Raw genomic sequence first — 48,223 nt, 5'->3', positions numbered from 1 at the left:
CCGGCAGGGGGGCCGGGGCCGTTTCCTTGGCCTGTTCGACGGCCGCCGCGATCTTCGTCTTGAGGACGTCGGCGTCGGCCGCGGGCAGCTGGCCCGCGTCGGCTTTGAGGGCGGCCGTGACGAGTTCGGTCACGGGGGTCGTCACGGAGCCGAGGTCTCCGAGCGCCTCGGCCTGGGTCAGCAGGGCGGCGGCTTCGGGGAGGGGCGCGTGGGCGGCCCGGTCGGCCGCGGAGGACGGATGGTGTTCGCCGGCGACGGCGGGTCCCGCCGCGCCGAGGGTGATGGCGGCGGATATCGCCAGGGCGGTGATTCGGCGTGTAGCCAGGGGACGCACTTGTGTTCCTTTTCCTGATGCGTCGGACAACTTCCCTCCCACCGTGCCTGCGGGTATAGCCCTCCGCAACCGGGGAACTACTGAGCGCCACGTCTCCGTTCGAGTGAATCCCCCGCCCGAACTGCCCCTCGAAGGGGCGTACGCCGTTGCACCGAACGGCGCACGACGGTGCGGCCGAACGAGTAGCCCACCAGTCCCCGCAAGGAAAAAGCCGGTGCGCCCACCCCGATGGGGGTGGGCGCACCGGCTTCGGAAGGACCGATCCGCTGTGCGAGATCAGACGTTGGCGCAGAAGTTGCCGAAGGTCGGGTTCAGCGCGCCGATGACGCTGACGGTGTTGCCGCAGACGTTGACCGGGATGTGGACCGGGACCTGGACGACGTTGCCGGAGCCGACGCCCGGGGACTTCACGGCCGCACCCTCGGCGATGGAGTCGGCAGCGGCGACACCGGCGGCACCGGCGACGGCGGCGGCGGCACCCACGGTCAGGACAACGGCCTTGGCGATACGGGACATGGAGAAGAGCTCCTCGATCGAATTCATCCAACTCGGACTGCGCGGACTGTTCGGCCCGGCTCCCTCAACAACGCATCGGGCTTTCATCGGTTGCTCTCCCGAACGGGTGACGTTCAACCGATCTTTGGGCCATAAGAGGGCCATTGGAGCGACTGGGCGTGGAATGGCGCAACACGCTCAACGAGGAACCTGCCGCGCAGATACGGGAGTTAGCGTTTCCGAGCATCTAATGCTTACTATCGCCCCGCGTCGGGGTTATAACGTTCCCGAACGTTGCTTCCGGGCCGGCCGCGCGTTCACCCATTTCGTGCGGACGACACCTTCCCCTCTCCCGGCCTTCTCGGGTCTTCCCCTCCTCCTCTCATCAAAGCGGAGAACCTCTATGCGGAATTCAGCGTTTCCTGCTGTGCGTCGCAGTGTGTTGTGCGCCCTGTCGTGTGCGGTCCTGTCCGCCGCGCTGCCGGCCGCCTCCGCCGCCGCGCCGCCCCGGCCCGGTGAGGCCGCCCGCGTCCCCTTCGCGCCGCGGTACGAGGCCGAGCAGCACGGCGGGATCGTGCGGACCGCCAACACCTCGGCGAAGGGCCTGAAGGGCACCGAGTCGGTCAACGACGACTCCTCGATCACGTACGTCGACGTGGACAGCGACCCCAACACCTACAACTCCAGCCGCGCCGAGCTCCGGGTGCCCTCGGGCGCCCGGGTCAGCTGGGCCCGGCTGTACTGGGGCGGGAACCTGCGCGTGGGCGAGCAGAAGCCACCCGCGGACAACGGGCGCGTCCTGATCGCCGAGCCCGGCGGCCAGTACAAGGCGCTGCTCGCCGACACCCTGATCGGTCACCGCACCGCCGACGGCGCCGACGCCTTCCAGGCCTCCGCCGACGTCACCGAGCTCGTCCGCTCGTCCCGCTCGGGCCAGTGGACCGTCGCCCAGGTCAACGTGGCCATGGGGCGTTCGAAGGTCGGCGGCTGGGGCGGCTGGACGCTCGTCGCCGCGTACGAGAAGGCCTCGGAGCCGCTGCGCCGACTGGCCGTCTGGGACGGTTTCGAAACGGTCGGTCCGGGGACCGGTGAGCTGCGCGTGCCGGTCGACGGAAACCGTTATCCGAAGGGCACGGGCGGGCGGCTCGGAGTGATCGCCTATGACGGTGACCGCGGCACTTCCGGTGATTACCTGGCGGTCGAGACAAGCTCGTCCAAGAGCGTCCGAATGGCCGATTCCGCTAATTCCTCCGACGACGTCATGAACTCCAGCATCAGCGAATTCGGCACCGGTCGGACAGTCCGTCATCCCGATGGTACGAACACTCTGGGGTACGACTCCGACGTGTTCGATCTCCGGGGGGCGATGCGCGAGGGGGCCGATCGTGTCCACGTCCGGTTCGGCAGCCGGAAGGACACCGTCTGGCTCGGTGCGCTCTTCCTCCAGGCTGACGTCCGGCGCTGACGTGCGGCCTTCACGAGCGCCGGAAGCGCCGGACTCCGCGTCCGTCACCGTCCTGCACGCGGTCCAGCCCGGGGACGGCGGGGTCGCCCGTGTCGTCGTCGACCTGGTCCGTGCCCAGCGCGCCGCCGGCCTGCGGGTCGCGGTCGCCTGCCCGCCCGGCACAGTCCTGTCCGCCGCCGTCCGCGCCGAGGGCGCCGATACCCACGACTGGCGGGCCGGCCGGGACCCCGGTCCCGGACTGGTCCGCGAGACGAGGGAGCTGGCGCGGGTGATCCGTGCCGTCGGTCCCGCACTCGTCCACGCGCACAGCGCCAAGGCCGGGCTGTGCGCCCGACTCGCCCTGCGCGGACGGATTCCGACGGTGTATCAGCCGCACGCCTGGTCCTTCGAGGCGGTGACCGGGACGACCGCGTCGCTCGCCCGCCGCTGGGAGCGGTTCGGCGCCCGCTGGGCGGACCGGATCCTCTGCGTGAGCGAGGCCGAGCGCCGTACCGGCGAGGCGGCCGGGGTCAGGGCGGACTGGTCCGTCGTCCACAACGGTGTGGACGTGGCCCGGTTCGCGACCGAGGGACCGCCCGGCAATCCCGTACCCACCGTCGTCTGCGTGGGCCGGCTCTGCCGCCAGAAGGGGCAGGACGTCCTGCTCGCCGCCTGGCCCGCCGTCCTCGCGGAGGTGCCGACGGCCCGTCTCGTCCTGGTCGGCGACGGCCCGGACGGCGAACGGCTGCGCGCGGCGGCAGGCCCCTCGGTCCGCTTCACCGGCGCCGTCGACGACACCGTCCCCTGGTACCGGGCCGCCGACGTGGTCGTCCTGCCGTCCCGCTGGGAGGGCATGGCGCTCGCGCCCCTGGAGGCCATGGCGAGCGGCCGGCCGGTCGTCGTCAGCGACGTGGACGGGGCGCGCGAGAGCCTGCCGCCCGCCCACACATCCCTGTGCCTGGTCCCGCCCGAGGACCCGGCCGCGCTCGCCGCCGCTCTCGGCCGCCTCCTCGGCAGGCCGGAACTGAGGCACCGACTGGGCCGCGAGGCCCACCACCACGTACTGAGCACTTTCGATGTCCGGCGCACCGGCGCGGCTGTCGCGGGCGTCTACCGCGAACTCGCCGGGGTGCGGGGGGCCGAACACAGAGAGCCGATTGCGCAGTGACCACGGAAAGTACCAGCGTTCCTTCCTCGGGCCCCTGGCCCACGGCGGGCCAGGCCTTCGGCCTCGCCTCCCTCGCACCGCGCCGCGCCGCGACGGACCGGCTCCCACTGCCGCGCCGTCCCGTCCGGCGGCGGTCCGGCGTCGCGCCGCTCGCGGCCGTCGACTGCCTCGCCGTCCTGGCCGCCGCCTCGCTGCTGGGCGCGGTGCACCACGACGCCCGGCTGCTGCTGCCGATCGCGGCGCTCGTCCTCGTCCTCGACGGGCACGGCGGGCTGTACCGGCCGGCGGCGCACACCCGGCTGCTCGACGAGCTGCCCGCGCTCGCCTCCCGCGCCGGGGTCGCCTGGTGTCTGGCGGCGGCCGTCGTCGCCGCGTACTCCCCGGTGCTCGTGATCGGGCCGCTGCGGCTCGGCGCCGCGTACGGCACGCACGTCGCCGTCGTGTGCCTGGTCCGCGCGCTGCTCCTGGCGCGCAGGCGGCGGGTGGCGCGGGAGCGGCCGCGCTCGGCGCTGGTCGTCGGCGGGGCGGGGGCCGCGCGCCGGTTCGCCGCCGCGGCGGCGCAGCACCCCGAGTACGGGATGCGGCCGGTCGGGATCGTCGGTGTGCCGGAGCAGGGCGGCGCTCCCCGGTCGGTCGGGGAGGCCGGGCTTCCGGTGCTCACCACGACCGAGGAGATCCACCGGGCCGTCATCCAGAACAGCGTGTGCGACGCGGTGTTCCTCGACGACGACCCGGGCCTGGTGACGCTCTTCCAGCACTACGGCTGCACGACGTGGCGGGTGGGCGGCGAGCGGCAGAGCGGCCCGATGGGCGAGCACCTGTGGGGGTACGCCCGGCACCGCATCGTCCCGTTGGGCGAGCGCCGCGGGCTGACCGCCAAGCGTGCGCTGGACATCGCGCTCGCCGCGCCCGCGCTGGCGCTCGCGCTGCCGGTGCTGCTGCTGTGCGCGCTCGCCGTGCGACTCTCGGACGGTCCGGGAGTCCTCTTCCGGCAGGAGCGGGTGGGCCAGCACGGCCGCCACTTCACGCTCCTCAAGTTCCGTACGCTGCGGCCCACCGACGACACCGAGTCGGCGACCCGCTGGAACGTGGCGGGCGACCGGCGGATGAGCGCGGCCGGCAGCTTCCTGCGCAAGAGCTCGCTGGACGAGCTGCCGCAGCTGTGGAACATCCTGCGCGGGGACATGAGCCTGGTCGGCCCGCGGCCCGAACGCCCGTACTTCGTCGCCCAGTTCAGCAAGATCCACACCGGTTACGCGGCCCGGCACCGGATGCCGGTGGGGCTGACCGGTCTGGCGCAGGTGCACGGGCTGCGCGGCGACACCTCGATCGAGGACCGCTGCCGCTTCGACAACCACTACATCGACCACTGGTCGCTCTGGCAGGACGTCTGCATCCTGCTGCGCACGGCGGCCGGGCTCGTCCGACCCACAGGGAGCTGAGGATGGCCACGGCCGTGACACCGGTGCCGGCGCTCGAACCGGACGTACGGATCGGGTCGCCGCGGCCGGCGGTCCACCCCGAGGTACGGGACTGGGCCCGTCGGGCCGGGGCGCTGTCCCCGGTCCTCGCCGTGATCGCGCTGCTGCTCGTCCCGGGCGGCGGCGGCGCGCAGGGCGGCACCGGCGGCACGGGCACGATCGCGGACGCGGCCTCCGGGCTCCTCGTCCTGATCTGCCTCGTGCGGCTGCTGCGCGGCGGCGCCCGGCCGCTGACCCGGGCGGCGGCCGTCGTCCTCGGCCTGCCCGTCCTCGGGATCTGCCTGGCCGCGATCACCTCGAACGACCCGGCGGCGAGCCTGCCGGGCGTCGCCCGCTACGTACAGATCTTCGTCCTCGTCCCGGCGGCCGTGCTCCTGATGATCCGCGACCGGCGGGACTTCGCCGTGGTCGCCTGGGGGCTCGTCGGGCTCGCGCTGCTCCAGGGCGCGGTGGGGGTCGTCCAGTACCTGACCGGTACGGGCGCCTCGTACATGGGTGAGGACATCCGGGCCGTCGGCACGTTCGGGCCGACCGATGTGATGGGCATGGCGACGGTCGTGTCGTACGGGCTCGTCGTCGTCACCGGGATCGCGCTCGGCAGCCGGCCCGGCCGGACCCGGACGGCGGCGCTGGTCTGCGCGGGGCTGCTCTTCCTGCCGCTGGTGCTGTCCTTCAGCCGGGGCGCGTGGATCGCGACCGTGCTCGCCTGCGGGATCCAGCTGCTGCTCGCCGGGCCGCGCCGGGCGGCGCGGGTGGCGCTCGCGGCCGGGGCGCTCGGGGTCGTGCTCGTCGGCGGTCTCGGCATCGGCTCGGCGATGGTGAAGGAGCGGGTCGCCAGCATCACGCAGGTGGCGGCGGCGCCGGACCAGTCGGTGACGGACCGGTACACGATGTGGGCGGCGGCCGGGCGGATGTGGAGCACGGAGCCGGTCACGGGCGTCGGCCTCAAGGGCTTCCCCGCGTACCGCGACTCGAACGCCTCGCTCGCGCTCTCCTCCGGCAGCGACACGGCCGGCGCGGGCGCCGCCTTCCAGCGACAGCCGCTGCTGTCCCCGCACAACATGTACCTGCTGGTGCTCAGCGAGCAGGGCCTCCTCGGGCTGTTCGCGCTGGCGGGCAGCTGGGTGGCGCTGCTCGTCGGCGCGCTGCGGCGGCGACGCCTCGGCGCGGACTGCGCGCTCGTCGCGTCGGGTCTGCTGGCCTGGCAGCTCATCGACTTCTTCTACGCGGACATCGGCGGCCCCTCGACGGTGCTGATGTCGGTCGTCTTCGGCCTGGCGGCCTGGTGGTCGCTGGCGGAGGTGCGGCGTGCGTGACCCGTGGGCCGGGGAGCCGGAGCCCACGGACACCCCGTGGCCCGGCGCCCCTCGCCCCGCTTCCCGGCCGCCCTGCGGCACCCCGCTGACCGACCCCTGGTCGACCGCGCCTCCGATCCCCACGGACTCCCCGTGGGCCTCGGAGGCCTCGGCGCTGCCAGGGGCCGGGACGGGGACGGCGACGGAGACGGCCGTACGGGCGGGCGGAGTACGGGCCGACCGGGTGCGGACGGACACGGTGCGGGCTCAGGCTCCGCGCGGCCGTCGGGCGCACGCCCGGGCACGGGAGCGGGCCGGGGCCGACCGGGTGCAGGGGCGCGGCTTCCTCGCCAAGGCCGCGGCCGTGACCGCCGTGCTCACCGCCCTCGGGGCCCTGCTCGGGCTCGTACGCGACCAGATCCTCGCCGGGTACTTCGGCGCGGGCGCCGAGACGGACGCCTTCCTGGTGGCGTGGACGGTACCCGAGTTCGCCTCGACGCTGCTCATCGAGGACGCGCTCGCGCTGATCCTGGTCCCGGCCTTCTCCCGGGCGCTCGCCCGCCGTTCGGGCAGCCTGTTCGGGGATCCGGTGCGGGCCCTCGTGCGCGGCACGCTCCCGCGGCTCACCCTCGCCGTCGCCGTCGCCGCCACCGCTCTCATCCTGGCGGCGCCGCTGATCGTCTCCGCCCTCGCGCCCGGCCTGCCCGACCCGCGGCTCGCCATCGACTGCACCCGGCTGACCGCGACCTGCGTGCTGTCCTTCGCGCTGGTGGGGTACTGCTCGGCCGCGCTCCGCGCGCACGGCTGCTTCCTGCCGCCGGCCGCGATCTACGTCGCGTACAACGTCGGCATCATCGGCACGATCCTGGTGCTGCGCGAACCGTGGGGCGTGCGGTCCGCCGCCGCCGGGGTCGCGGTCGGCGGGGTCCTGATGGTCCTCGTCCAGGCCCCGTCGCTCCTCCGCGAGCTGCGAGCCCGCCCGGTGCCGAAGGAAGAGCCGACCACGCTCGCGCCCGACGGCGGGCGGGGCGGGCAGGAGGGGCGCATCCTGGTCCTCGGCCTCATCGCGCCCGTCGTCGCCTTCTCGCTCTGCCGGCAGTCCCAGACGCTCATCGAGCGGTTCCTCGCCTCGCCGCTGCCCGCCGGGGCCATCTCGCATCTGAACTACGCGCAGAAGGTCGCGCAGATGCCGATGATCCTCTCCCTGATGCTGTGCACGGTCAGCTTCCCCGTGGTCGCCCGCGCGCTCGCGGCGGGCGATACCGAGGCGGCCCGCCGCCGGGTCGAGCGGGATCTGCTGCTCGCCGCCGTCGTCGTGCTCGTCGGCGCCTCGACGGTGATCGCCGCCGCCCCCAAGATCGTCGAACTCCTCTTCGAGCGGGGAGAGTTCGACCGCACGGACACCGTCGCCACCGCCGCCGTCATGCGCGTCTACTCCCTCGGCCTCCTCGGCCAGACCATGGTCGGCGCCCTCGTCCGCTGCTACTTCTCCGCCGCCCGCCCCCTCTGGTTCCCGGCCGCCGCCATGGCCGCAGGGCTCGCCACGACCACCGTCGCCGGGATCCCCGGAGCCCACTACTGGGGCTCCGTCGGCATCGCCGCCGCCAACGCCCTCGGCATCACCTGCTCCGCCGTCCTGCTGCTGCGCGGCGCACACCGCCAGGCCGTGCCGGTCCGGGTCGACCGGCTCGGCGAAGGGCTCCTCCGGCTCGCCACCGCCGGCGCGTGGGCCACCGGCGCCGGCTGGCTCTGCTCCGTCGCGATCGACTCCCCCGCCCTCTCCGTCACCGTCGCCACCGCCGTCGTCGTCGGCGTCTTCCTGCTCTTCATCGCCTGCGCCGCCAAGGCGCCGGAGATTCCGCCCCTGCCCCGCTCCGCCTCCCGGAGGACCGACCATGCCCGCCCCCACCGCGCTGCGCCGACTGCTGCCGAAGCCGCCCCTGTGGGTGAAACCGCCCCTGTGGGTGGCGATGTACCACTCGATCACGGACCCCGGTGACGACCCGTACCGCGTGACCGTCTCCCCCGTCCGCTTCGCCCGGCAGATGCACTGGCTCGGCGACCGGGGGCTGCGCGGGGTCTCGGTGCGGGAGCTGCTCGCCGCCACCGCGGCCGGGCGCGCCAAGGGGCTGGTCGGCCTCACCTTCGACGACGGCTACGCCGACTTCCTCGACTCGGCGCTGCCGCTGCTGCGCCGCCACGGCTTCACCGCCACCGTGTACGTCCTGCCGGGCCGGCTCGGCGGCGAGAACGCCTGGGACACCGAGGGCCCGCGCAAGACGCTCCTCGACGAGGACGGCATCCTGCGGATCGCGGAGGCCGGCATGGAGATCGGCTCCCACGGTCTGACCCACGTCGCGCTCACCGAGGTCGACGACACGGCGCTCGCGGACGAGACCCGGCGCAGCCGCGAGCTCCTGGAGGAGATGACCGGCGACACCGTGGACGGCTTCTGCTACCCGTACGGGAAGGTCGACCCGCGCGTCATCCACGCCGTGCGGAAGGCCGGCTACCGCCACGCCTGCGCGATCGACCCCGGGCCGCACACCAGCGCGTACGCCCTGCCCCGCATCCACATCGGCGAGGACGACACGTCCTGGCGGCTCACGGCCAAACGCGTGCTGCACCCGCTACGCCGCCGCCATCCCGTCGACGTCTTCCCCTCGCAGGCCCAGGCCGGACCCGCCGTGGTCGGTGCGCCATGAAGGTCCTGCACGTCATCACCGGGCTCGGCATCGGCGGCGCCGAGCAGCAGCTGCGGCTCCTCCTTCGCCACCTCCCCGTCCAGCACGGGGTGGTGACCCTCACCAACCCCGGAGCGGTGGCCGCGGGCATCGAGGCCGACGGCACCCCCGTCACCCACCTGGGCATGGCCGGCAACCGCGACCTCGGCGCGCTCCCCCGCCTCGCGCGGATCGTCCGCCAGGGCCGCTACGACCTCGTCCACACGCACCTCTACCGGGCGTGCGTGTACGGCAGGCTCGCGGCCCGGCTCGCCGGGGTCCGCCGGGTCATCGCCACCGAGCACTCGCTCGGTGAGGCCCAGATCGAGGGCCGCCCGCTCTCCGCAGGCACCCGCGCCCTGTACCTGGCCTCCGAACGGCTCGGCACGTCCACGGTCGCCGTCTCGCCCAGCGTGGCCCGCCGCCTCGCCGACTGGGGGGTGCCCCCGGCCCGTATCCAGGTCGTGCCCAACGGCATCGAGACCGGCCGCTTCGCCTTCGACGCCCGCGCCCGCCGCCTCACCCGCGGCGCCCTCGGCATCCCCGAGGACGCCTACGTCGTCGGCGGCGTCGGGCGGCTCACGCCGGGGAAGCGGTTCGACCGGCTCGTCCGGGCCGTGGCCTCGGTGCCGGAGGCCCGGCTGCTCCTCGTCGGCGAGGGCCAGCACCGCGAGGAGCTGCTGCGGGTGGCCGGGGAGTGCGGGGCCGCCGACCGGGTGCTGCTCGCCGGGGCCTGCGAGGACCCGCCGTCCGTCGCCTCGCCCGGCCCCTCGCTGCCCGAACTGCTTTCCGCCATGGACGCCTTCGTGTCCACGTCCCCCGACGAGACCTTCGGCCTCGCGGTCGTCGAGGCGCTGGCCGCGGGCCTTCCCGTGCTCTACGTGGCCTGCCCCGCGATCGACGACCTGCCGCCGGACGCGGCTCCGGGCGCGCGCCGGATCGGCGAGTCCGTGCCCGAGCTGATCTCCGCGCTGCGCGGTATCCGGGACGCCCGGCTCGCCCGGCTCCCGCAGCCGGCGGCCGCCCGCCGCTACGACATCGCGCGCAGCGCGGGGCAGTTGATGTCCCTCTACGACCAGGCCGTCCACGGCACCCCCTCCCCCGCGAAGTGAGAGAGCCCGCACGATGAACACCACCCCAACCCGCACCTTCCCGCCCGCCGGCCTCCGCCGCCCCGGCCGCTGGGCCGTGCTCCCCGCCGCCGTCCTCGCCGGAGCGGTGCTCGGCGGCGGATACGGAGCGCTCAAGACCCCGCAGTACGCGGCGATCAGCTACGTCATCGTCGTACCGGCCGAGAAGTCCGACCCGGCCGCGGCGCTGGGCTTCGCCCAGGCCTACGGGCGGGTCGCCACCGACATCGCGGTGACCGGCGACGCCCAGGTGTGGGCGGGCGTCACCGCCGACACCCTGCGCAAGAGCGTGCAGGCGGCGACCTCCCCGGACGCGCCGATGATCTCGATCACCGCCCGGGCCGAGAAGCCCGCGAAGGCCGTGTCCATGGCCGACGGGGTGGCCCGCGCGCTCGTCCTCAACAGCACGCACGTCGCGGGCAGCACGGGCGTCAAGGTCGTCCAGTTCTCGCGCGCCACCAAGCCGGTCGCGCCGGTGTCCCCTTCGGCGCCGCTCTCCGCGCTCGTCGGCGGCTGTGCGGGCGGGCTCCTCGGCGGCCTGGTCCTCCTCGTCCGCCCGAAGCGCGGCACCCCGCGCGGCGAGGCGCGGCACTCCCGGCAGGCCACCGCCCCCGCCACGGGCGCGTCCGCCGCGGTGCCCGCCCCCGCGGTCGCCTCGCACCAGCCGGAACCGGAGGCGGTGTGACCCCGAGAGCGCTGCGGACCGAGATCTGCCGTGACGAGGAGCGGTTCGGGGGGCTGGCGGCCGAGTGGACGGCGCTGTACGGGCGCTGCTCCTCCGCCACCCCCTTCCAGTCCCACTCCTGGCTGCACTCCTGGTGGCTCTCCTACGGGCGGCCCGGTGCGCTGCGGGTGGTGCTCGTACGACGGGAGAGCGGCGAACTCGTCGCCGCCGCGCCCCTGATGCGGGCCGGCGGGCCGCTGCCCGTCCTCACCCAGCTCGGCGGCACCATCACCGACTTCACGGACGTGCTCCTCGACGACGACTGCCCCGAGGCGGCGGCCGCCCTGGCCCGGGCGCTCGCCCGGGCGGCCGGGGGCGCGGTCGTCGACCTGCGGGAGGTACGCCCCGGCGCGGCCACCGAGCGGGTCTTCGCGCACTGGCGCGGGCCGCGCCGACGACTGCCCGACTCGCTGTGCCTGGAGCTGCCCGCCGTCCCCATGGAGGGGCTGCTCGAACGGATCCCCTCCGGGAAGGCGCAGCGGGTCCGCGCCAAGCTCCGCAAGCTCGACGCCCTCGGCATCGACTCGCACGTCGTGACCGGCGACGAGGTCCCGGCCGCCCTCGACCGGCTCCTGAAGCTCCACCAGCTCCAGTGGCAGGGGCGGGGGGTGACCGCCGAGCACACGAGCAGCCGCTTCGCCCAGCACCTCACGCGGGCCGTGCGGCCCATGGTGGAGCGCGGCGACGCGATGGTCACCGAGTTCCGGCTCGCCGGGGACGTGGTGGCGGCCGACCTGACGCTGATGTCCCCCCGGCTCGCCGGCGGCTATCTGTACGGCGCCGACCCGGCGCTGCGGGCCCGCAAGGTCGACGTGGCGACGATGCTGCTGCGCCACGGCGCCCGCGAGACCAGCACCGGCGGGCGGGCCACGCTGAGCATGCTGCGCGGCACCGAGGCGTACAAGCAGCACTGGCGCCCCGAGGCCGTCCGCAACCAGCGGCTGATGCTCGCCGGACGGCGTACGGCCCCGCTCCTGTGGCTGCGCGCGGGCGCGGCCGACGGCCGCCGCTGGGCGGCCCGCCAGGCCCGGGAGCGGGCCTGGGTGGGACGTGTACTGGCCCGACTCCCCGGACGGACGCCGAACGGCGGCGGCTGATCTCCGCCGCCGTCCGGATCCGACCCGGCCGGGTCAGAAGGGCCAGACGCCCTTCAGCGCGTCCTTCCAGTCGAGGTCGAGCTCGTCCTTCCAGGAGCTCTTCGGGACACAGACGGGACCACCGATCCAACTCTCGACCCACGAACCGAGGTTCACGGTCCAGCAGTCGGGCTTGGGCTCGGGCTTGGGCTCGGGCTCAGGCTTCGGCTCGGGCTTGGGCTCCGGCTTGGGCTCAGGCTTCGGCTCGGGCTTCGGTTCAGGCTTCGGTTCAGGCTTCGGTTCAGGCTTGGGCTCGGGCTTCGGTTCCGGCTTGGGCTCCGGCTTCGGCTCGGGCTTGGGCTCGGGCTTGGGCTCCGGCTTCGGTTCCGGCTTGGGCTCAGGATTCGGCTCGGGCTTCGGCACCGGGACCGTCGGGTCTGTCGGCTCGACGGGGTCGGTCGGGTCGACAGGATCGACGGGGTCGACAGGGTCAACCGGATCCACGGGGTCGACAGGATCCACCGGGTCCACAGGGTCCACAGGGTCCACCGGGTCCACCGGGTCCACCGGGTCCACCGGGTCCACCGGGTCCACCGGGTCCACAGGGTCCACCGGGTCCACCGGGTCGACAGGATCCACCGGGTCGACAGGATCGACGGGGTCGACAGGGTCAACCGGATCCACGGGGTCGACAGGATCCACCGGATCCACCGGGTCCACAGGGTCCACAGGGTCCACAGGGTCCACAGGGATTTCCGGGATCTCTGGGAGCTCCGGCTCCGTTCCGAACAGCGCCTGCCGGAACACCAGCGACGACCGCGGATTGTCGTCGCACTGCCAGACGCCGTGCGGACAGTAGTCCGTGATCGTGTGGTACAGCGGCTTGTGCTGCTTCATCCATTCCAGCATGCGCCGCATGTACACGGGATTGTCGCCGTTACGGAAGAGCCCCCATTCGGGATAGGAGATCTGCTTTCCGTGTTCCGCGGCGAAATCGACCTGCTTCTGGAGCCCGTACGGCTCGCTCACGTGTTCGTCGAAACTCATTCCCGGCGGCTGATCGTACGAGTCCATGCCGATGATGTCGACGACGTCGTCGCCCGGGTAGCACTCGGTCCACGGCACGGCGTCCCGGCCGCGGCTCGGGTTGAAGTCGAAGCGGAACTCCTGGCCAGGGACGGAGCGCATCGCGGTGACGATGCGGTTCCAGTACTTCTTCCAGGCCGTGGGGTCCGGCGCGCACCGGTGGGTGTACGTCGTGCCGTTCATCTCCCAGCCGAGGACGATGACGGTGTCGGTCGCCCGGAGCCGGACGAGCCGCTCGGCGAGGGCCGTGAAGTGGTGGTCGTAGTACCCGGCCGCGCCCAGCTGGAGCTGGCGGCGGACCTCGTAGTCGGAGACGCCGGCCTCGTTCCGCTCCAGCATGGGGACGTTGAGGACGAAGAGCCGGTCGTCCTTCTCGTTGCGCCAGTCCGCCCAGGCGTCGAGGAAGCCGGGCGGGCCCTCGATGTTCTTCCAGAGGTCGCCCGGCAGGTAGGTGTGGCCGACGCGGAGTTCGCGGCCGCCGAGCCATCGTTCGAGCTGCCCGATGCGGGCGACCCCGAGCGCGCCCGAGTCGAGGAAGGCTCCCATGGCGCTGGAGAGAGTCGGACCGGGGTCCTTCGTCGTTACGGATTCGGTGGCGTGGACCGGGGACGACAGGACGACCGACCCCGAGGCGAGGAGGCCGGCGGTGAACACCCCCAGCCACGCTCTCGATGTTCTCCGCTGTGCAGCTGCCATGGCCGCTCCTTCACGTCTCTCGCTTTTTGATGATCCGTCAATCCGATGCTCCGAAAGTATTCCTAATGAGCCGACCGTGAACTCGGCTTCCCTCTGATCAGTAGTCCATTAGAGGATTTCATCGCCCAGTTGGGGCACCCGAGATGAAGGGCATGCCGTGCCGCGCCGTCAGAGTTTCGACACCCGCGTTCCCACCGTCCTCGTGCGGCTCGACCGGAACCCCTTCCATCACGGCACTCTCGGCGCCGCGCGATCGCTGGGGCGGGCGGGAATTCCGGTCCACGCCGTCATCGAATCGAGCACCAGTCCGGTCGCCCGGTCCCGATATCTCCGCTCGGCCCGCACGGGCCCGGCGACGTCGTCCTCCGTCGAGCTCGCGGCCCTGCTGAACCGGATCGCCGACGAGTTCGACGGCACCGATCCCGACGGGCCGTCACATCCCGTACTGGCCGTACCCCTGGACGACGTCAGCGCCCTCGCCCTGGCCCGGCGGCGGGCCGATCTCGCCCCGCGCTTCCTGCTGCCCGAGCAGACCGAGGAACAGCTCCTGCGGGTCGCGGACAAGGCCGGGCTCGCCAGGACCTGCGCGGCGCTCGGCCTGCCCCATCCCCGTACCGAACTCCCCACCGGCGCCGACGAGGCCGCCGCCATGGCCTGGTCGCTGGGCCTGCCGGTGATCGCCAAGTGGAGCAGGCCCTGGCTGCTGCCGACCGGCCGCGGGCTGCGCAGCACCTCGATCGTGCGGTCCCTCGCGGAGGTGCGGGAGTTGTACGGCCGCACTCCCGAGGCCGGGAGCAAGCTGCTGCTCCAGGAGCTCCTCCCGGCGGGCCGGGACCTGGACTGGTTCTTCCACGGGTACGTGGACTCCGCCGGCCGCTGCGCGACGGGGGCCACGGGACGCAAGGAGCGCTCCTGGCCCGACGGCGCCGGTCTGACGGCCGTGGGCCGCTGGACGGAGAACCCGGCCGTGGAGCGGGCGGCCCGCGAGCTGCTCGACGCGCTCGACTACCGGGGCGTGTGCGACCTGGACTTCCGGCTCGACCGGTCCACGGGCGCGTACCACCTGCTCGACTTCAACCCCCGGCCCGGCGCGCAGTTCCGGCTCTTCACCGACGCCGAGGACCTGGACGTCGTCCGGGCGGCGCACCTGGACCTGACGGGCCGTCCGGTGCCGCCGCACTCCCCCGCGTACGGCCGCCGGTTCGTCGTCGAGAACTACGCGGCGCTCTCGCTCGTCACCTCCCCTCGCCGCCGGTACGCGGCCGAGCCCGGGGGCGGCCGGCGGCCGCGCACCGAGCGCGCCTGGTTCGCGGCCGACGACCCGCTGCCGGCGCTCGCCATGGGCTGCGCCTGGCTGGCGCACCTCCTGCGCAGGGCCTACGGCGCGGTTGCCCGGCGCCTCGGTGCGGGCCGGGTCCGGCACGCGGCCGCCCTCCCGGCGCCGCCGCCCCGCACCACCCCCGACCAGCTCACCCCACGATGAGAACGATGAAGGCGGAAGGCACGATGTCGAAGTCGATGTACGACCTGGTGGTCGTCGGGGCCGGTCCCTACGGTCTGTCCGTGGCCGCGCACGCGGCGGCCCAAGGGCTCACGCTGCGGACCTTCGGCCGCTCGATGGAGTCCTGGCACGCGATGCCCCCGGGCATGTTCCTGAAGTCGGAGCCCTGGGCCTCCCACCTCTCCGACCCGGAGGGGGCGTACGGACTGGACGCGTACGCCGTCACTCGGGGCGTCCGCGCCGAGCACGGCGTACCGCTCCCGGTCGACTTCTTCGCCTCGTACGGCGACTGGTTCGCCCGCCAGGCCGTGCCCGCCCTCGACGAGCGGCTGATCGCCTCGGTCGCACCCGCCGCCGAGGGCTTCGAGCTGCGCACGGAGGACGGCGAGTCGCTCCGTACGCGGACGGTGGCCCTCGCCGTCGGGGTGCTGCCCTTCATGGAGGTCCCCGGACCGCTGCGCGGCATCTCCCGGCAGTACGTCACCCACTCCAGCCACCACGGCGAGCTCGACCGCTTCGCCGGGCGGGACGTGACCGTCGTCGGCGCCGGTCAGGCCGCCCTGGAGACGGCCTCGCTCCTCACCGAGCAGGGCGCCGCGAGCGTCCGGATCGTCGCCCGCGCGGACCGGCTGAAGTGGAACACCCTGCCCCCGGCCCTCGACCGGGGGCCGTGGCGCTCGGCGCGCGCCCCGCACACGGGTCTCGGCTGCGGCTGGCGGAACAAGCTCTACGCGGACACCCCGGGGATCTTCCGGCGGCTGCCCGCCGCCACCCGCGAGCGGATCTTCGACTCGGCGCTCGGACCGGCGGGCGCGTGGTGGCTGCGCGAGCGGTTCGCGGCGGTCGGGGACGTACGGCTCGGGCAGCGGATCACCTCGGCGACGGTCACCGGGGACGAGCGGCTCCGGCTCGACATCGCCGGGCCCGGGGGGACGACGGTCCTGGAGACCGACCACGTCGTCGCCGCGACCGGTTTCACCCCGAGTCTGGAGCGGGCGGGGATGCTCGACCCGGTGCTGCGCGGGGCGCTGCGGACGGTCGGCGCGGTCGGCGCCCCGGAGGTCGGCGGCCTCTTCGAGTCCTCGTGGCCGGGTCTCTTCCTCGCCGGGCTGCTCACGGCCCCGTCGTACGGGCCGTCGATGCGGTTCGTGTTCGGCGCCGAGTACACGGCGGGCCGGCTGGTGAAGGGGGTCCGGCAGCGGTTGCGGTCGGGCGCGCGGGGCGGTGTGGTCGGCCGGCCGCGTACGGGTGCGAAGGCCACCGTCGGGGCGTAGCGAAGGGCCGGCCCCGGGGAGCGGGTGCTCTCCGGGGCCGGCCCCTGTGCCTGCGTGCCGCCGTGGGGTCAGCGGTTGATGCAGACGTTGCCGACGGCCGGGTTCAGCGCGGCGATGACGTTGATGCTGTTGCCGCAGATGTTGATCGGGATGTGGATCGGGACCTGGACGACGTTGCCCGAGAGGACACCCGGCGAGCCGGCGGCCACCGCGCCCGCGCCGGCGTCCGCGATGGCGGGCGACGCCGCACCCATGGCCATGATGATTCCGGCGACGACAGCCGCGGCCTTCTTGCAGTTCATTGCGTCTGGATCCTTTCTGTGACGGAAGACATTTCACGGAAGACAACGAACATGTCACGGAAAGGAAACCGCAATATCGGCGGCTTTCGTTCTTTCACTCCATTGCGCGCACAGAACAGGGCCGGAGGGAACGTGGACGTTCCCTCCGGCCCTGTCGTGCGCGGTGCGGATCAGCCGTTGTAGGCACCGTTCCCGGAGAGGACCGGGATGTCCTCCAGGATGTGCGACAGCGGCTCGTCACCCTTGGCCTGGGTGGAGTTCTCCGCGCACTGCTGGTTCTGCGGGGAGGACAGGACGTTGATGTCCTGGACCGCGACCGGGACGAGGATGCCGAGAACCGAGCCGACGTTGCCCTTGACCGGGGCGCCGAGGCACAGCTTGTTGAGCGAGCCCTGGACGGCCGAGAACTGCGGGCTCATGTCACCGGCGGTCTTGGAGTTGCCGAACGACTGGTGGGCGCCGTTGCCGCTGAGCGAGGTGGTGCCGCCGTCGTTGGCGATGGCGAGCGCCGGGGAGGCCATCGCGGCAGAAGCGCCGACAACAGAGGCCGTCACAGCCGCAGCCGCCATAATCTTCTTGATCACGGTGATTCCGTTTCTGTTCCCACCAATCGACCTGATTGATGCGACGGGATCAACTGCGGCAGGGGGCATTGGTTCCGGCCCTTCACTCGTTCGACTGGGACCTCGTTTCGCGCTGCCGTGTGCGCTCGGCCAAGGGAGTGACACAGCGGAACCCCAACGTCCGGGGCCAGTTGATCAGGGCGCTCCCTGCACGGAGCCGGTTCTAGAAGGGAACTCCCGTGATCAAGAAGGTTATGGCCACCGCGGCCGCAGCCGCCTCCATCGTCGGCGTGTCCGCCGCGATGGCGACCCCGGCACTCGCGATCGCCAACGACGGCGGCACCACCTCGCTGAGCGGCAACGGTGCCCACCAGGAGTACGGAAACTCCACCACCTACGGCAACATGAGCCCGCAGTTCGCGCTCGTCCAGGGCTCCCTGAACAAGCCGTGCATCGGCCTCCCGGCCAAGGTCAACGCCGGTTCGCTCATCGGCGCCATCCCGATCGCGGTCCAGGACATCAACGTCCTGTCCTCCCCGCAGAACCAGCAGTGCACCGAGAACTCCACCCAGGCCAAGGGTGACGAGGCCCTGTCGCACATCCTGGACGACATCCCGATCCTCTCGGGCAACGGCGTCGGCAACAACTGACGTTCCGCTCACGCGTGAGGGGCCGCCCATCCAGGGCGGCCCCTTTCGTTTCCCGCTGCTCGCGTTCCCCTCAGTGGCGCGGCCAGACGGGCGTGGCCATGATGCGTTCCCACTCCCGGTCCGGCATTCCCGGTACCGTGCGCCCCGCCTGCACCCACTGGGTCACCAGTGCGGAATAGACCGGGAATGGCGTGTGGTCGACGATCGGTCGGTCACTCACATATCGGCTCTTCGGAATGAAGGCCATCCGTTCCCATTTCCCGGGACCCGGCGCCATCTTCGCTCCCTCCGCTGCGATTCACGCATCATTACACAGGCGCCGCAGGAGAGTGATTCGCTTTGCCCATGTCGCGTCGGGCACCTCTGTACGAGCGGGGTCGAAATAGCGTGCGGGCATGAATTTCCCGCGCCTGAAGGGGCCACGGAGTCTGCTGCTCGCCCCCGCGGCCCTCGTCGCCCTGGCCGCCCTCGTTCCCGGCGCCCTCGCCGTGTCCCCCACCGATCTGCCCGAACCGGAACAGGGGCTGAACCTCCTGGTGGTCGGCCTCGACACCCGCAAGGGCGTCACCGCGGAGGAGAAGGAGCGCTTCCGGCTCGGCGGGCAGGCCTGCGACTGCACCGACGTGATGATGCTGGTGCACGTGTCGGCGGCGAACGACCGGGTCGACGTGGTGAGTCTGCCGCGCGACTCGCTCACCACCTTCCCCGCCGACCACCGCGACCGGCGGACCGGGAAGGTGCACGCCGCCCATCAGGCGAAGATCAACGGCGCCTGGGCGGAGGGCGGTTCCTCCTTCGCGGTGGAGACCGTCGAGTCGATGACCGGGCTCCCCGTCCACCGGTACCTGGAGATCGACTTCCGGCGGTTCATGGACACCGTCGACCGTGTCGACGGCGGGGTCGCCATCTGCACGGCGGAGCCGCTCAAGGACCCGTCCACCGGTATCGACCTCCAGCCGGGGACCAAGCGCGTCGCGGGCGGCGAGGCGCTCCAGTACGTCCGCTCGCGGAAGGCGGACGGGCAGATGGACTTCGGCCGCATCCATAAGCAGCAGAAGTTCGTCGTCAACACCCTGGAACGGCTCCGCGAGGGGATCCTCGACGACCCGGAGCAGCTGATGGCCTTCGCCGCGACGCTGCGCGGGACGGCCGCGGCCGAGAGCGGGATCTCGCCGGACGAGCTGCTGACGCTCGCCGACCGGCTGCGGGAACTTCCCCCGGACCGCATGACGTTCGCGACGGTGCCCGTACGGGGCTTCAACCCGAACATCGAGGGTGTCGGGTCCACGCTCGCCTGGGACGCGGAGGGCGCGGCGGAGGTCTTCGGGCGGCTGCGTGAGGACCTGCCGCTGCCGGCCGCGGAGGAGATCGCGCCCAGCACGATCCCGGTGGGGACGTACCGCCCGGCCGAGGGGTCGTCGCTCATCTGCCCGTAGGCCGTCCGGTGGACTTACCGGAACCTCCGGACTTCTGACCAGTTGATCAGCACGGCTCGGCACTCAGCGCGAGCCAGAATCCGAAAGGCCTGAACTAATGAAGAAGCTCTTGGCTACGGCTGCTGTGGCCGCGTCGGTCCTCGGCGCGACGGCGGCGGGTGCCGGACAGGCGCTCGCGATCGCCGACGACGGTGGCACCACCTCGCTGAGCGGCAACGGTGCCCACCAGGAGTTCGGCAACTCCGCCACCTACGGCAACATGAGCCCGCAGTTCGCGCTCGTCCAGGGTTCCCTGAACAAGCCGTGTGTCGGCCTCCCGGCCAAGGTCAACGCCGGTTCGCTGATCGGTCTCATCCCGATCGCGGTCCAGGACGTCAACGTCCTGTCCTCCCCGCAGAACCAGCAGTGCACCGAGAACTCCACCCAGGCCAAGGGTGACGAGCCGCTGTCGCACATCCTCAGCGACATCCCGGTCCTGTCCGGCAACGGCGCCGGCAACAGCTGAGCCACGGCGCTCGGTGCGGCGGCCCCGCCGCCCCTCCTCGGAGGGGTGGCGGGGCCGTCCCCGTTACGGCGCCGGGCTCACAGCTTCGCGGCGAGCTCGGCCGGGTCGGTGACGGGGGCCTCGCACACGAAGTGACGGCAGACGTACGCGGCGGCCCGGCCGGCCACCAGCGGCCGGTCCTTCAGGAGCGGGAACTCCTCGCTGTCGGGGGCGCCGGTCGCGAGCACCGCGCCGGGGGCGGCGGCCCGGAGCGCGGTACGCCGCAGTTCCTGGAAGGCCTCGTCGTCGGGGGTGCCCACGACGGCGATCTCCCGGGGTCCGTCGAGGAGGGCCTCGGCGACCGCCAGGCCCCAGCCGATGAAGCGGGGCGCGCGGGGGCCGAGGGCCTTGACGACGCCGAGGGCTCCTTCGGCGGCGGCGCGGTGGGCCTCGGAGCCGGTGTGGGCCGCGTACGAGAGGAGCGCTCCGGCGGCGGCGGTCCACCCCGAGGGGGCGGCGTTGTCCGTGGGGTCCTGCGGGCGGCGGATGAGGGTCTCCGCGTCGTGGGCGGTGTCGTACAGCGCGCCGCCCTCGCCGGTGAAGCGGTCGATGACGAGGTCCAGGAGGAAGCCGGCGAAGTCGAGCCAGGCGCCCTCGCCGGTGACGGCGGCGAGGGCGAGGAAGCCCTCGGCGACGTCGGCGTAGTCCTCCAGGACGCCGTCGTTGGTGCCGGCCCGGCCGTCCTTCGAGGTGCGGGTGAGCCGGGCGGTCTCGTCCATGTGGACGCGGACCAGCAGGTCGGCGGCCTCGGTGGCGCGCTCGATCAGGTCGGGGCGGTCGAGGAGCGCACCGGTCTCGGCGAGGGCGGCGATGGCGAGGCCGTTCCAGGCGGCGACGACCTTGTCGTCACGGCCGGGGCGCTCGCGCTCCTCGCGGGCGGCGAGGAGCCGGGCGGCGATGGAGGCGATCCGGTCGGCATCGGCCACTCCGCTGCCCTGCGGGAGCTGGAGGACGGAGCTGCCGTGCTCGAAGGTGCCGTCCTCGGTCACGCCGTAGTACGCGGCGGCGAGGGCGGCGTCCTCCTCGCCGAGGACGGCGGTGAGCTGTTCGGGGGTCCAGGCGTAGTAGGCGCCCTCGACGTGCTTGCCCGTGCCGTCGTCGGAGTCGGCGTCGAGGGCTGAGGCGAAGCCGCCCTCGGGGGTGCGGAGCTCGCGGACCATGAAGTCGGCGGTCTCCAGGGCGACCCGGCGGGCCAGGTCGCTGCCGGTGGCCCGCCAGAGGTGCGCGTACACCCGGCACAAGAGGGCGTTGTCGTAGAGCATCTTCTCGAAATGGGGCACAACCCACGCCCGGTCGACGGCGTAGCGGGCGAAGCCGCCGCCGAGCTGGTCGTAGATGCCGCCGCGGGCCATGGCCTCGCAGGTGTCGGCGGCCATCTGGAGGGCGCCCTCGGAGCCCGTACGGGCGTGGTGGCGGAGCAGGAACTCCAGGACCATCGACGGCGGGAACTTGGGGGCGCCGCCGAAGCCGCCGCGGGTGGCGTCGTACTCGCGGACGAGGCCGAGGAGGGCCTGCGCGAGCTCCTCCTGGCCGGGGACGCCGTCGCCGCCGTAGGCGAGGGAGCGGCCCGCGAGGTCCTTGACGATCCGGTCGGCGACCTCGCCGACCTCCTCGCGCCGGTCGGCCCAGGCGCCGCGGACGCCTTCCAGGACGTCGGGGAACGAGGGCATGCCGTGCCGGGGCTCCGGCGGGAAGTACGTGCCGAAGTAGAAGGGGGCGGCGTCCGGGGTGAGGAAGACCGTCATGGGCCAGCCGCCCTGGCCGGTGGCGGCCTGGACGGCCTCCATGTAGACGGCGTCGACGTCGGGGCGCTCCTCGCGGTCGACCTTGACGGCGACGAAGTGGTCGTTGACCAGGGCCGCCGTGGCGTCGTCCTCGAAGGACTCGTACGCCATCACATGGCACCAGTGGCATGAGCTGTAGCCGACGCTCAGGAGCACCGGGACGTTTCGGCGGCGGGCCTCCTCGAAGGCCTCGGCCGACCAGGGCCACCAGTCGACCGGGTTGTCGGCATGCTGCAGGAGGTACGGGGAGGTCTCATGGGCCAGTCGGTTCGCCATGGGACCCATCCTGCCCTGCTGCCGCGGACTCGTGCGGGATCCCTCCCCTGTCGGCCGCCGGACAGGGCCTAGAGGCGGGTGAGCAGGGGGCGGAGGGCCCGCCCGGTCCGGCGTAGGCCCGCCCAGGCGCAGCAGGCGGCGATGCCCAGGGCGGTCAGGGCCGCGCCGGGTGCGGTCGGCAGCTCGTTCATCACGAGGACGCCGAACAGGACGACGAAGAGTCCGTCGAACTGCCACACGAAGATCCGGACCCCGGAGAGGTCGCCCAGCGACGTGACGATCGGGAGCAGCAGCCCGATCGGCAGGTTCGTCTTCATCTCGCGCAGGAACCTGGCGCCGAGCACGAGCGCCACCGACCCCGTGACGAGCAGCGTCACGCCGGCCGGTCCGCCGTCCTGGAGCGGCCATCGGGTCAGGGCCGTGGCGCCGCTCGCGAGGCCCACCGTGACCGTCACCGCGACGACCGGCCAGGCCAGGGTGCGGGCGGGCGTCCCGCCCCACCGCCCGCCGAACAGCGGGGCCCGGGTCAGTTCGTCGCGCAGGCCGCGCCAGGTCTCGCCGACCCAGCCGGACCCCCAGTAGACGCCGGCCGCGCCGGCCACCCAGGCCGGCGTCGCCCATCCGGCGTCCGGCTCGGCAACGCCGAGGGTCAGCAAGGCGCCGCCGGCCGGCAGGAACACGGCGGCCGCGGTCGCGCGCCCCCGCGTGCGCAGCGCGCGGACCGCTCCCTGGGCGAGGTGGCCGCGCAGACGCCCGTCCGGACGCGTCAGGGCGGTGGTGAGCCCGCGCGGTTCCGGGCGGTAGAGGTCGAGCGCGTGGTGGAGCGTGCCGGTGAAGGCGAAGGTCTGGGCCTCGGCGGCACGCGCCGATTCACGTGCGAGCCGGGCGAGGTCGACCGTAGGGACGGACCGGAAGGCGGACCGGCCGAGCAGCGCCGCCCCGACCGCCAGCACGCCGGTGAGGAGCCGGAGGCCGCCCCCGGCCGGGAGGTCGGACCGGCCGAGCAGCGCCACGGCGGTCGCCGCGGCGGCCACGGCGGCGGCGAGCAGGGCGTTCTCGCGTACCGTCCGGACCTGACCCCACAGCCACGCGACGGGGGCGACGGCGCCGATGCCCACCGTCACGGCCACGGCCTGCGGTGCGAGCCCGCTCCCCGGGTGGTCGAACAGGTCGGTGGCGAGGAAGGCCGCCGTGCCCACCACGAGGAGCGTGCCGAGTCCCGCGTACACCAGCCGGCGGCGGACGATCGCGCCGAGGTAGGAAGCGGGGGGCAGGTCGGTGTTCATGAACACGTGCAGCAGGAACGGCTTGAGCACCAGAGGGCCCCAGAACCGGCCGGCGAGCTGGGCGCCCCAGACCGCCGTCGCCGCGACCAGGCAGGCCACGGGCGTCGCCGCCGCCGCGGACTCCAGGGAGAGGAGCGCCCGGGTGGTGCGCACCAGGTGGACGACGGGCGCCACGTAGACGGCGCCGAGGACGACGGTGAGATAGACGGTGTACGCCAGGTCCTGCACCGTGGCGCCGCCGCCGCGGTGGGCGTACCGATGGCGTACGGCGTGGACGCGGGCCCTGGGGTCGGCCTCGACCTCGGTGACGGCGTCCGTCGTCATCCCAGCTCCACGACGCCGTCGCAGGCCGCCACGACGGCGGCCTCGTGGGTGGCGACCAGGAACGACGTCCCCTGTCCCGCGCGCTCGGCGAGCAGGTCGGCGACGAGGTCGACGCGGTCCGCGTCGAGATGCCGCTCGGGTTCGTCGAGGAGGACGACGTCGGCGGGGCGGACCAGGGTCAGCGCGAGGTGGAAGAGCTGGAGCTGGCCGGAGGAGAGCTGGGAGGGGAACCGCTCGCCCAGTGCGGTGAGACCCAGTCGCCCGATGATCTCTTCGGCGCGCACGGCGGTCGTCGTGGTGTTGCCGTGCCAGGAGGCGGCGACCAGGGTCACCTGCTCGCGCAGGGTCATGTCACGTGCGACGGGTACCGGTTCGACCAGCGAGGCCACGAGCCGCCGGTGCCGGGGCCTGGCCATGTCGACGGCCTCGCCCCGCAGGAGGACGGCGCCTGCCGTCGGTCGCCGGCTTCCCAGGAAGGCCCGCAGGAGGGTCGTCTTCCCCGAGCCGTTGCTTCCCGTGAGGCACCGGAACTCGCCCGGCATCACCGCGAACGTCGTCGGCGCGAGGAGCGTGGTCCCGTCCAGGACGACCGTGGCGCCCTCCGCCGCGATCACGGGCACGGCGCTCACCGCCGCTCCGGAACGACCGGGACGGTCGCGACCTGGTGCGTCGCGCGCGCCCCGACGGCTAAGGCGGCCGCCCCGCTCCGGGTCCCGTCGGTATGCATCCGTGCACCTTCTGTCGGGGGCGGGCGTACGGACGCCTCCCCGTCCCGTACCGCCAGGGGTGCGGGACAGGGAGGCGTCGTCGCTACTTGCCGGGGGCGGCGGCCGAGGTCGCCGGGGTGTCCGCGGCGGCCTCCGGGGCCTCCTCGAAGTCGACCTTGCCCATGTGGCGGTTCATCGACTTCATCAGGAACCAGACCGCGAGGGCCAGGACCGCGAAGACGACGAAGCCGAGGACGCCGGGGGTCACCTTGTTCTTGTCCAGCTCTTCGGCGGCGAAGGGGACAAGCTGGGTCAGTGCCAGGTGTGCGCTCATGTCAGGCATTGTCGCGGATGCCCGCGAAGAGATCTTCCTCGGGGAGGGAGGTCGGCACGAGCGCCTTGCTGAGCTCGTACTCCTCCGTCGGCCAGACCTCCTTCTGGATCTCCATCGGGACCCGGAACCAGCCGCCGTCGGGGTCGATCTGGGTGCGGTGGGCGATCAGGGCCTTGTCGCGGGTCTCGAAGAAGTCGGCGCAGGGCACGAAGGTGGTCAGCGTCCGCTCCGCACGCTGGAACTCCTTCCAGCGCTCCAGCCACTCGCCGTACGGGGACTCCATCCCGCGGGCGATCAGCGCCTCGTGCAGGGCGACCGTGCGGGGGCGGTTGAAGCCCTGGTTGTAGTAGAGCTTCAGGGGCTGCCAGACCGGGCCGAACTCGGCCTCCGGGTACTTCACGGAGTCGGTCGCGCCGTCGAAGGCCACCATCGTGATCTTGTGGGTCATGATGTGGTCGGGGTGCGGGTAGCCGCCGTTCTCGTCGTAGGTCGTGATGACCTGCGGGCGGAACGCGCGGATCTTGCGGACCAGCTCACCGGCCGCCGTGTCGACGTCCTGGAGGGCGAAGCAGCCCTCGGGGAGCGGGGGCAGCGGGTCGCCCTCGGGAAGGCCCGAGTCGACGAAACCCAGCCATTCCTGGGAGACGCCGAGGATCTCGCGGGCCTCGTCCATCTCCTTGCGGCGGACCTCGTGGATGTTCGCCTCGATGTAGGCGTCACCCTGGAGCTGGGGGTTGAGGACCGAGCCGCGCTCGCCGCCCGTGCACGTCACCACGATGACGTCCACCCCCTCGGACACGTACTTGGCCATCGTGGCCGCACCCTTGCTCGACTCGTCGTCGGGGTGGGCGTGAACGGCCATCAGTCGCAGCTGGTCAGTCAAGACTCGATCCTCAGTGATTCGACGCGGAGGCAGGCTTCTATAGTGACGGAATCGGGGGAGGGAAAATTCCGCCACCCCCGGCTTCGAGAGGATCCACCATGAGCGCGGTGCGAGAGCAGCTGCCCGAAGGGCGCTACGGGCGCTCCGCGGACGAGCGGGCGGACCGCAAGCTCAAGGTGACCGGCGCCGCGCTCGGCGTCCTCTTCCTCGGCATGATGGGTTGGTTCGGCTGGCACTACGTCGTCGACAACAAGATCAGCGCCGAGATGATCAAGTTCGACGTGGTGAGCCCCACCGAGGTGCAGGTGCACCTGGAGATCCGCAAGGACGAGGGCGTCGAGGGCGTCTGCACGCTGCGGTCGCGGGCCGAGGACGGCACCGAGGTCGCTCGCAAGGATGTGCGGATCGACAACCCCGCCGGCCGTGTCGACGACGTCTTCACACTCCGTACGACCGCGCTCGCGACGAGTGCCGAGCTCGTGGGGTGTACGGCCAGGTAGCGGTGGGTAGGGACCGGGTGACGAGTCCCGGCGGGTCACGACCGTGACCTGGGGTGACGCCATCTTGATGGTTTATGTCCTCCCGCTTTTCGCCACTCATTGTTAGGCTCGTGGTTTCGCCCGCCCGGGAAGCACCCGCTGCCCGTGTTGGGCGATGCTTTGTATTCCCAGTACCTACGAGGAGCACCTGTGACCCAGACCAGCGACAACGTCACCTGGCTCACCCAGGAGGCGTACAACAAGCTCAAGGGAGAGCTTGAGTACCTGTCTGGTCCCGCGCGTACCGAGATCACCGTGAAGATCGCCGCGGCGCGCGAGGAAGGCGACCTGCGCGAGAACGGCGGGTACCACGCGGCGAAGGAGGAGCAGGGCAAGCAGGAGCTCCGGATCCGCCAGCTCACCCAGCTGCTCGAGCACGCCAAGGTCGGCGAGGCCCCGGCGGACGACGGTGTCGTCGAGCCCGGCATGGTCGTCACGATCGCCTTCGACGGCGACGAGGACGACACGATGACCTTCCTGCTCGCCTCCCGCGAGTACGCGGGCGACGACATCGAGACCTACTCGCCGCAGTCGCCGCTCGGCGTCGGTGTCAACGGCAAGAAGGCCGGTGACGACGCCGAGTACGAGCTGCCGAACGGCAAGAAGGCCACGGTGAAGATCCTCAGCGCCAAGCCGTACACCGGCTGAACTTCGGCGTCCCCGTCCTGAGCATGCTGGGCCGGCCCCCTCGGGGGGCCGGCCCTTTGCCTTGCATGCACATGTAATGATGCGGCCTGACGTCGCGTCACAAGGGGGATGGGCGAAGTGCTGGGACCGCTGCGTGAGGGCACGCCACGGCAGACCGGACCGTACGAGGTGCTCGCCCGGCTCGGCGCCGGCGGGATGGGCGAGGTCTTCCTCGCCCGGGACACCTCGCAGGACGGGATCTTCGTCGCCGTGAAGACGGTCCGGCGCGATGTCGCCGGCGACCCCGCCTTCCGGGACCGCTTCCGGCGCGAGATCCGGGTCGCGGGGCTCGTCTCCAGTCCGCACGCCGCCGCGCCCGTCGGCGGCGACGCCGACGCCGAGGTGCCCTGGCTGGCCACCGCGTACGTCCCAGGCCCCAGCCTCTCCCAGGCCGTGCGGCGCGGCGGCGCGCTGCCCGTCGCCACCGTGCGCGCCGTCGGCGCCGGGGTCGCCCTCGCCCTCGCCGACCTGCACGCGGCCGGGGTCCTGCACCGGGACCTCAAGCCCGGCAACGTCATGCTCTCCGTCGACGGCCCCCGGCTCATCGACTTCGGCATCGCCCGCAGCAACACCGCCACCACCATGACCGCGACGGGGGTGATGGTCGGCACGCCCGCCTTCATGTCTCCCGAGCACGTGGCGGGCGCCCGGCGCGTGACGGCCGCCTCCGACGTCTTCTGCCTCGGCTCGCTGCTCTGCTACGCGGCGACCGGCGAGGACCCCTTCGGCGACGGGCCGCTCGCCGCCGTCCTGTACCGGGTCTCGCAGGCCGAGGCCGACCTGGAGCGGGTGCCGGAGGAACTGCGCGAGCTCGTCTCCGCCTGCCTCTCCCTCGATCCCGCGGACCGGCCCACGCCGGAGCGGCTCGCGGAGCTGCTCGGCGCGGACGCCGGGAGGCGCTTCCCCTGGCCGGAGGGCGTACGGGACCACATCGGCGAGTACGGGACGGAGCTCGCCCAGCTCGTCGCCTCGGGCGGGCCGCTCCTGGAGGTCGCGCCCGTCACGGGCCCCGTCGTCACGCCCGCCGTGCCCGGGCTGCACTCCGTACCGACGCTGGGGCCGGTGTCCGCGCCCGCCGCGCCCGCGCCGCGGAGGCGGCGGGGACGGATCCTCGCCGCCGCTCTCGCGCTCGTGGTCGCGGCCGGGGGCCTCGGCACGTACCTGCTGTGGCCGGAGAGCGAGGCGAAGGAGCCGAAGGCCCCTCCGCAGGCCGCGCCTCCCGCCGCGCCACGCATCGCAGGCGTGGACGACCGGGGCCTGGCTGACGCCTCGGGCGTGGTCCCGCAGAACGCGTCCCAGCGCCCCGCGGGCTGGAAACCCTGGCAGGCGAAGCTGAGCGCGCCCGCGCACGGCTGCTCCGCCGGGGAGAAGGCGCTGGTGTGCCGGATGACGGACGGGCGGTACGAGGCGCTCGACCCGGCGAGCGGCAAACGGCTGTGGGGGGCGAAGGTCGACTCGGAGACTCCCCCGGAGTCGTACATGAGCGAGCGCGTCGTGTACTTCGTGGCCCGGGACAGCACCCGGCCCACCGTCCACCACGGGAACGTGGTGCTCGTCACCGGACGGAAGCTCCAGGTGCGGGATGCCCGGACGGGCGCGGTGCGCTGGGAGAAGCCGGCCCTCGGCCCGCAGTACATGTGGGACACGCGGCCGCTGGTGGGCGACGGAGTCGTCTTCGCCGCCACGGAGGTGGCCGACGACTTCAGTTCGGATCAGGTAGCCCTCACCGCCTACTCGCTCGCCGACGGCAAGGAGCTGTGGACCAAGGGGCTCACCAACAGCGTGATCTCGAACGCCGAGCGGCGCGCGTACGAACCGGTGGCCTACGCGAAGGGGATCGTCTACGCCCTGAGCCAGGGCGGTCTCGTCGCGTACGACGGGAAGACGGGCACGCTGCTCGGCGAGGCCGACCCGGCCGCCAGGGAGTGCCTCGACATCAAGGTCCTCGGCGGGTCCGGGTACTGCACGAGCTACGACCGCACGCGGAACGCGAAGGTGCAGCTCCACGCGCTGGACGCCCGCACGCTCGCCGCCAGGGCCTCGGCGCCCTCGCCGCTCACCTCGGTCGCTCCCGCCGCCGTCGGCCCGACCGCCGTCGTCACCGCCTCCGGCAAGGAGGTGGCCGTCCTCGACCCGCGCACCGGCAGGACCCTGGTCTCCCACCCGGTGAAGGCCGCGCCCGCCGGACTCGACCAGGCCGTGTCCTCGCCGCTGCTCGCCGGCGACCAGGTCGTGTACGCCGACTTCTCCTCGCTCTACACCGTGCGGCTCGGGGCCGACGGGAAGCCCGCCGGGCTGAAGGTCACGCCGGTGCCGGGGGCGCCGGGGGCGCGCGCCGCGGAGGAGTACCGGGTCCCGGGCTTCGGCGAGGTCGTGTCGAAGCAGGTCCGGGCACCGGAGGTCCTGCCGGTGGGCGGGATCGCGTACATCGTCTACGACAAGGGGGCCGTGGCCTCCGTCGAACTGCCCGAGTAACGCTCTGAGAGGACCTGTTCGGTGTTGAAGGCACTCCCGTCCGGCGCGCCCCCGCGCCTCGTCGGCCCCTACCGGCTGCTCGCCCGGATCGGCGCGGGCGGCATGGGCGAGGTGCATCTCGCCTGCCGGACCGACGCGCCGACGGCCGATCCGTACCGGATGGTCGCCGTGAAGACCGTGCGCGAGGACCTGGAGGTCGACGGGGACTTCCGGACCCGGTTCCGGCGGGAGATCGCGGCGGCGCGGACCGTGGACGGGCCGGGGGTGGCGCGCCTCGTGGACGCCGACGCCGACGCGCCCTCGCCGTGGCTCGCGACGGAGTACGTGCCGGGTCCCTCGCTCGCCGAGGCCGTCGTACGGTCCGGGGCGCTGCCCGTCGCGGCCGTACGGGCGCTCGGGGTCGCGCTCGCCACGGCCCTGGCGGAGGTGCACCGGGTGGAGGTCCTGCACCGGGACCTCAAGCCCGCGAACGTGCTGCTCGGCGCGGCCGGTCCGAAGCTGATCGACTTCGGCATCGCCCAGGCCTTCGAGGCGACGGCGCTGACCTCGACCGGGCTCGTCGTGGGCTCCCCCGGGTTCATGTCTCCGGAGCACCTCGTGGGGAGCCGGGCCGTCGTGCCCGCGTCGGACGTCTTCTGCCTCGGTGCCGTGCTCGCGTTCGCCGCGAGCGGCCAAGGGCCGTTCCACGACGACGAGATGGCCGCCGTGATCTATCGGATCAGCCGCGCGGAAGCCGAACTGTCCGGGGTTCCGGAGGAGTTGCGGCCGATCGTGGAGCGCTGCCTGCTGCTCGATCCGGCGGAGCGGCCGTCGGCGGAGGAGCTGGTCGCCCTGCTCGGGGGCGGGGGCGTGCCCGAGGTGTTCCCCTGGCCCGGCGGGGTGCTGTCGCTGCTCGCCGAGTACGGGGAGGCCGCGCGGAACATCGGGGAGGCAGCGGCCTCGGGGGCGGGCGTCGCCGACCTGCCGACGCTCGGCCCCGTCGTGCCGTACTCCCCCACCGCCGTGCCGAACCGGCCGGTGACCCCGGAGGCTCCGGCGCCGGCGGAGCGGAGGCGCCGCACGCGCGGCGCGGTGGTCGCGGGCGTGGTGGCGGTGGCGGTCCTCGCGGCGGTGGGCGTAGTGCTGACGCGGCAGACGACCGGGCCGGGAGGGACGGGAGAGGCCGCGGGGCCGAGCGCGAGCAGGTCGGCCGCCCCGAGCGCCTCCGGGAATCCGGCGCCGCAGACCCTGAGCCAGGTCGTCCTGCCGTACGGCGGCACGGGGCACACCAACGACTTCGGCAAGGCGGCGACGAGCCGCTCGCACCGGCCGGCGGGCTGGTCGCCCTGGACCGCGCGGACCGAGGCGACCGACGGCGCCTGCTCCCTCTCCCCGAAGGTGCTGGTCTGCACGGGTGCGGGCGGCGCGCTGGTGGGGCTGAACGCGGCGGACGGGCACGTGCTGTGGCGGCTGCCGGCCCGCACGAACAGGGACGGGCTGCGGGCGACCGCCCAGTACCCGGCGATCGTCGGCGACCGGGTGTACCTGGCCGGGGGCGAGGGAGTGGTCGCGTACGGCCTCCAGGACGGCAGGAAGCAAGGGACGGTCGCCGGGCCCCCGGCCGACTGGGCCGTGAAGGGGAGCGATTTCACGGACGGCGTGCTCTACACGACCTACATCAACCTGCGGGAGGAGAAGCAGGCCGGGCTGGTGACGGCGGTGCGGCTCGGCGGCGAGGGGAAGCAGGTGGGCCGCGAGCTGTGGCGGAGCCCGCTGGACGCCCTGCCTGAGCAGCCGGTGGCGGCGAACGGGCGGGTGTACGTGCCGCTCGGGATCGTGCCGGTCGCGCTGGACGCGGCGACCGGCAAGGTGACGGCGCGCGGGCCGGAGGGCTGCCAGCGGTTCACCGTGCACGAGAAGAGCGGGAGTCTGCTCTGCCTGGACACCCGGAGCGGCGTGACCGTGCTGGACAGGACGACCCTGCGGGCCGTGCGGTCCTTCGGTGCGGGGGTGACGGCCGGTCCCGCCGTGAACGCGGACGGTCTGGTCGCGGTGGTCAGCGGTGGGCGGGTGGCCACGTACGACCTGGAGAGCGGCCGGGAGCGGTGGAGCTCCCCGCCGGCCGTGTCCGCATACCCGGCGCGGGTGTACTTCGCGGGTGACCGCGTCCTCACCGTGACGAAGGACGAGGTCCTCTCCTATCCGCAGGACGGGCCGACCTCGTCGAGCGACGTCAAGGACTTCCGGCCGAACCTGCCCGACGACTTCGACCCCCAGGCCGTCGGAGACGTCCTGCTGGCCGGCGGGGCGGCCTTCCTGGCCTTCCCCGACGGCCTCGTCCTCTCCGGCTACCTGCCCTGACGGACCGGCCCTCAGCCGTCCGCTCGGCGGTACTTGCGGACCGAGAGCGTGCGGAAGAGGGCGACGATCAGGATCGAGTAGATCAGCGACGCCCACACCGGGTACTGCATAGGCCAGGCGTCGGACGGTGAGACGCCCGGGTCGCCGAAGAGCGTGCGGCACGCCTGCACGGTGGCGCTGAAGGGGTTCCACTCGGCGATGGGCTGGAGCCAGGACGGCATCTGACTGGAGTCCACGAACGCGTTCGAGATGAACGTGACCGGGAAGAGCCAGATCAGGCCGCCGGAGGTCGCCGCCTCCGGGGTGCGGACCGAGAGGCCGATGAGGGCGCCGATCCAGGTGAAGGCGTAGCCGAGGAGCAGGAGCAGGCCGAAGCCGGCCATGACCCTGCCGAAGTTGGTCGGCTCCGCGTAGCCCGGGCGCCAGCCGATGATCAGCGCGACGATCGCGAGGACCAGGAGCGTCAGCGCCGTCTGGACGAGGTCGGCGAGGGTGCGGCCGGTGAGGACCGCGCCGCGCGCCATCGGCAGGGAACGGAAGCGGTCGATGAGGCCCTTGTGCATGTCGTCCGCGATGCCGGCGCCCGCGCCCGCCGTGGCGAAGGTGACGGTCTGGGCGAAGATGCCGGCCATCAGGAAGTTCTTGTAGACGTCCGGGTCGGTGCTGCCGCCGATGCTCATCGAGCCGCCGAAGACGTACGTGAAGAGGATCACGAACATCACCGGCTGGATCAGCCCGAACAGGATCATCTCCGGGATCCTGGTCATGCGGATGAGATTGCGCCGGGCGATGACCAGGGAGTCGTTCATCGTGCTCACTTGGCCTCCTCCTTCGTCTGGCGACGGCCGCGGCCGTCCTCGGCGCGCGAACCGCCGTTCTCCTCCTCCGTGAGCGCGGCCGCGTGACCGGTCAGCGAGATGAAGACGTCGTCGAGGGTGGGGCGGCGCAGGCCGATGTCGTCGATCTCGACGCCGACGGCGTCCAGGTCGCGGATGACCTCGGCGAGCAGCTTGGCGCCGCCGGAGACGGGGACGGTGAGCATGCGGGTGTGGTCCTCCACGGAGACCTCGTCCTGGCCCCGGTCCGCGATGCCGTACCGGCCGAGGACGGCTCGGGCGCCCGCGATCATCTCCGGTTCGTGCACGACGACCTCGACGCGCTCGCCGCCCGTCTGGGCCTTGAGCTGGTCGGAGGTGCCGCGCGCGATGACCTTGCCCTGGTCGACGACGCAGATGTCGTGGGCGAGGTGGTCGGCCTCTTCCAGGTACTGGGTGGTGAGGAGCAGCGTCGTACCGCCCGCGACGAGTTCCTTGATGACCTCCCAGAGCGCCTGCCGGTTGCGCGGGTCGAGGCCGGTGGTCGGCTCGTCCATGAACATGACCGGTGGGGAGACGACCAGGGCCGCCGCGAGGTCGAGGCGTCGGCGCATGCCCCCGGAGTACGTCTTGGCGGTGCGGTCGGCGGCGTCCGCGAGCCGGAACCGCTCGAGGAGCTCGTCGGCCCGGACCTTCGCCGCCTTCGCCTTCATCTGGTACAGCTGACCGACCATCTGGAGGTTCTCGCGGCCGGTGAGGTACTCGTCGACCGCGGCGAACTGGCCGGAGAGACCGATCGAGCGGCGGACCTTCTCGGGATGCTTGAGGACGTCGGTCCCGGCGACGACGGCCCTGCCGCTGTCGGGCTGGAGGAGTGTCGTCAGCACGCGCACGGTGGTGGTCTTCCCCGCGCCGTTCGGGCCGAGGAGGCCCAGGACAGTGCCCTCGGGTACGTCGAGATCGACGCCGTCCAGAGCTCGTACGTCGCCGAAGGTCTTCACCAGACCCTCGGCGTAGATCGCGCCTGGCATGTGGGTTCTCCCAGGGAGATTCGGGCGTTTCCTACCGATCGTAGGGTTGGCGGATGGCCTTCGCCCAGTGAATTTGTGACCCAGGCCACATGATCTTGGGTCTGTGCGCCCCCGAGTGCGCCCCCCCTGTGCCCTATGCCCTATGTCCTCGCCAGACGTCTGCGCAGGCCGACGGTCCTGCCCTCGTCGCCCAGGTGTTCCATCCAGTGGAGCGCCTTCCCCCAGCAGGTCTCGGCCTCCGACCGGTCGCCCAGGGCGGCGAGGGCGTCGCCGAGACCCGTGAGCGAGACGGCCTCGCTGTGCTGGTCCCCGCCCAGGCGCTGGAGGGCGAGGGCGCGCCGGTACGCCTCGACCGCCTCGGCCGGGCGGCCGGCCCCGCGCAGGACGTCGCCCCGGACCCGCAGGCCGATGGCGAGGCTGACGCGGTCGCACGTCGCTCGCTGGATCTCCTCCGCCCGGTCGAGCACGTCGAGGGCCTCGTCGTGGCGGTCCAGGTGGGCCAGCGCGTCCGCCATGTTGTTCAGCGTGGCGCAGCTCGACGGCTCCCAGACGAGGGACTCCCGGTAGTGGCGGAGTGCCGGCTCGTGGTCGCCGAGGTCGGTGAAGCACGTGCCGAGGTTGTTGAGGACGGCGGAGAGCTCGGCATCCCGGCCCGGCCTCCCCTCGTGGAGGCTCAGCACCCGGCGGAAGTAGGTGATCGCCTCGGCGGGGCGGCCGGCCTGCTTCACCTGGTTGCCGAGGCCGTTCAGCATCCAGGCCTCGGCCCGCTCGTCGCCGGCGGCCCTGGCCGCCGCCAGGCCGACGGTGTGCGTGCACAGCCAGTCGTCGTGGTGGCCGCCGAGCCTGAGGTACGCCCAGAGGGAGGCCGCCAGCTTCCACGACTGCGCGTGCAGGCCGGTCTCGTGGGCCAGGCTCACGGCGGCGACCAGCGTCTCCCGTTCCCGCTCGTACCATCCGTACGCCTCGTCGTAGCCGGTGAAGGAGACCGGCGGCCGCTGCGCGGGCTCCAGGGGTACGCGACGGCCGGCGGGTGCCACGCGGGCGGTGGCCGCGTCGGCGCCGCGCAGGCACCACTCGACGAGGCGCTCGACGGCCCGCGTGCGCTCCCTCTCGGTGTCCGTCTCCTCGGCCAGCTCCCTGGCGAGCTCCCGGAGCAGACAGTGGAACTGGTAGCGGCCCGGCGCGAGGGACTCCAGGAGGTGGGCGTCGACCAGCGCCTCCAGCCAGTCCTCGACGGACATCTCGTCGCAGTCGAGGAGGGCCGCCGCCGCGGCGGTCCCGAACGCCCCGCCCGGCATCAGGCCGAGCAGCCGGAACGCCCGCGCCGGGCCGGTGCGCTCCTGGGACTCCTGGAGGAGTTCGTAGCTCATCTGGAGCGCCGTGCGGACGTGGAGGTCGTCCGCGTACAGCTCCCGCAGGACGCGGCCGTGGCTGGTGAGCCGGTGGGCCAGGTCCTGCACCGACCAGGCGGGGCGCGCGGCGAGGCGCGACCCGGCGAGGCGCAGGGCCAGCGGCATCCCGCCGCAGGCGCGCAGCACCTCCGCCGTGGCGGACGGCTGGGCCGCGACCCGGTCCTCGCCGACGATCGACGCGAGGAGCCGGTGGGCCGCGTCGTCGGGCAGGGCCCCGAGGTCGATGCGTACCCCGGGGAAGCTGACCAGCCTGCGGCGGCTGGTCACCAGGACGGCGCTGCCGGCGGCGCCCGGCAGCAGCGGCCGTATCTGGGCCGCGTCGCCCGCGTCGTCCAGGAGGATCAGCATCCGCCGGCGGGCGATCAGGCTGCGGAACAGCGCGCTGCGGGCCTGGAGCCCGCTCGGCACCTCCTCCGGCGCCACGCCGAGCGTGCGGAGCAGCAGTCCGAGCGCGCTCTCGGGGGGCATGGGCATCGCCGTCATGCCGCCCAGGTCGAGGAAGATCTGGCCGTCGGGGAAGCGCTCGCGGATCTGGTGCGCCGCCCGCACCATCAGGGTCGTCTTGCCCATGCCGCCACTGCCGGAGACCCGGTGGACGAGGACCGTCGCCCCGTCGGGCCGGTCGGCCGCGGCCAGCTCTCCGACGATGCGGTCCAGCTCGTGCTCCCTGCCCGTGAAGTCGGCGGGAGAGGAGGGGAGTTGGTGCGGGACGGGGGCGGGGACGGGGTGGGTGGCGGCGGGTGGGTCCGTGAGGTCGGCGGGGGTCGGGAGCGGGGGCTCGGGGAGGGGTGGGGTGGGCGTCGTGGGCGGCTGTGGTGTGGGGGTCCGCTGTGCGGTGGGCGCTGCGGAGGCCTGGGGCGCCGTGGACGTCCTGGGGGCCGTGAGCGCGGGGTCGAGCGTCAGGATGCGGCGGTGCAGTTCCACGAGCCCCGGCTCCGGGTCGACGCCCAGCTCCCGGCGGATCGTCCGGCGGGCGGTGTCGTACGCGAGGAGGGCGTCGGCCTGCCGGCCGCTGCGGTGGAGGGCCAGCATCAGCTGGCCGACGAACGTCTCGCGCAGCGGGTGGGCGGCGACCAGTGCGGCGAGCTCGGCGGCGATGCCCTGGTGTCTGCCCAGGTGCAGATCGGCCTCGTAGCCCCACTCCAGCACCTGGAGCCTGGCCTCCTCCAGACGCCTCACGACCGGTTCGCGTTCGGTGTCGGGCAGGGGTACGTCGGAGAGCGGCGCTCCCCGCCACAGGGCGAGCGCCGAGCGCGTCAGCGCCTCGACCGCCGCCCAGTCCTCGGCCAGGCGCGCCGTCCTCGCCCGGCAGAGGTACCGGTCGAAGCGGGTGACGTCCAGCTCGTCGTCCAGGACCCGCAGCCGGAAGCCGGCCGGGGTGACCTGGATGCGGTCGCCGCTCTCGTCCAGATCGCGCCGGAGGCGGGCGACGTGGTTGTGGAGCGAGGCGCGCGCGGTGGCCGGAACGGACTCCCCCCAGATCGCGGTCTTCACGGTGTCCCAGGACACCGGCGAGTCGCCCCGCAGCAGCAGCACGGCCAGCAGGGCCCGTGCCTTCGGCGTACCGATCCGCCGGGGCGTGCCCTCGGCGTCCTCCACGACGAAAGAACCCAACAGCCCGAAACGCACGGCGACCATCCCCCCAAGGCCGTCCACCAGCCGCCAGGGTGGTGATCCGACGAACGCATCGTAGGCGCGGGCCGGGTGATTCGTGAGGGGGTTTCCGCATGGTGGGCGCGTCGTCGTCCCAGGGACGCGGGAGGTCCCGGGACGACCGCTTCCGGCCACTGGTCCGCTCCCCCGTTGGCGGTCCGTTGGTGGGCCGTTGGACCCGCGGGCGAGGCTGTGGCTCCTGGCGGGAACGACTGATCGGGGGATCGGGGATGGCTGCGAACGGTGGCCGGGGATGCGCGGGCTGCGAGGCCGCGCCCTGGGCGGAGCTGACGGCCGAGATGCGGCGGATCAAGTGCGCCGCGGAGCTCAGTTACGGCAAGCTCGCGCAGCGCACGCACTACAGCCGTTCCTCGTGGGAACGGTTCCTGAACCAGAAGCAGTTGCCGACCCGGATCGCGGTCGAGCAGTTCGCGGCGGCGTCCGGGCAGGACCCCCGGCCGCTCCTGGTCCGCCTGGAGCACTCGCTCGCGCACGAGGCGGCCGGGCGCGGGGCCGGTGGGGTCGCGGGGCCCGTCGGCGCTCTCGCGCCCGCCCCGCGCTCCGGGGCGCCGGCACGTCGCCGTCCCGGCCCGGCGGGTGCCGTCCGGCCTCTCGGTCTGGTCGTGGCGGGCGCCCTGCTCGGCGGCCTGGCCGCCGAGCTGACCCGGGCGGCCCGGCTCCATCGCCCGCGCTGACGGGGAGGCACCGCCGCACCGCGAGCCGCGCGCCGCGGGTCAGTCGAGGACCGTGTAGCCCGCGTCCCGCAGCGCCTCCGCCACCTCCCGGCAGTGCTCCGGGCCCTTCGTCTCCAGGTGGAGCTCGACCTCCGCCTCCGTCAGGCCCAGGCGCGGGTCCGTCCGCACGTGGCTCACGTCGAGGACGTTCGCGTCGACCACCGTGAGGACCGCGAGCAGGGTCGCGAGCGCCCCCGGCCGGTCCGTCACCCGCAGCCGCAGGCTCAGGTAGCGGCCCCCGGCGGCCATGCCGTGCCGCAGGATCCGCTGGAGCAGCAGCGGGTCGACGTTCCCGCCGGACAGGATCGCGACCACGGGCCCCTGGAAGGCCTTCGGGTCGGCGAGGAGGGCGGCCACGGGGCTGGCGCCGGCCGGTTCGACGACCAGTTTGGCCCGCTCCAGGCAGAGCAGCAGCGCCGAGGACAGGTCGTCCTCGGAGACGGTGCGGACCTCGTCCACGTACTCCTGGATCAGGGCGAACGGCACGTCGCCCGGGCGCCCGACCTTGATCCCGTCCGCCATCGTCACCGGCGACTCGATCACCACCGGATGCCCGGCGGCCAGCGACGGCGGGTACGCGGCCGCGCCCTCCGCCTGCACGCCGATCACCTTCACGTCCGGGCGCAGCGACTTCACCGCGAGCCCCACGCCGGCCGCGAGGCCGCCGCCGCCGATGCCCACGAGGATCGTCCGGACCTCCGGGCACTGCTCCAGGATCTCCAGGCCGACCGTGCCCTGCCCGACGATGATGTCGGGGTGGTCGAAGGGGTGGATGAAGACGGCCCCGGTCTCCCGCGCGTACCGCTCGGCCGCCGCGAGCGTCTCGTCCACGACATGGCCGTGCATCCGGACCTCGGCGCCGTACTCCCGGGTCGCCGCGACCTTCGGCAGCGGGGCGCCGACGGGCATGAAGACGGTCGCGTGCACCCCGAGGAGTTTCGAGGCGAGCGCGACGCCCTGCGCGTGGTTGCCCGCAGAGGCGGCGACGACCCCGGCGGCCCGCTCCTCGGGCCGCAGGCCCGCGATCCGCACGTACGCCCCGCGCAGCTTGAAGGAACCGGTCCGCTGGAGGTTCTCGCACTTGAGGTGGACGGGCGCCCCCACCAGCGACGACAGATGGCGGCTGCCCTCCATCGCGGTCACCCGCGCCACCCCGGACAGCATCTTCTGTGCCGCGCGCACGTCGTCCAGCATGAGGTGGTGCAAGGGGTCTCGCGTACGGAAGCTCATGACAGCAAGTCTCGCAGCTCACCGCCCTCGTGGCCGCCCGGCGGGCAGGTGCCGAATCCGGTTTGCGCAGCCCCGGTACGGACCCCCTCGGGTCCGCGTACTCTGTCCCCCACCGACCGACCACCCCCGCACGAGAGAGACCCACAGCCATGCCCACATCTCAGGACATGACGACTGAGCTCGACCCCGGTCTCCTCGACGCCCTCCAGCACCAGGTGGCCGTCTTCGCCCGCCGGGCCGAGCAGACCCGCCTCGGCGGCACGGGGCAGCTCCGCAACTCCATGGACCGGGCCGCCTACCTCCTCCTCAACCGGCTGGACCAGGAAGGGCCGATGGGCGTCAAGGCGCTCGCGGCGGGCATGGGGATCGACTCGTCCACGGTCACCCGGCAGGTCGCCCCGCTCGTCGACACGGGCCTGGTCAAGCGGACCTCGCACCCGGAGGACGGGCGCGCGGTCGTGCTCCAGCTGTCGCCGCGCGGCCTCGCCCGCCTGGAGGAGGTCCGTTCCTCGCGCCGCCAGCTGATGGTGGAGGTCACGGACGGCTGGACGCAGGCCGAGCGCGAGTCCTTCTGCACCCTGCTCACGCGCTTCAACACCGCCCTGTCCGCACGGCAGTCGGCCCACTCGGGCCACGGCTCGGGCGCCACGGGGACGGAGTCCGCGCCGACCTCTTGACCCCCGGCCTCCCACTGCCCTCCTATGAGGGGGTGCGAGAGCATCGAACCGGCCATCGTCCACGCAGCGAACAGGCCCACCGCACCCGGGAGTTCGAGGCGTTCGTGGCCGGGGCGGCGGGGCGGCTGCTGCATGCCGCGACGCTGCTCACCGCCGAGTCCCGCACCGCCAACCCGCATGCCAGGGCCCTGCTGAGCGCCTCTCTCGCCCATACGTACGCGGTGTGGGGGCGGCTGCGGGACGAGGACCCGTACGACCTCGCGCGCCGCGATCTCGCCGCCCGCTTCGCCCGCACCGCGTGGCGGCACCACGGCGGACAGGGCCCGCTGGCCGCGCTCGGCCCGCAGGAACGGCTCGTGGTCGTGCTCCGGCTGTACGAAGGCGTGGCCGAGGAGCAGGTCGCGGCGCTGCTCGGGCTCTCCGAGGCGCGCGTCCGCGCCGTCTGCGCGCGCTCGGTCGCCGCGCTCCGGGCGGCGGCGCGCACCCCGCGACGGGAGGCCGCGGCGTGAGCCGGCACGAGGACAAGGAGGCGGCGGTCCGGCGGATGCTGGACACCCCGCACCCGCCGGTGCCCGCCGACCTCGCCGTACAGGCCGTGGAACGCGGGTCACGGCGGGCCCGCCGGGACCGGCTGGCGCGCCGGGTGCTGTGGGGCCTGTTCGTCGTCGCCGCGTTCGCGTTCGTGGTGTGGGCGTCGGTGGAGCGGCCGTGGGAGGTCCCGCCGGCGGAGACGACACCACCGCTCGAAGGCTGGTGAGCCCGGGCGGCGGACTCGAAGGGTGGTCCGGAAGAGACGGTCTAGCCTGGAGGAGGGGCCGTCTGGAGGTCGACATGGCCAGGAAAGCGACAGACTGCCGGGACACCCCGAGCGTCTCCGGCTGCTCGCTCTACATCTCGGGCGAGGAGGAGGAGGTGCTGCGGGCAGCCGTCGAGCACATGGTCTCCGTCCACGAGCACACGGATACCCCCGAGTTGCGCGAAGAGGTCCGAGGCTCGCTGAAGGACTCGGTGCCCGGGACCTGAGCGCGGGTCCAGGACCTGAGCGCGGGAGGGCCCGGCCCCGGGGAGCGCGGGCCCTCCGTATCGGCTGCTAGCCCAGGGCCTGGCGGAGGTCCGCGAGCAGGTCCTCGACGTTCTCGATGCCCACGGAGAGCCGGACCAGGTCGGCCGGGACCTCCAGGGCGGAGCCCGCGACGCTGGCGTGCGTCATGCGGCCCGGGTGCTCGATGAGCGACTCGACGCCGCCCAGCGACTCACCGAGCGTGAACAGCTGCGCACGGTTGCAGACCTCGACCGCCGCGGCCTCGCCGCCCTCGACGCGGAAGGAGATCATGCCGCCGAAGGAGCGCATCTGCTTGGCCGCGACCTCGTGGCCCGGGTGCTCGGGCAGGCCCGGGTAGAGGACCTGGGTGACCTTCGGGTGCTGGGTCAGCATCTCGACGATCTTCGTCGCGTTCTCGCTGTGCCGGTCCATGCGCACCGCGAGCGTCTTGATGCCGCGCAGCACGATCCACGAGTCGAAGGGCCCGGCGACCGCCCCCATCGCGTTCTGGTGGTACGCGAGCTCCTCGCCGAGCGCCTCGTCGGCCGTCACGAGCGCGCCGCCGACGACGTCCGAGTGACCGCCCATGTACTTGGTGAGCGAGTGCACGACGACGTCCGCACCGAGCGCCAGCGGCTGCTGGAGGTAGGGCGAGGCGAAGGTGTTGTCGACGACGAGCTTCACGCCGGCCTGGCGGGCGACGCCCGCGACGGCCTCGATGTCGGTGATGCCGAGGAGCGGGTTCGACGGGGTCTCGACCCAGATCAGCTTCGTACGGTCGTTGACGGCGTCCCGCACGGAGTCGATGTCCGAGGTGTTCGCCACGGAGAAGTCGACGCCCCAGCGCTCCACGACCTTGGCGAAGAGCCGGAAGGTGCCGCCGTAGGCGTCGTTCGGGATGACCACGTGGTCGCCGGGGGCGAGGAGGGTGCGCAGCAGGCAGTCCTCGGCGGCGAGCCCGGAGGCGAAGGCGAGACCGCGTCGGCCGCCCTCCAGGGCCGCCAGGTTCTCCTCCAGGGCGGTACGGGTCGGGTTCGCGCTGCGGCTGTACTCGTATCCGCCGCGCAGCCCGCCCACGCCGTCCTGCTTGTAGGTGGACACCTGGTAGATGGGCGGGACGACCGCGCCGGTCAGCGGGTCGGCGGTGTTGCCCGCGTGGATCGCGCGGGTCTCGAAGTTCTGGTGAGAGTGCTGGTCGCTCATGGGTCAGGAGCGTAGTGCCGAGCGACCGCCGCCGCTTCGTTCGTCTCACCGGGTGTCCTGGACAATGGACGCATGGAGATTCTCTGGTTCCTGATCGCGCTGGTGCTGCTGGTCAGCATCCTCGGCCCCTACCTGCGCCGTCGCAGGGGTGGTGTCGGGATCCGACAGGTCGCGCCGGGCGCGCCGGACGCGGCGGATCCGGAGGCGTACGGCTTCGTACGACAGGAGGAGCAGGACGTGCGGCTGCCCGGCGCCGACGACGACCTGCTGCACGTCCTCGACGTCGTCCAGGCCACCCAGGAGTGGCGGGCGGCCTCGCGGCTGCTCGCCGAGACCGACAAGGACGGCGAGGTCCGCTGGCAGCGCGTCCAGGCCTTCGCCGGCGCGGCCTCCCTGGAGCTCCAGGAGAAGCCCGGCGTGGGTGGGTCCTGGCTGCGGGCCTGGCGGGCGGACGCGCCGAAGGACCCGGGCGCGGCGGCCGTGCACGCCGAGTTCCTGGTCCAGCAGGCGTGGCGCTCCTCGTCGGCGGGGACCGACGACTTCCGGATCATCCTGGAGGAGGCGCTGAAGGTCACCGAGGAGGCGGCGCTGCTCGCGCCCGGCGACCCCGTCCCCTACATCACGCAGCTGGCCGTGGCACGCGGCCTCGGCTACAGCCACGAGCAGTTCGACCAGGTGTGGGCGAAGGTCATCGACCGGGCTCCGCAGCACATGGGGGCGCATCTGGCGGCCCTGCACTACTGGTGCGAGAAGTGGCACGGTTCGCGCGAGGAGGCCGACCACTTCGCGACGACGGCCGCGGCGCGCGCCCCGCGGGGCTCGCTCCTTGCGGCGCTGCCGCTGTTCGCGGTGTACGAGCACGTGCCGGACGTGGTGCTCGTGCAGGACTTCTTCCGTACGGCCGTGGTGAGCAAGGCGACGGAGGGCGCTCTGTACGCCGTCCACTCGGCGCGGCCCGACGACCCGATGCTCGCGCACGTCCGCCATCTGCTGGTCTGGTTCCTGGTGCGCGGTGAGCGCTGGGCGGAGGCCATGCACCAGCTGGTGCACATCGACGGGCACGTGGGCGCGGTGCCGTGGACGCTGAGCGGTGACCCGGCGGCCGAGTACACGGTCTTCCGGAACCTGGCGGTGGCGGGGTACGAGGCGAACGGCGGCAGCCCGGTGACGCTGCCGCGCTGAGGCGCGCCGGCCGGGTTCGCGTCGGGAGGGCCGGGGGGAATCCCTCCCGGCCCTCCTTTGTTGTGAGGACTGCCGACCGTCGAGGAGAGATGCAGCATGTTCCTGTCCCGCACCCCCGTCCTCCCCACCCCCGAGCAGGCCCTGCGCGGTCGCCCGGAGCCGGAGTTCTCCGTCCCGGAGCGCCACACGGTCCTCGGCAACGCGCTCCTCGGCCCCTACCCGGAGGGCCTGGAGGTCGCCGACTTCGCCCTGGGCTGTTTCTGGGGCGCCGAGCGCAAGTTCTGGCAGACCGAGGGCGTCTGGACGACCCTCGTCGGCTACCAGGGCGGCCACACGCCGAACCCGGCGTACGAGGAGGTGTGCTCCGGTCTGACCGGCCACACCGAGGTCGTCCGGGTCGTCTTCGACCCGTCGAAGGTCTCGTACGAGTCCCTCCTGAAGCTCTTCTGGGAGTCCCACGACCCGACGCAGGGCTTCCGCCAGGGCAACGACGTGGGCACCCAGTACCGCTCCGCGGTCTACACCCACACGCCCGAGCAAGCCACGAAGGCCGAGGCCTCCCGCGCGGCCTACCAGAAGGTCCTGGCGGGCTCCGGCTACGGCGAGATCACCACGACCGTCCTGCCGGCGGACGAGGAGCGCCCGTTCTATCCGGCGGAGGCGTACCACCAGCAGTATCTGGACAAGAACCCGGCGGGCTACTGCGGCATCGGCGGCACCGGTGTCTCCTGCCCGATCGGCGTCGCCGGGGCGCCGGGGGCGTGACCTCGGCCGATGCCCCCGCCGGCACGGGCGGGGGCATCGGGCTCCGGAGAACCCCAACAGCGTCGGTTTCCGGCGGTGTTACGCTGACGCCATGCAGTTCTGCCACTCTCAGGCCCGTTACATGAGGCTGCGCCGCTCCTAGCGGCGGGCCCCTCTTCACGCGTCTCGATCTTCGCGCGTCCGCGCCTTCCCGCGCCGGCACTCGCGCTCTCGCGTTCGTTCAGGCCCTCCGCTTCCGGGTCCCGCCGGTGCGGCTCTTCGTGCTGCTCCGGCTCCGAACGGTTTCGCGGAGCAGACTCATGCCATTTTCCCCGCAGGGCGGCCGACACGAGCTCGGTCAGAACTTCCTCGTCGACCGGTCAGTGATCGACGAGATCGACGGCCTGGTGGCCAGGACCAAGGGTCCGATACTGGAGATCGGTCCGGGTGACGGCGCCCTGACCCTGCCGCTGAGCAGGCACGGCAGGCCGATCACCGCCGTCGAGCTCGACGGCCGGCGCGCGCAGCGCCTCGGTGTCCGCACCCCTGGTCATGTGACCGTGGTGCACCACGACTTCCTGCAGTACCCGCTGCCGCGCAACCCGCACGTGGTCGTCGGCAACGTCCCCTTCCATCTGACGACGGCGATCATGCGGCGGCTGCTCGACGCCCAGCACTGGCACACCGCCGTCCTCCTCGTCCAGTGGGAGGTCGCCCGGCGCCGGGCCGGCGTCGGCGGGTCGACCCTGCTGACGGCCAGCTGGGCGCCCTGGTACGAGTTCGACCTGCACTCCCGGGTCCCCGCGCGGGCCTTCCGTCCGATGCCGGGCGTGGACGGAGGAGTACTGGCCATCCGGCGGCGGTCCGCGCCGCTCGTGGGCCAGGTGAAGACCTACCAGGACTTCGTGCGCCAGGTGTTCACCGGCAAGGGGAACGGGCTGAAGGAGATCCTGCGGCGGACCGGGCGGATCTCGCAGCGGGACCTGGCGACCTGGCTGCGGAGGAACGAGATCTCGCCGCACGCGCTGCCCAAGGACCTCAAGCCCGGGCAGTGGGCGTCGCTGTGGGAGCTGACCGGCGGTACGGCCGACGGCTCCTTCGACAGTACGGCGGGCGGTGGCGCGGCCGGATCGTACGGGGCTGCGCGGGTCGGGGCCGGTCACCCGGGCGGCCGGGTGTCCGCGAGCCGGCGGGGCGTGCCGCAGGCGCGGCGCGGCCGGGGGCATGCCGTGCGGAGCTCCACGGGGACCGAGCCGAGGTGGGGCAGGGGGCGGCCGGAGAGCGCGTGAGCCGTCCCCGGACTACCTGTCCGCCTCCCGCTCCAGACCAGCGGGAGGCGGACAGGGGCATGCCCGCCGGGCGGCTAGCGGCCCGTGCGGCGTCCGTACGACGAGCCTCGCGCGCCCTGGCGCCCCTTGGTCTGCCGGACCTGTGCGCGGGGTGCGCAGGGGTCGCCGCCGCGCGTGGGGCCGTATCTGCGGCCCCCGGGCACGGCGGCCCTGTTCGGCTCCGAGTCGTAGTCCCTGCCGCCGGCGCCACCGCCCTGGCCCGGGATGCGGGTGCCGGTCGCCCCCGGCGCGTAACCCGGCTGGGAGGCCTGGAAAAGGGCGATCCATTGGGTGAGCGTGAGGTCCTTCGGCAGTCCGCCGTCCGGAATTCCGTGGCGGTCGGCGAGGGAACGGTAGGTCCGCTTGGGGATGTGGCGCCGGAGGATCTCCGCGAGGCCCCGTCCGGGGCCGGTGAAGACGGCTTCGGCGAAGTTCTGGAAGGCGCGGCTCGCGCTCTCGGGCAGCAGCGGCTGGGGGCGTCGCCTGATCGTCAGGACGCCGCCGTCGACCCGGGGCATCGGACGGAACGACGAGGCGCGGACGCGGTCGTGGACCGCGAACTCGTACCAGGGGGCCCAGGAGGTCGTGAGCAGCGATCCGCCGCTGCGACCGGCGCGTTTGCGGGCGACCTCCCACTGCACTATCAGGGCCGCCGACTGCCAGTTCGTCGATTCCAGGAGACTCCGGAGGATCTGGGTCGTGATGCCGAAGGGAACGTTTCCGACCACGGTGTCGATATCGCGCGGGATACGGAAGTCGAGGAAATCACCCTGGAATACGGTGACCCTCTCCCCTTCGAATTTCCGCCGCACATGCGCGGCCCAGTGCGGGTCCATCTCCACGACCGTCACGGTATCGAAGGAGCGCACCAACTCCTCGGTTATCGCACCCTTTCCGGGGCCGATTTCGAGAACGTTCCGACCGTCCCCCTCGACATGCGTGACGAGATTACGCACGGCTCTGTCGTCCTGGAGGAAGTTCTGGCCTAATTCGCGGCGGAGGGTGTCGCGGTCCGCTCGCCTCGGTATGGAGTCGCGCATTGGCATGAACGATCCCCTCCCTGGGATGCCGTGGTCAATGGACTTGGCACGGACCATACCTCACGGTCCGTCGGACGACCGGGGAAGAAGTTCGCGCACGGGCGTTCCGGAGTACGGGAGTTGTGAACGTCCGCGACGGAGTCGGTCGCGGCTTGGCGGGCGGTAACGAGCGAGGTCCGGAGGAACGCGACGAAGCAGCCGAACCCCAAGTGAGGTGCGACGGAGTGACATTGGGGGCATACGGAGGGTTGTCGTGCGGAGAGCACTCAACGAGGCTCCAGGAGGGAGGGGTTGAAACCGCCACCGACCGGCCTTCGCCGTCCGCACGGCCGGAGTATGTCATGTCGGGGGTGAAATCAAGCCATTCCCCCGGGATCGGCTGTTACCCATCTCTTTACCTGGCTTGGATTTCACGACCCTTGGTACAGAGCGGGAGACGACGCGACACCATGGGGACCACGCACACCGCGATCGCCACCCCCGGCCATCCCGACAAGGGGGGTCCGGCTCGCCTCCCGACACCCGTGGCCTGGGGTACACACCAGGTATAGGGGGAACCTAGGGGGAGCATAGGGGGGGTGCCCTGGGGTTGGGTGAAAGCGCGGCTTCCGGAGACGGAGCCGGATGTCTTCAGCCGGAATTACCAGGACCGGTGCGAGAACACCGGTGACAGGGCGTGGGGCGGCAGCGTGGGACACGGGGGAAGTGCGGGTCCGACGGGGGTTGCCCCCTGCCGGCCCTGATCATGCGGAGCACTCCTTCTCTCGTGCTTCCACCGGTGATGTGCGCGCCGAATTGATTCGTGGAGAGATGTCGACAGTGTCCAAGAGTGAGTCCGAGGAATTCGTGTCCGTGTCGAACGACGCCGGTTCCGCGCACGGCACAGCGGAACCCGTCGCCGTCGTCGGCATCTCCTGCCGGGTGCCCGGCGCCCGGAACCCGAGAGAGTTCTGGGAACTCCTGGCGGCGGGCGGCCAGGCCGTCACCGACGTCCCCGCGGACCGCTGGAACGCCGGCGACTTCTACGACCCGGACCGCTCCGCCCCCGGCCGCTCGAACAGCCGGTGGGGCGGGTTCATCGAGGACGTCGACCGGTTCGACGCCGCCTTCTTCGGCATCTCGCCCCGCGAGGCCGCGGAGATGGACCCGCAGCAGCGGCTCGCCCTGGAGCTGGGCTGGGAGGCCCTGGAGCGCGCCGGGATCGACCCGTCCTCGCTCACCGGCACCCGCACCGGCGTCTTCGCCGGCGCCATCTGGGACGACTACGCCACCCTGAAGCACCGCCAGGGCGGCGCCGCGATCACCCCGCACACCGTCACCGGCCTCCACCGCGGCATCATCGCGAACCGGCTCTCGTACACGCTCGGGCTCCGCGGCCCCAGCATGGTCGTCGACTCCGGCCAGTCATCGTCGCTCGTCGCCGTCCACCTCGCGTGCGAGAGCCTGCGGCGCGGCGAGTCCGAGCTCGCCCTCGCCGGCGGCGTCTCGCTGAACCTGGTGCCGGACAGCATCATCGGGGCGAGCAAGTTCGGCGGCCTCTCCCCCGACGGCCGCGCCTACACCTTCGACGCGCGCGCCAACGGCTACGTACGCGGCGAGGGCGGCGGTTTCGTCGTCCTGAAGCGCCTCTCCCGGGCCGTCGCCGACGGCGACCCGGTGCTCGCCGTGATCCGGGGCAGCGCCGTCAACAACGGCGGCGCCGCCAAGGGCATGACGACCCCCGACGCGCAGGCGCAGGAGGCCGTGCTCCGCGAGGCCCACGAGCGGGCCGGGACTGCGCCGGCCGACGTGCGGTACGTCGAGCTGCACGGCACGGGCACCCCCGTGGGCGACCCGATCGAGGCCGCTGCGCTCGGCGCCGCCCTCGGCACCGGCCGCCCGGCCGGACAGCCGCTCCTGGTCGGCTCGGTCAAGACGAACATCGGCCACCTGGAGGGCGCGGCCGGCATCGCCGGCCTCATCAAGGCCGTCCTGGCGGTCCGCGGGCGCGCGCTGCCCGCCAGCCTGAACTACGAGACCCCGAACCCGGCGATCCCGTTCGAGGAACTGAACCTCCGGGTGAACACGGAGTACCTGCCGTGGGAGCCGGAGCACGACGGGCAGCGGATGGTCGTCGGCGTGTCCTCGTTCGGCATGGGCGGCACGAACGCGCATGTGGTGCTCGAAGAGGCCCCGGTGGTTGTCGAGGGTGCTTCGGTCGGGGAGCCGTCGGTCGGCGGGTCGTCGGTCGGCGGGTCGGCGGCCGGCGGGTCGGCGGTCGGCGGGTCGTGGGTCGGCGGCGGTGTGACGCCTTGGGTGGTGTCGGCGAAGTCCGCTGTCGCGCTCGACGCGCAGATCGAGCGGCTTGCCGCGTTCGCCTCGCGGGGTCGTACGGATGGTGTCGACGCGGGTGCTGTCGACGCGGGTGCTGTCGACGCGGGTGCTGTCGACGCGGGTGCTGTCGCTCGCGTACTGGCCGACGGGCGTGCTCAGTTCGAGCACCGGGCCGTCGTCGTCGGCAGCGGGCCGGACGACCTGGCGGCCGCGCTGGCCGCGCCCGAGGGTCTGGTCCGGGGCGTGGCCTCCGGTGTGGGCC

Annotated in this window: 42 protein-coding genes and 2 pseudogenes; 27 read left to right on the top strand and 17 right to left on the bottom strand. The window is 73.0% G+C overall.

All coding sequences use genetic code 11. The features are described from left to right. A pseudogene (locus SGA01_RS35830) lies at positions 1–334 on the bottom strand (hypothetical protein); the annotation flags it as partial. 276 nt (positions 335–610) lie between these two features. Then, the gene (locus SGA01_RS35825) at positions 611–850 is read right to left on the bottom strand and encodes a chaplin (RefSeq protein ID WP_055646045.1); all 240 of its coding nucleotides are present in this window, start codon (positions 848–850) and stop codon (positions 611–613) included. Positions 851–1,256: 406 nt separating this feature from the next. On the opposite strand from SGA01_RS35825, the gene SGA01_RS35820 reads away from it, so the two are divergent. The 9 genes from SGA01_RS35820 (at position 1,257) to SGA01_RS35780 (ending at position 11,891) form a co-directional block, all read left to right on the top strand. After that, positions 1,257–2,294 carry a DUF3344 domain-containing protein gene (locus SGA01_RS35820; protein ID WP_371866275.1) on the top strand — a complete coding sequence of 346 codons (1,038 nt, stop codon included), beginning with the start codon at positions 1,257–1,259 and terminating at the stop codon, positions 2,292–2,294. Position 2,295: 1 nt separating this feature from the next. Then, positions 2,296–3,441, top strand: a complete 1,146-nt coding sequence (locus tag SGA01_RS35815; protein WP_141302120.1) for a glycosyltransferase — start codon at positions 2,296–2,298, stop codon at positions 3,439–3,441. Then, positions 3,438–4,883 (top strand): sugar transferase, encoded by a 1,446-nt coding sequence (locus SGA01_RS35810; protein WP_141302118.1) that lies wholly within the window; start codon positions 3,438–3,440, stop codon positions 4,881–4,883. The genes SGA01_RS35815 and SGA01_RS35810 overlap by 4 nt, the downstream gene beginning before the upstream one ends. 2 nt (positions 4,884–4,885) lie before the next feature. Beyond that, positions 4,886–6,238 (top strand): O-antigen ligase family protein, encoded by a 1,353-nt coding sequence (locus SGA01_RS35805; protein ID WP_141302116.1) that lies wholly within the window; start codon positions 4,886–4,888, stop codon positions 6,236–6,238. Between the two features lie 238 nt (positions 6,239–6,476). Further along, positions 6,477–8,216, top strand: coding sequence for a lipid II flippase MurJ (locus tag SGA01_RS35800; protein WP_371866276.1), 1,740 nt, complete (start codon positions 6,477–6,479; stop codon positions 8,214–8,216). Continuing rightward, positions 8,113–8,922, top strand: a complete 810-nt coding sequence (locus SGA01_RS35795; RefSeq protein ID WP_141302114.1) for a polysaccharide deacetylase family protein — start codon at positions 8,113–8,115, stop codon at positions 8,920–8,922. Before SGA01_RS35800 ends, SGA01_RS35795 begins: the two co-directional genes overlap by 104 nt. Continuing rightward, positions 8,919–10,052 (top strand): glycosyltransferase, encoded by a 1,134-nt coding sequence (locus tag SGA01_RS35790; RefSeq protein ID WP_141302112.1) that lies wholly within the window; start codon positions 8,919–8,921, stop codon positions 10,050–10,052. The genes SGA01_RS35795 and SGA01_RS35790 overlap by 4 nt, the downstream gene beginning before the upstream one ends. Before the next feature lie 13 nt (positions 10,053–10,065). Further along, the gene (locus SGA01_RS35785) at positions 10,066–10,755 is read left to right on the top strand and encodes a YveK family protein (protein ID WP_141302110.1); all 690 of its coding nucleotides are present in this window, start codon (positions 10,066–10,068) and stop codon (positions 10,753–10,755) included. After that, entirely contained in the window at positions 10,752–11,891 is a 1,140-nt protein-coding gene (locus tag SGA01_RS35780; protein ID WP_141302108.1) for a GNAT family N-acetyltransferase, read from the top strand. The genes SGA01_RS35785 and SGA01_RS35780 overlap by 4 nt, the downstream gene beginning before the upstream one ends. Before the next feature lie 33 nt (positions 11,892–11,924). On the opposite strand, the gene SGA01_RS35775 is transcribed toward SGA01_RS35780, so the two are convergent. Further along, a complete protein-coding gene (locus SGA01_RS35775) occupies positions 11,925–13,652 on the bottom strand; it encodes a glycoside hydrolase family 26 protein (RefSeq protein WP_141302106.1) in 1,728 nt (575 codons plus the stop codon). Between the two features lie 157 nt (positions 13,653–13,809). Here SGA01_RS35775 and SGA01_RS35770 point away from each other — a divergent pair, with 157 nt between their 5' ends. Both SGA01_RS35770 and SGA01_RS35765 read left to right on the top strand, forming a co-directional pair. After that, a complete protein-coding gene (locus tag SGA01_RS35770) occupies positions 13,810–15,135 on the top strand; it encodes a carboxylate--amine ligase (protein ID WP_141302104.1) in 1,326 nt (441 codons plus the stop codon). Between the two features lie 35 nt (positions 15,136–15,170). Further along, positions 15,171–16,427: a SidA/IucD/PvdA family monooxygenase gene (locus tag SGA01_RS35765; RefSeq protein ID WP_141302124.1), complete on the top strand. Its 1,257-nt coding sequence runs from the start codon at positions 15,171–15,173 to the stop codon at positions 16,425–16,427. 68 nt (positions 16,428–16,495) lie between these two features. Here the strand turns inward: SGA01_RS35765 and SGA01_RS35760 are convergent, their stop codons facing one another. Both SGA01_RS35760 and SGA01_RS35755 read right to left on the bottom strand, forming a co-directional pair. Further along, positions 16,496–16,729, bottom strand: coding sequence for a chaplin (locus tag SGA01_RS35760; RefSeq protein WP_141302102.1), 234 nt, complete (start codon positions 16,727–16,729; stop codon positions 16,496–16,498). Positions 16,730–16,899: 170 nt separating this feature from the next. Next, entirely contained in the window at positions 16,900–17,313 is a 414-nt protein-coding gene (locus tag SGA01_RS35755; protein WP_141302100.1) for a rodlin, read from the bottom strand. A gap of 218 nt (positions 17,314–17,531) precedes the next feature. Between SGA01_RS35755 and SGA01_RS35750 the strand changes: the two genes are divergently transcribed. Beyond that, the gene (locus SGA01_RS35750) at positions 17,532–17,942 is read left to right on the top strand and encodes a rodlin (protein WP_141302098.1); all 411 of its coding nucleotides are present in this window, start codon (positions 17,532–17,534) and stop codon (positions 17,940–17,942) included. Between the two features lie 70 nt (positions 17,943–18,012). On the opposite strand, the gene SGA01_RS41280 is transcribed toward SGA01_RS35750, so the two are convergent. Beyond that, entirely contained in the window at positions 18,013–18,189 is a 177-nt protein-coding gene (locus SGA01_RS41280; RefSeq protein ID WP_167534251.1) for a hypothetical protein, read from the bottom strand. A gap of 148 nt (positions 18,190–18,337) precedes the next feature. On the opposite strand from SGA01_RS41280, the gene SGA01_RS35745 reads away from it, so the two are divergent. Together SGA01_RS35745 and SGA01_RS35740 are read left to right on the top strand one after the other, a co-directional pair. Then, the gene (locus tag SGA01_RS35745) at positions 18,338–19,378 is read left to right on the top strand and encodes an LCP family protein (RefSeq protein ID WP_141302096.1); all 1,041 of its coding nucleotides are present in this window, start codon (positions 18,338–18,340) and stop codon (positions 19,376–19,378) included. A gap of 97 nt (positions 19,379–19,475) precedes the next feature. Then, positions 19,476–19,883 (top strand): rodlin, encoded by a 408-nt coding sequence (locus SGA01_RS35740; RefSeq protein WP_024757810.1) that lies wholly within the window; start codon positions 19,476–19,478, stop codon positions 19,881–19,883. Between the two features lie 77 nt (positions 19,884–19,960). Here the strand turns inward: SGA01_RS35740 and SGA01_RS35735 are convergent, their stop codons facing one another. The 5 genes from SGA01_RS35735 to mca all read right to left on the bottom strand — a co-directional run bounded on the left by SGA01_RS35735 (position 19,961) and on the right by mca (position 25,516). Continuing rightward, on the bottom strand, positions 19,961–21,982 hold the full coding sequence (locus tag SGA01_RS35735; RefSeq protein WP_141302094.1) for a thioredoxin domain-containing protein: 2,022 nt from the start codon (positions 21,980–21,982) through the stop codon (positions 19,961–19,963). A 68-nt stretch (positions 21,983–22,050) separates the two neighbouring features. Beyond that, positions 22,051–23,592 (bottom strand): hypothetical protein, encoded by a 1,542-nt coding sequence (locus SGA01_RS35730; RefSeq protein ID WP_141302092.1) that lies wholly within the window; start codon positions 23,590–23,592, stop codon positions 22,051–22,053. Then, positions 23,589–24,221, bottom strand: coding sequence for an ABC transporter ATP-binding protein (locus tag SGA01_RS35725; RefSeq protein ID WP_141302090.1), 633 nt, complete (start codon positions 24,219–24,221; stop codon positions 23,589–23,591). Before SGA01_RS35725 ends, SGA01_RS35730 begins: the two co-directional genes overlap by 4 nt. 181 nt (positions 24,222–24,402) lie before the next feature. Next, positions 24,403–24,642 carry a hypothetical protein gene (locus tag SGA01_RS35720; protein WP_174867641.1) on the bottom strand — a complete coding sequence of 80 codons (240 nt, stop codon included), beginning with the start codon at positions 24,640–24,642 and terminating at the stop codon, positions 24,403–24,405. After that, positions 24,635–25,516 (bottom strand): mycothiol conjugate amidase Mca, encoded by an 882-nt coding sequence (gene mca / locus SGA01_RS35715; protein ID WP_141302086.1) that lies wholly within the window; start codon positions 25,514–25,516, stop codon positions 24,635–24,637. The genes SGA01_RS35720 and mca overlap by 8 nt, the downstream gene beginning before the upstream one ends. Positions 25,517–25,614: 98 nt before the next feature. Between mca and SGA01_RS35710 the strand changes: the two genes are divergently transcribed. From SGA01_RS35710 to SGA01_RS35695, 4 genes are all read left to right on the top strand, one after another. Beyond that, positions 25,615–26,016 (top strand): DUF4307 domain-containing protein, encoded by a 402-nt coding sequence (locus SGA01_RS35710; protein WP_141302084.1) that lies wholly within the window; start codon positions 25,615–25,617, stop codon positions 26,014–26,016. A gap of 189 nt (positions 26,017–26,205) precedes the next feature. Continuing rightward, positions 26,206–26,703, top strand: coding sequence for a transcription elongation factor GreA (gene greA / locus SGA01_RS35705; RefSeq protein WP_141302082.1), 498 nt, complete (start codon positions 26,206–26,208; stop codon positions 26,701–26,703). 108 nt (positions 26,704–26,811) lie between these two features. Next, the gene (locus SGA01_RS35700) at positions 26,812–29,217 is read left to right on the top strand and encodes a serine/threonine-protein kinase (protein WP_141302080.1); all 2,406 of its coding nucleotides are present in this window, start codon (positions 26,812–26,814) and stop codon (positions 29,215–29,217) included. A gap of 21 nt (positions 29,218–29,238) precedes the next feature. After that, a complete protein-coding gene (locus SGA01_RS35695; RefSeq protein WP_141302078.1) occupies positions 29,239–31,557 on the top strand; it encodes a serine/threonine-protein kinase in 2,319 nt (772 codons plus the stop codon). A gap of 11 nt (positions 31,558–31,568) precedes the next feature. Here SGA01_RS35695 and SGA01_RS35690 read toward each other — a convergent pair whose 3' ends face one another. From SGA01_RS35690 to SGA01_RS35680, 3 genes are all read right to left on the bottom strand, one after another. Further along, complete coding sequence (locus SGA01_RS35690; RefSeq protein ID WP_229917659.1) at positions 31,569–32,366, bottom strand: ABC transporter permease; 798 nt, start codon at positions 32,364–32,366, stop codon at positions 31,569–31,571. A 5-nt stretch (positions 32,367–32,371) separates the two neighbouring features. Continuing rightward, entirely contained in the window at positions 32,372–33,403 is a 1,032-nt protein-coding gene (locus SGA01_RS35685; protein WP_141302074.1) for an ATP-binding cassette domain-containing protein, read from the bottom strand. 140 nt (positions 33,404–33,543) lie between these two features. Then, the gene (locus SGA01_RS35680; protein ID WP_141302072.1) at positions 33,544–36,471 is read right to left on the bottom strand and encodes an AfsR/SARP family transcriptional regulator; all 2,928 of its coding nucleotides are present in this window, start codon (positions 36,469–36,471) and stop codon (positions 33,544–33,546) included. A 227-nt stretch (positions 36,472–36,698) separates the two neighbouring features. Here SGA01_RS35680 and SGA01_RS35675 point away from each other — a divergent pair, with 227 nt between their 5' ends. Further along, positions 36,699–37,163, top strand: coding sequence for a helix-turn-helix domain-containing protein (locus SGA01_RS35675; RefSeq protein WP_141302070.1), 465 nt, complete (start codon positions 36,699–36,701; stop codon positions 37,161–37,163). A 39-nt stretch (positions 37,164–37,202) separates the two neighbouring features. Here SGA01_RS35675 and ilvA read toward each other — a convergent pair whose 3' ends face one another. Beyond that, the gene (gene ilvA, locus SGA01_RS35670; protein ID WP_141302068.1) at positions 37,203–38,432 is read right to left on the bottom strand and encodes a threonine ammonia-lyase; all 1,230 of its coding nucleotides are present in this window, start codon (positions 38,430–38,432) and stop codon (positions 37,203–37,205) included. A 149-nt stretch (positions 38,433–38,581) separates the two neighbouring features. Here ilvA and SGA01_RS35665 point away from each other — a divergent pair, with 149 nt between their 5' ends. The 4 genes from SGA01_RS35665 to SGA01_RS35650 all read left to right on the top strand — a co-directional run bounded on the left by SGA01_RS35665 (position 38,582) and on the right by SGA01_RS35650 (position 40,132). Beyond that, on the top strand, positions 38,582–39,109 hold the full coding sequence (locus SGA01_RS35665) for a MarR family winged helix-turn-helix transcriptional regulator (protein WP_055641621.1): 528 nt from the start codon (positions 38,582–38,584) through the stop codon (positions 39,107–39,109). Between the two features lie 32 nt (positions 39,110–39,141). Continuing rightward, a complete protein-coding gene (locus tag SGA01_RS35660) occupies positions 39,142–39,618 on the top strand; it encodes a sigma factor-like helix-turn-helix DNA-binding protein (protein WP_167534252.1) in 477 nt (158 codons plus the stop codon). Then, positions 39,615–39,866 (top strand): hypothetical protein, encoded by a 252-nt coding sequence (locus SGA01_RS35655; RefSeq protein WP_174867639.1) that lies wholly within the window; start codon positions 39,615–39,617, stop codon positions 39,864–39,866. Before SGA01_RS35660 ends, SGA01_RS35655 begins: the two co-directional genes overlap by 4 nt. A gap of 74 nt (positions 39,867–39,940) precedes the next feature. Next, on the top strand, positions 39,941–40,132 hold the full coding sequence (locus SGA01_RS35650; protein ID WP_055641623.1) for a DUF1059 domain-containing protein: 192 nt from the start codon (positions 39,941–39,943) through the stop codon (positions 40,130–40,132). 67 nt (positions 40,133–40,199) lie between these two features. On the opposite strand, the gene SGA01_RS35645 is transcribed toward SGA01_RS35650, so the two are convergent. After that, the gene (locus SGA01_RS35645; protein ID WP_141302066.1) at positions 40,200–41,354 is read right to left on the bottom strand and encodes a cystathionine gamma-synthase; all 1,155 of its coding nucleotides are present in this window, start codon (positions 41,352–41,354) and stop codon (positions 40,200–40,202) included. A 72-nt stretch (positions 41,355–41,426) separates the two neighbouring features. Between SGA01_RS35645 and SGA01_RS35640 the strand changes: the two genes are divergently transcribed. From SGA01_RS35640 to erm (SGA01_RS35630), 3 genes and pseudogenes are all read left to right on the top strand, one after another. After that, positions 41,427–42,536, top strand: a complete 1,110-nt coding sequence (locus tag SGA01_RS35640; RefSeq protein ID WP_141302064.1) for a hypothetical protein — start codon at positions 41,427–41,429, stop codon at positions 42,534–42,536. Positions 42,537–42,632: 96 nt separating this feature from the next. Further along, positions 42,633–43,301: a peptide-methionine (S)-S-oxide reductase MsrA gene (gene msrA / locus SGA01_RS35635; protein WP_141302062.1), complete on the top strand. Its 669-nt coding sequence runs from the start codon at positions 42,633–42,635 to the stop codon at positions 43,299–43,301. 299 nt (positions 43,302–43,600) lie between these two features. Further along, positions 43,601–44,359: pseudogene (gene erm / locus SGA01_RS35630) on the top strand (23S ribosomal RNA methyltransferase Erm); the annotation flags it as partial. 284 nt (positions 44,360–44,643) lie between these two features. Here erm (SGA01_RS35630) and erm (SGA01_RS35625) read toward each other — a convergent pair. Next, positions 44,644–45,654, bottom strand: a complete 1,011-nt coding sequence (gene erm, locus SGA01_RS35625; protein ID WP_141302058.1) for a 23S ribosomal RNA methyltransferase Erm — start codon at positions 45,652–45,654, stop codon at positions 44,644–44,646. 804 nt (positions 45,655–46,458) lie between these two features. On the opposite strand from erm (SGA01_RS35625), the gene SGA01_RS35620 reads away from it, so the two are divergent. Further along, positions 46,459–48,223: type I polyketide synthase (locus tag SGA01_RS35620; RefSeq protein WP_141302056.1), on the top strand; the 1,765-nt coding region annotated here is incomplete at its 3' end.

Origin of the sequence: Streptomyces gardneri, assembly GCF_006539185.1 — a bacterium.
Taxonomy (GTDB): Bacteria; Actinomycetota; Actinomycetes; order Streptomycetales; family Streptomycetaceae; genus Streptomyces; species Streptomyces gardneri.
This window is presented reverse-complemented; position numbering and strand designations above follow the sequence as displayed.

Excerpts from the sequence above, each read along its gene's own strand:
- SGA01_RS35710 (WP_141302084.1), top strand. The coding sequence starts at position 25,615 with ATGAGCGCGGTGCGAGAGCAGCTGCCCGAAGGGCGCTACGGGCGCTCC.
- SGA01_RS35805 (WP_141302116.1), top strand. The coding sequence starts at position 4,886 with ATGGCCACGGCCGTGACACCGGTGCCGGCGCTCGAACCGGACGTACGG.
- SGA01_RS35765 (WP_141302124.1), top strand. The coding sequence starts at position 15,171 with ATGTACGACCTGGTGGTCGTCGGGGCCGGTCCCTACGGTCTGTCCGTG.
- SGA01_RS35775 (WP_141302106.1), bottom strand. The coding sequence starts at position 13,652 with ATGGCAGCTGCACAGCGGAGAACATCGAGAGCGTGGCTGGGGGTGTTC.
- SGA01_RS35745 (WP_141302096.1), top strand. The coding sequence starts at position 18,338 with ATGAATTTCCCGCGCCTGAAGGGGCCACGGAGTCTGCTGCTCGCCCCC.
- SGA01_RS35735 (WP_141302094.1), bottom strand. The coding sequence starts at position 21,982 with ATGGCGAACCGACTGGCCCATGAGACCTCCCCGTACCTCCTGCAGCAT.
- SGA01_RS35665 (WP_055641621.1), top strand. The coding sequence starts at position 38,582 with ATGCCCACATCTCAGGACATGACGACTGAGCTCGACCCCGGTCTCCTC.
- SGA01_RS35760 (WP_141302102.1), bottom strand. The coding sequence starts at position 16,729 with ATGAACTGCAAGAAGGCCGCGGCTGTCGTCGCCGGAATCATCATGGCC.
- SGA01_RS35685 (WP_141302074.1), bottom strand. The coding sequence starts at position 33,403 with ATGCCAGGCGCGATCTACGCCGAGGGTCTGGTGAAGACCTTCGGCGAC.
- SGA01_RS35645 (WP_141302066.1), bottom strand. The coding sequence starts at position 41,354 with ATGAGCGACCAGCACTCTCACCAGAACTTCGAGACCCGCGCGATCCAC.
- SGA01_RS35650 (WP_055641623.1), top strand. The coding sequence starts at position 39,941 with ATGGCCAGGAAAGCGACAGACTGCCGGGACACCCCGAGCGTCTCCGGC.
- SGA01_RS35690 (WP_229917659.1), bottom strand. The coding sequence starts at position 32,366 with ATGAACGACTCCCTGGTCATCGCCCGGCGCAATCTCATCCGCATGACC.
- SGA01_RS35785 (WP_141302110.1), top strand. The coding sequence starts at position 10,066 with ATGAACACCACCCCAACCCGCACCTTCCCGCCCGCCGGCCTCCGCCGC.
- SGA01_RS41280 (WP_167534251.1), bottom strand. The coding sequence starts at position 18,189 with ATGGCCTTCATTCCGAAGAGCCGATATGTGAGTGACCGACCGATCGTC.
- SGA01_RS35640 (WP_141302064.1), top strand. The coding sequence starts at position 41,427 with ATGGAGATTCTCTGGTTCCTGATCGCGCTGGTGCTGCTGGTCAGCATC.
- ilvA (WP_141302068.1), bottom strand. The coding sequence starts at position 38,432 with ATGAGCTTCCGTACGCGAGACCCCTTGCACCACCTCATGCTGGACGAC.
- SGA01_RS35675 (WP_141302070.1), top strand. The coding sequence starts at position 36,699 with ATGGCTGCGAACGGTGGCCGGGGATGCGCGGGCTGCGAGGCCGCGCCC.
- SGA01_RS35730 (WP_141302092.1), bottom strand. The coding sequence starts at position 23,592 with ATGACGACGGACGCCGTCACCGAGGTCGAGGCCGACCCCAGGGCCCGC.
- SGA01_RS35720 (WP_174867641.1), bottom strand. The coding sequence starts at position 24,642 with ATGCCTGACATGAGCGCACACCTGGCACTGACCCAGCTTGTCCCCTTC.
- msrA (WP_141302062.1), top strand. The coding sequence starts at position 42,633 with ATGTTCCTGTCCCGCACCCCCGTCCTCCCCACCCCCGAGCAGGCCCTG.
- SGA01_RS35825 (WP_055646045.1), bottom strand. The coding sequence starts at position 850 with ATGTCCCGTATCGCCAAGGCCGTTGTCCTGACCGTGGGTGCCGCCGCC.
- SGA01_RS35740 (WP_024757810.1), top strand. The coding sequence starts at position 19,476 with ATGAAGAAGCTCTTGGCTACGGCTGCTGTGGCCGCGTCGGTCCTCGGC.
- SGA01_RS35790 (WP_141302112.1), top strand. The coding sequence starts at position 8,919 with ATGAAGGTCCTGCACGTCATCACCGGGCTCGGCATCGGCGGCGCCGAG.
- SGA01_RS35795 (WP_141302114.1), top strand. The coding sequence starts at position 8,113 with ATGCCCGCCCCCACCGCGCTGCGCCGACTGCTGCCGAAGCCGCCCCTG.
- erm (WP_141302058.1), bottom strand. The coding sequence starts at position 45,654 with ATGCCAATGCGCGACTCCATACCGAGGCGAGCGGACCGCGACACCCTC.
- SGA01_RS35700 (WP_141302080.1), top strand. The coding sequence starts at position 26,812 with ATGGGCGAAGTGCTGGGACCGCTGCGTGAGGGCACGCCACGGCAGACC.